The sequence below is a fragment of the Oceaniovalibus sp. ACAM 378 genome (assembly GCF_008085915.1).
Classification (GTDB): Bacteria; Pseudomonadota; Alphaproteobacteria; order Rhodobacterales; family Rhodobacteraceae; genus Oceaniglobus.
Genome location: NZ_VSJK01000003.1, coordinates 282624 through 338716, shown reverse-complemented (window position 1 = coordinate 338716; position 56093 = coordinate 282624). Strand labels below are relative to the sequence as shown.

The window sequence follows — 56093 nt, the reverse complement described above, 5'->3', positions numbered from 1 at the left end:
GCATCAATCACGGCAAGGCGCAGCATCACCCCAAGCTGCGGCGCGGCCAGTCCGACACCGGGCATGGCGTCCATCGCCTCGATCATCTCATCCCACAGTGCGCGGATCTCATCGTTCACGGCCTCCACCGGTGCGGCCACGCTGCGCAGCCGCCGGTCCGGCCATTGGACAAACGGGCGAGGGCCAGAGCCGGGGTTGGTCATCGGTTCAAGTATCCTGTTTCCAAAGTGGCGCGCAAATCCGGGTCGATCCGGTCGAAAATCACGATCCCGTCCAGATGATCCAGCTCGTGCTGCGCACAGACGGCCCGTAGGCCCGTCATCTGCGCCTCGTGCCCCGCGCCGTTTATATCCTGCCAGCGCAAAAGGATTTGGGCAGGCCGTGTCACCGTGGCGGGAATGCCGGGGATCGACAGGCAGCCCTCTTCGAACGCCGTTGTCTCGTCCGAGGCCGAAACGATCACCGGGTTGACGCAGACCAAGGGCTCGGGTTCTGCGTCCTTCCATGTCACGTCCATCACGAACAACCGCAGCGATTCGCCGACCTGCGGCGCGGCCAGCCCCCGGCCCTGCGCGGCGTACATCGTTTCCAGCATGTCATCGGCCAGCCGTTGCAGATTCGCGTCAAACACCGTCACCTGCGGACACACAAGGCTCAGCACCGGGTCGGGCCACAGCCGCAGCGGGCGAATCACGCGCGCAACCGCTCGCGCTTCAGCTTGACCATCTTGCGGGTGATCATCTGCCGGCGCAGCGGGCGCAGATAGTCGATGAACAGCTTACCGTCCAGATGATCGATCTCGTGCTGCACACAGGTCGCCCAAAGTCCCGAGAACCGTTCGCTTTGCCCGATCATATCCAGACCTTGCCAACTCACTTCCACCTCGGCCGGACGCTCGACCTCGCCGTATTGTTCGGGGATCGACAGACACCCCTCTTCATAGACCGAGCGTTCATCCGATTCCCACGTCACATGCGGGTTCAGCATCACGATCGGTCGCGGCGGAGCGCCTTCTTCCTTGACGCAATCCACCACGATCAAACGCTGCATGAAACCCACCTGCGGCGCCGCCAGCCCAATTCCGGGGGCGTCGTACATCGTGGTCAGCATGTCATCGGCCAGCCTGCGCAAGTCCGGCGTGACCGACTCCACGGGCGCGGCGGGCTTTTTCAGACGGGGATCGGGATGGATCAGGATATCGAGTACGGCCATGCCAGTGATTTAGGGGGGCGCGCAATATTGCGCAAGGCCCGTTGCCGGACAGGACAACCGGTTGTTCCCGCCTGCGCGATGGCCGGTGTTGCCCGGATCAAAGATGTTGGATTTCCGGACAACCGGCTAAATGGTCGGGGCGATAGGATTCGAACCTACGACCCTCTGTTCCCAAAACAGATGCGCTACCAGGCTGCGCTACGCCCCGACACGGGTTCCTTACAGGCGCCGCGCGGGGAAGGAAAGCGTCAAGACGCGTCACATGGCCATGCGGCGTCATTCTGTTCAATTGCCGGATGGCGAAGCTGGCTGCCGGGCACTATTCCCATGCGCCGGGCAAGGCCGCCGTTGATCTCGAGCACGAATAATACATTGTCGCCGCCCGGAATCATCGTTTCGTCCAGCGGAACGGCGTTTTCATGTACCCGGGTGACAGTTCCGGTGGGATCGGCAAAGATCATGTCGAGCGGGATCAAGGTGTTGCGCATCCAGAATGAGGCCCGTTGCGGGCTTTCATAGACAAACAGCATGCCGCGACTTCTCGCCATGCTTTCGCGGTGCATCAACCCCTGCGACCGTTCATCCGGATCATCGGCGATCTCGACTCCGAATCGCGCTGATCCCCAGTCACCGCGCAATTCAACCGAATCGGCCAGGCACCCGGCCCAGACCGGACCCGAAACGACCAAAGCGACCAGCACGGCCAAGCCCGGAATACGTATCATTCGACTGCATTCAGGATAGAATCCCATGCCGTTACCTCGGTTGCCAGTTTGCCTCTTTTGCCGTCTACCACACGTATCGCCACCGCTTCTCCGGGTTGTAGATCGGCCAGCCCGGACCGGCGCAAGACTTCGATATGTACGAAAACATCATCGGGCTTGCCGAATACATTGGCAAATCCGAATCCCTTGGCCTTGTCGAACCATTTCACCCGCGCCGGTTCTATCGGCCCCCCCACGAGCAGCGGATCGAAAATTTCACCGCGCCGCGACTCCGAATCGGTTACCGACGGTTGCGGAGCATGGATTGACAGGATTTCGACCGCCTGCGCCCCACGCTCGGTGCGCTGCACCAACAGGCGCAATTGCGATCCATCCGCGACCGAACTCTGGCCAAAATTGCGCAGCACGTTGGCATGGAGCAGAATGTCCGAGTCGATCCCGCCAGAGACAACAAAGCCGAACCCCTTTGACGGGTCGAACCACTTTACCAGACCCTCAAACTCTTCAAGTATCACGTCGTTCTGCACGTAACCCTCGCAATCGCCGCATCCGGACGTCGAACAAATAAATGAGCTCCGGCGAAACTGCCGGGCAAAAAGGGAGTTCAGGACACATTCGTATCCCGTAAAATCTCATCACACGACGGAACAGCCTATAAAATCAAGGATAAAGTCGCGTCTTGGTCCAATCCGGCTCATTCTCGCCACGTTCCCAGCTTTCGCGGTCATGCAAACGGAACGCGCCGTCGGCCCAGAATTCGAATCGAACCGGCTTGATGCGGAAGCCGCCCCAGAACGGCGGGCGGGGCGGATTGTCACCAAACCGGGCGCGTGCCGTTTCAACAGCGTCGGAAAGGGTCTGCCGACTGTCCAGCGGGCGGGACTGCTGCGATGCCCAGGCACCCAGCCGACTGTCCAGCGGCCGCGAGTTATAATAGGCGTCGGCCTTGGCTCCGTCTTCCCGGCTGACCTCACCCTGCACGCGTACCTGCCGTTTCAGGGTTTTCCAATGCAGCACAAACGCCGCTTTGCCGTTCTGGGTCAGTTCCTGCGACTTTGCGCTGTCATAATTGGTATAGAAGACAAAGGCGTCGTCCTCGATTCCTTTCAGCAACACAATGCGCACGTTCGGCATCCCATCGGCGGCAACGGTCGACAGCGCCATGGCGTTCGGATCGGCGATTTCGCTGGCCGCGGCTTCGTCCAGCCATGCGCGGGTCAGCGCAAAGGGATCGTCCACGCCAAAAATGCTGGAGCCTGTGATGCTTGAATCGTCTGTCATGGCGTGCTGTCCCCTGCTCACCGGCCCGTTCTGGCGCGGCTTGATGATGGCGCGACAATGCCCTAGACCGACTTGAGATGTAAGGGTTCGGGAAAGGGCTTGGCTACATGGGCAACGAATTGATGACCGGGAAACGCGGTCTGATCATGGGGCTGGCCAACGACAAATCCATTGCCTGGGGCATTGCACGCGCCTGCGGCGATGCGGGCGCCGAGATGTGTTTTTCCTATCAGGGTGACGCGCTTTTGAAGCGGGTGAAACCGCTTGCCGCCGAAGTCGGATCTGATTTCGTGCTGCCCTGCGACGTGGGTGATGCCGCATCGCTTGACGCGCTGTTCGCCGAGATCAAACAGCGTTGGGGCGGGCTGGATTTCGTGGTTCATGCCATCGGTTTTTCCGACAAGAACGAGCTGCGCGGCCGCTATGTCGATACCTCCCGCGAGAATTTCCGCATGTCGATGGATATTTCCGTTTACTCTTTCACTGCCGTGATGCAGCGGGCGGAAAAACTGATGGGCCCCGGCTCGTCAGCGCTGACGCTCACCTATTACGGTGCCGAAAAGGTCATGCCGCATTACAACGTCATGGGCGTGGCCAAGGCCGCGCTTGAGGCTTCGGTGAAATATCTGGCCGAGGATCTGGGCAAGGACGGCATCCGCGTCAACGCCATCTCTGCCGGTCCGATCAAGACACTGGCCGCCAGCGGCATCGGCGATTTCCGCTACATCATGAAGTGGAACGAATACAATTCCCCCCTGCGCCGCAACGTGACGCAAGAAGAGGTCGGCAAGGCCGCTCTGTACCTACTGTCCGATCTCGGCTCGGGAACCACCGGCGAAAACCTGCACGTCGACGCCGGCTATCATGTTGTCGGCATGAAGGCCGTGGATGCACCGGATATGAGCAAGGACTGAGGGGCCACACCCCAGGGCCAGCAGTATCTTGCTCGAATTTGGCGAATATTTCACAAAACACACAGCGATTTGATAATATCGCGGCCAATTGACATATTCAAATTGGCAATCACCCTGAAGATCACTTTTGAAACAACTTGTCACCCGCACTTGATGCGGAGTGAACAAAGGTGAATTGATTACTCCAGCATTCTTGTTAACCTGAATTCACCGCAACGAGAAATTCGAACAGTCTTTCCGGTCTAACTTCAGCAAGTCTGCAAGAGTTAAACCCGCAACCGATCCGGAATGCGATTTCGATGACATCGATATTCGATGCGGCGAATAACCGGGAGGTGTATTTCCCTTCGGTATAACTCAGGATAGGAATTACTATGAAGATTTCCAAATTGGCACTCGCACTGGTGGTTATGATGCCGGCAACCGCTGCTCTGGCCCAGGACTATGACGCGGCGGGCATGCAGGCGGGTCTTACGATGATTGAGACCAATGTCGGCAATGCCTTCCAGACATACAATATCGACGCCGATCCAACGACGTTGACACTCGCGCAGCTGGTCGAGATCGTCGGCATCCTGAACGATCCCGGCAAAAGCAGCGGCGGCGAAAGCGCCAAGGCCTCGATCGAAGCGGCGCTCCGTCGGGAGTGACACCCGAAGCAGGCCAGATATCCGGCCAGCCCGCTTTAAGGAACGGGCTGGCCAATCATTCCGCGAGGAAAGTATCTTGGAGCAATTCAAAAGGTAATTAAACTTACCTGATTTTAGAATTGCGACCCTCGCCCTGACTGATGCCAGTCAAATCTGATGACCTCCATTTCCGTTACGGGAATTGATCCTGCGAATTTCGCATGTTCAGATTACCGATATAAATGCCAAGGGAGAACCGCAAATGAAACAGGCCCTCAATCGTCGGCGATTTCTGAAAGGAACGGCAATCGCAACTGCGGGAATGACGATGTCGCACACCGCCAGTGCCGATCTCGTTGCCGGGCAGGACGGGTATCCCTACGAGATCACCAAAACGGATGCCGAGTGGCGGGCCCAGCTGGGCGATTTTGCCTTTGGCATCCTGCGCGAGGGCAAGACCGAACCGGAAGGGTCGAGCCCGATGTTGGAGGACAAGCGCGCGGGGCATTTCGAATGCAAAGGGTGCGATCTGCCGCTCTATCAATCGATCTTTCGGGTTTACCCCGGCAAAGGCTGGGTGTTCTTCCGGGTCGCCGAACCGAATTCGCTGCTGGCCGGGATCGACGGTCCGAATGGTGCCACAATGGATCCGAATTTCAACGCCCTGCTGGAGGGAACCCCAGAGTTGGGCGAACTGTTTTCAATCGAGGTGCACTGTCGGCGTTGTGGCAGTCATATGGGTCATATCCTGCCCATCAAGGGACAGGCGCTGCATTGCATCGATGGGACAAGCCTGAACCTTGTGCCGGCATGAAGAAATCGGTGCCGGGCTTTGGCAAAAGTCAAAGCCCAAGCTTTCCATAACCGTCGCCCGGCGCTACAAACCCTCAACCGCCAAATGAGGGCTGCCACCATGACCGATCGCCTGCCGCACGAAAAAGGGTTCCACATTTCATGGGATCAGATCCACCGCGACAGCCGCGCTCTGGCTTGGCGGCTTGACGGGCATGGTCCCGTGGACGGCGGCTGGCGGGCTGTTGTCGCCATCACCCGCGGCGGTATGGCCCCCGCGATGATCGTTGCGCGCGAGTTGGATATCCGCACCGTGGATACCGTGAGCGTCAAATCCTATGACAACCAGACCCAGTCCGAAGCGCGGGTGCTGAAATCGCCCGATCACGAGTTGATGGGCGATGGCACCGGCATCCTGATCGTCGACGATCTGGTCGATTCGGGCCGCACGCTGGAGCTGGTGCGCGCGCTGTACCCCAAGGCGCATTTCGCCACGGTCTATGCCAAGCCCAAGGGGCGGCCGATGGTCGACACCTTCATCACCGAAGTGTCGCAAGACACTTGGATTTTCTTTCCCTGGGACATGGCGCTGCAATACGTCGAACCCTATCGGGGGGTCTGACGGCGCTTCCTCTGGGATTGTTTCGGCGGGAAACTTCCCGATAAGATCGACGCAGCGATGGAACATCGCTTACGAGCCTGCGCCGCAAAAACGACTGTTTCGAGACGTTTATTCAATCGAGGACGATGATTCCGGACTGCTTTGATTTGTGTTCCGGTTCGACATGGATCGTGATCCGAGCTCCCTGGACTGCATTCTCCAGGGCGTTTTCAATCCGGTCACAGATTTCATGCGCCTCAAACACCGTCGTTTCGCTGGGCATGACAAGATGGAAGTCGATAAAGATCGCCGGTCCGGCATGGCGTGTCCGAAGATCATGCGCCTCCATTGCCCCGTCTGCCTCTGATGCGATGATCGCGCGGATAGAGTTCAGGGTTGTGTCTGGCACGGCCTCATCCATCAGACCGCTTAGGGAGTCCTTGATTATTTTCGAACCCGACCAAAGGATGTGAACCGCCACAAGGGCAGCCAGAGCCGGGTCGAGGATCCACCACCCGGTGACGATTGCAAGAAGAATGCCGGCAGCGACACCAACCGAGCTCACAACATCCGTAAACAGATGTTTCCCATCCGCCACCAGCGCCGGAGATTTTTGCCGCCGCCCACGACTGACCAGAATCCACGCCCAGAACCCGTTGATCAAGGTGGCGCCGAGGTTCACAAGAAGCCCCTCAGTCGGCGCATTAACCACGACAGGATCCAGAAAGCCCGAATAGGCTTCGCGCAGGATCAAAAGCGCGGCCACTATGATCATTACACCTTCAAGGACCGCGCTGAAAAACTCGGCCTTGTGGTGGCCATAGGGATGGTTGGCGTCCGCGGGTTTCGCCGCGATACGAATCGCAATGAGAGCGGCGAACGCCGTCGCGACATTGACGGTGCTTTCAAGCGCATCGGACAACAGCGCAACCGAACCCGTCATCCAATACGCGAGGGATTTCAGGCCCAGGACAATGAAGCCGATAAAAATACTGCCAATGGCAAGCTTGATAGTGGTCATCACGACAGTCCTTTTTGCCGCCGGTCACGTCAGCCGATCGCTGTTCCGGTGTCGGCTTTGCAACCTGCAATTGGCATCTCAAACCGCTGAGGTAAACCGCAATACAATCTGCCATGCGTGCCCGAACGGATCAGCCCGTTCAGGTGGGTTGGAATACGTGCCCGGGCGGATCAGCCCGTTCAGGCGGGCGCAGCGTCTTGTACCGGTCGGCTGACCGTACCGCCGCCGATCGCCGCCGCAACCCCCGTGGTCGTCGGGCAGGATGTCGACAGCCCCCGCGCCACCCGCACCGCCAGATGGGCGAATGCCTGTGCCTCGAGCATATCGCCGTCCAGCCCGGCATCCTCGACCGGGGCGACCGGACAATCCACCGCCCCCGCGATCATCGCCATCATCACCGGGTTGTGCCGTCCGCCCCCGGTGACCAGCAGGCGCTCGGGCAAAGCGGGCATATGCTCCATCGCCGCCGCCACACAGCCTGCAACACAGGCGGTCAGCGTCGCCGCCGCATCGGCGTCGGACAGGTCGCAAACCGCATCGCCCAGCCATGCGAAATCGTCGCGATCCAATGACTTGGGCGGCATCCGGCGAAAGAACCCCTGCCCCAGAAGCCGCGCCAATACGGTTTCATCCGCCGTGCCCTGCGCGGCCAGCGCGCCGCCCTCGTCCAGATCGACCCCAAGCCGTGCGCGCATCAGATCGTTCAGCGGCGCATTGGCCGGGCCGGTGTCGAAGGCCAGACAGGCGCCGGGCCGTTCGGGCGCGTCAAAAGACGGATCGACGAAGGTGATATTGCCAACTCCGCCAAGGTTCAGAAAGGCGAGCGGCGCGGTTGCCCCGATCCATTTCGCACAGGCAAAGTGAAAGAACGGCGCAAGCGGTGCGCCCTCGCCGCCCATCTGCACATCCGCGCTGCGGAAATCCCACACCACCGGCAGCCCCAGAGTTTCGGCCAAAAGCCGTCCGTCACCGACCTGCCGCGTGCGCCCCCCTTGTGGATCATGGGCCAGCGTCTGACCGTGAAACCCCACCAGATCGACCCGGGGAAACCGCGCCAGAACCTCGGCATGGGCGGACTCGACGATCTCGGTCGCCGCCCCGGCCCCTTCCCATGTTCCCAACGCTTCTTTCAGCACCGCACGTTCATCGTCGGAATAGGCGCGGTATCGCGATTCGCCAAAGCCAAAGATCGCGTGCCCATCGCTCAGCACCATGGCGGCATCCACCCCATCCAGTGATGTGCCCGACATCGCACCAAGAGCCCAGATCGGCCCGTCTGCGGATCTGTTCGCAGCCCGGTTCGAAGCCTTGCCCACAAGCGCTTTCGTCTTCATGGCTTTCCCTCGCCCAAAGCGCCCGATATAGGTGGGCCGCACCGCCAAGGATGGACGAACCGACGATGACCTACCACCCAAAATCCGACTTTCTGCATGTGATGATGTCCCGTGGCTTTCTGGCCGACTGTACGGATTATCAGGCGCTGGACGAGGCAATGCGCACGCCCGGCACACCTGCCTATATCGGATATGACGCGACCGCAAAGTCGCTGCATGTGGGGCATCTGCTGAACATCATGATGCTGCGCTGGCTGCAAAAGACCGGGCACAAGCCGATCACCCTGATGGGCGGCGGCACGACCAAGGTGGGCGACCCCAGTTTTCGCGCCGACGAACGCCCGTTGCTGGGGCCAGAGCAGATCGCGGCCAACATTGCGGGCATGCAACAGGTGTTCGCCAAATACCTGACCTATGGCGATGGCCCCTCTGATGCGCTGATGCTGAACAATGCCGAATGGCTGGACAATCTGAACTACCTCGATTTTCTGCGCGACATCGGGCGGCATTTTTCGGTCAACCGGATGCTGGCGTTTGAATCGGTGAAATCGCGGCTCGACCGGGAGCAATCCCTGTCGTTCCTCGAATTCAACTATATGATCCTTCAGGCCTATGATTTCCTTGAGCTGAACCGCCGCTATGGCTGTGTCCTGCAAATGGGCGGGTCGGATCAATGGGGCAATATCATCAACGGCATCGACCTGACGCGCCGGGTGCTGGATCATGATATCTTCGGCCTTACCTCGCCGCTGTTGACGACCAGCGACGGGCGCAAGATGGGCAAATCACAGGGCGGCGCGATCTGGCTGAATGCCGATATGCTGTCGCCCTATGAGTTCTGGCAATTCTGGCGCAACACCACCGACGCCGATGTGGGACGATTTACCAAACTGTTCACCGAACTGCCGCTGGATGAATGTGAACGTCTTGGCGCGCTGGAAGGGGCCGAGATCAACGCCGCCAAGATCATCCTTGCGAACGAAGTCACGACCCTGTGCCATGGTGCCAATGCCGCAGCGACAGCCGAGGCGACATCGCGCGAGGTGTTCGAAAAGGGCGGCGTGGGCGATGACCTGCCCACCCTTGCGTTGACCGCCGACGAAGTTGCCGGTGGCATCTCAATCGTTCAGTTGATCGTTCGCGCCGGCCTTGCCAAGACCGGAAAAGAGGCAAAACGCCTGATTGCCGAAAACGGCGCGCGGATCGACGATGCACCGCTGACCGATGCGGGGCTGATGCTGGATGTCGCCGCGCTCGCCTCTCCCGTCAAGCTTAGCGCGGGCAAGAAACGCCACGCGCTGATTACACTTTCCGACTGACTCCGCCGTCGGTCCCGATATACCCCGAGGAAAGGCGCAAGGCCTCACCCCGTCTGAAGCAGGAGCCGCGACATGACCGTTCTCGACCGGATCAAGAGCTATAAACTGGAAGAGATTGCCGCGCGAAAGGCCGCCCGCTCCCTCGCCGACGTTGAACAGGCCGCCCGGTCCGCCCCCGCCCCCCGCGGTTTTGCTTCTGCGTTGGAACGGGCCGCCGAAACCGGATATGCCCTGATCGCCGAGATCAAAAAGGCCAGCCCGTCCAAGGGTTTGATCCGCGCCGATTTCGATCCGCCCGCATTGGCCAAAGCCTATGAAACCGGCGGTGCGACCTGTCTTTCGGTGCTGACCGACACGCCGTCGTTTCAGGGGCAGGACAGCTTCCTCACCGCCGCCCGGGATGCGACCGCCCTGCCCGCCCTGCGCAAGGATTTCATGTATGATACCTGGCAGGTGGCCGAGGCGCGCGCGCTGCACGCCGACTGTATCCTGATCATCATGGCCAGCGTGACTGACGCGCAGGCCGAGGAATTGGAGTCTGCCGCGACGCATTGGGGCATGGATACCTTGATCGAGGTGCACAACGTCGCCGAGTTGCAGCGTGCCCACCGGTTGAAATCGCCGCTGATCGGCATCAACAACCGCAACCTCAAGACGTTCGAGACGACGCTCGACACCACCCGCACACTGGCCCCACAGGTCGAGCCGGGGCGGATGATCGTGGCGGAATCGGGTCTGTCGACCCCGGCCGATCTGGCCGAACTGGCAGGCTACAACGCTCGCGCGTTCCTGATCGGCGAATCCCTGATGCGGCAGGCCGATGTCGCCGCCGCAACCCGGACATTGCTGGCCAATCCGGTGCGGGGGGCTGCCTGATGGCCCTGACCCACTTTGACGGCGCAGGTAACGCCCATATGGTCGACGTGTCCGACAAGGACACGACCGCCCGCATCGCCACCGCCATTGGCCACGTCAAGATGACGCCGCAAACCCTTGCCATCATCACCGAAGGCCGCGCAAAAAAGGGCGATGCGCTGGGTGTCGCGCGTTTGGCCGGGATCATGGGGGCCAAGAAAACCGCCGATCTGATCCCGCTGTGCCATCCGCTGCCGATCACCAAGGTCACCGTCGATCTTGAACCCGACGCAGCCCTGCCCGGTATCCGCGTCACCGCCACCGTCAAGACGACAGGCCAGACCGGCGTGGAAATGGAGGCGCTGACGGCAGTCTCAACCGCCTGCCTGACGCTGTTCGATATGGTCAAGGCGGTGGAAAAAACCATGGAGATCGGCGGCATCCGCGTCACTCTCAAGGACGGCGGCAAATCCGGCCGCTTCACCGCATGATCACGGTTGATCAGGCACTGGCGCATCTTTTCGATCTGGTGACACCCCTGCCCGGCGAACCCGTGGCGCTGCGCCACGCGACAGGCCGGGTTCTGTCCGAGCCGGTCACCGCCGGGCGCGATCAGCCGCCCTTTGCCGCCTCGGCGATGGATGGTTACGCCGTGATCGCGGACGAAGCCCGCCCCGGTGCCCGGTTCCGCGTGACCGCTGAATCAGCGGCTGGGCGCGCAGCCGACCGCGCCATCGCACCGGGCGAAGCGATCCGGATTTTCACCGGTGCACCGATGCCCAAAGGCGCGACCCGCATCATAATTCAGGAAGACGTGATCCGCGACGGCGATACGATCACCCTGCGCGACGTGCTTGATGAAAGTCTTTATATCCGTCCCGCCGCTGCAGATTTCGCCAAGGGATCAACCTGTTTTCCACGCCGCGCCCTTGGCCCCTCCGACCTTGTTTTACTGGCTGCGATGAACTGTGCAGCGCCCACAGTCGTCCGTCGCCCGGTCGTCGCGCTGATTGCGACGGGTGACGAATTGGTCATGCCCGGCGAAATCCCCGGACCGGATCAGATCGTCGCCTCCAACATCTTTGGCCTTGCCGCGATGATCGAGGCTGCGGGCGGCACGGCGCGCCTGTTGCCCATCGCCCGCGATAGCGAAGGTGCCCTGAGGGCCGTATTTTCCATGACCGAAGGTGTCGATCTGATCGTGACCATCGGCGGTGCTTCTGTCGGCGATCACGATCTGGTCGGTGCCGTGGCCGGGTCGTTGGGGATGGAGCAGGCGTTCTATAAAATCGCGATGCGGCCGGGCAAACCGCTGATGGCCGGGCGGCTGAACGACGTGCCGATGGTCGGCCTGCCGGGCAATCCCGTGTCCGCCATGGTCTGCGGTCACGTCTTTCTTCTGCCGATGCTGCGCGCAATGCTGGGGCTGACCGCCGAACCGGCCCCCCGTCTAAGCGCGCCTCTGGCCGCGCCGCTTGGCCCGAACGGCCCGCGCGAACACTATATGCGTGCCAGCTTTGCCGACGGTAAACTGACAGCCTTCAACCGGCAGGACAGCGCGCTGACCTCGGTGCTGGCCGCGGCAAACGCGCTGATCCTGCGTCCAGTCGGAGATGGGCCGCGCGCGGCAGGCGATCAGGTGATCTATCTACCTCTATAGCCGTTGACACAAATCGGGAACGGTTATAGAACGTGAGGTGAACGCTTTTAAGGCGCGACACTCAACAGCTTACCGGGGTCCTTTGCAATGCTGACACGTAAACAACTGGAACTGCTGGATTTCATCAACAAGCGGATTCAACGTGACGGCGTGCCGCCATCCTTTGATGAGATGAAAGAGGCGCTGGATCTGCGGTCAAAATCCGGCATTCACCGGCTGATCACGGCGCTTGAGGAACGGGGGTTCATCCGTCGGCTGGCGCATCGGGCCCGGGCTCTGGAAATCATCAAACTGCCCGACGCGATGGAGCACCCGGGGTTTAACCCACGGGTGATCAAAGGCGATCGCGCCGATCCCCCCGCCGATGCAATGCCGGTTCATGCCCATGCTGTCGAATTGTCGGTCATGGGGCGTATCGCCGCCGGCGTTCCGATCTCGGCGCTGCAACACGAAAGCCATAAGGTGGCGGTGCCGGCGACTATGCTCTCGGGCCGAGGCAACCACTATGCGCTTGAAGTAAAAGGCGATTCGATGATCGACGCCGGAATCAATGATGGTGATGTCGTTGTGATCCGCGAAGGCAGCACCGCCGAGAATGGTGATATTGTGGTCGCCCTGATCGACGACCAAGAGGCGACGTTAAAGCGTTTCCGTCGTCACGGTCGATCCATCGCGTTGGAAGCGGCGAACCCGGCCTATGAAACCCGCGTCTTTCCCGATGATCAGGTCAAGGTTCAAGGGCGGTTGGTCGGGCTGATCCGTAGCTATTGATCGATTGCCAAACGGGCAGTCACCGGTCGTATTTCCGGGCGGCTGCCACCTCAGGCCCATGGTGAGTGACGCCTTGGCCCGGGCTCTCGCCTTTTGGCCGGGGCGATGACGTCGCAGGACGCTGTTCTGAGGCAGAATTGGCCATCCATCCCCTGATATCTTGTATCAACCAAGCCTCACCGCGCCGCGTAAAATTTTCATCGCCACAGATCTGCCGGTCAGGGATCGTTCCACAATCGCTTGCCAGCCGCCGCGCGGGCCGAGATTAATCGGACCCCGCCCCCCTCGCGCACCAAAGCGCCGCCGCCCGCACGGGTCAGGGTCATTTGGTCAAACAGGAGGCATCCCTTGGGCGGCGGGACTTCGGCAAGTGCAGCAAGAATTACCACCGGCGCGCTGGCGCAAGCCTCGTCGATCCGACCTGCCGCGCCGCGCCCGCTGAGATGCGCGACCATCCCGCCTTCATGGGTGAAAGTGACCAGCGAACCTTCCCCCGCCAATCCGCGCGCCGCCGCTGTCGGCTGATCGGCCGCATCACCATCATTCTCAAGCCAGCTGAGCGCAACGAACCCTTCACCCCGAGGCTTGTTCAGGGCACGGCCCTCAGCTGTCATCACACCGATCAACCCCCCGGAGTCCGACACCAATAGCCCGGGCCGCTCAGCCCCGGCCCAAAGAACAAACCCAAGCGCGATCGGTGCCACGCCGATCAACCGTGCCGGCCCGCGCCAAAGCGCGATCCACAATCCGCCACCGGCAAGAATAGGCAGAACGAACGCGCCCGGGGCGGCCACCCGACCGACCGCGCCATCCTGCGATGCGATCCAATGCGCCACGGAAAGTATCCAGCGCAGCGCCGGTTCCATGATTGCCAACCCGACCTCTTCAAGCCCGAACGGCGCCAGACAAGCGGCCAACACCGCCCCCGGCATCACAATTGTTCCCATCAAAGGCACCGACACGAGGTTGGCCAGCAGTCCATAATGCGCAATGGTATTGAAATGCACGGCTGCAACCGGCGCCGTCGCCGCCCCGGCCACCGCCGAGCTTATCACCGTGGCCAGCGCCGGGCGCAGGGCACGGGGAACACGGTCATTTTGCAGATCACGCAGCACGCGAAAGACCGCAACCAGCGCGACTGTTGCCGCAAAGGACATCTGGAACCCCGGTTCGGGCAGACTTTCGGGGCGCAGAAGCAGCACGATCAGCGCGGCCAGCGCGACAGCGCGCAGGGTCAGGGCACGACGATCCAGCAGCACCGCCACCAACATCACCGCGACCATGACAAACGCGCGCTGGGTCGCAACATTGCCCCCTGACAGGGCCAAATATGCACTGGCTGCGATCAGTGCGCCACAAGCCGCAATTTTCTTGACCGGCAGAGTCAGCGCGACACCGGGCAAAGATACAAGGAAAAGCCGCAGCGCGCCAAACACGAAGGCCGTCAAAAGCCCCATATGCAGCCCGGAAATCGCCAGCAAATGCGCCAGATTTGAAGCACGCAGATCGGCCAGTGTCGCCTTGCCCATGGCCGAACGGTCACCGGTGGTCAGCGCGGCGGCAAAGGCGCCCGGCTCTCCGGGAAGATGCGCGCGGACCTGCGCCGATATCGCGCCCCGCACCCGTGCGAGCCATGCCCCCTCGGGGGCTGGGGCAAGCGCGACAAGAGGCGCGCGCGCATATCCGATAGCGCCAAGCCCGTCGAACCAGGCAATGCGCTGAAAATCGAAACCGCCGGGTTCCACGGGTCCCGCGGGCGGTGACAAATGCCCGGTCACAGCCACGCGCAGACCTGGCTGTGGCGTAGCCCCCGGAGGATCGGAATGCAGCGACACCCGCACCCTTGTCGGCACGCGGCCGGGTCGCATATCCTCCAGCACAACGCGATCCAGCGTCAGGCGCACACGGTCGCCGACCGATCTGTCGATGGCGACAATCCGGCCCTCGATCGGGCCATAGTAACGGAAGGTCAGCACCGGTTCGGCAACCACATGCGCGCGCACACCGGCCAGCAGAATCCCGATCACCACAAGGATCGCGGCCACCAACGGCGGAAACCGCAGCATTCCGATACCCCCTGCCACCGCAGTGAGCACAACCGCCAACGCAGACAGACCCGTCCACTGGCCGAGGGTCGGTTCCACCGGCAAGGCGAAATAGAGACCGATCCCCACCGCGAGAAATACCGGGGTCCACGGAAAAAGCGCGCCGCGCTGATCATCGAACACCCGGTCGATCCAGGCCATGCCCGCGGTGGACCACGCCACAGGTGCCACCCTTGTCACCCCCCCGACGATTGATTAAACCTGCGCCGAGCCTAGCCGGCTCCCGGTTTCCAAAAGGTTAATGCCCATGTCCGACACCGCGCCGGTTGTCACACGTATCGCTCCCTCGCCCACTGGCTTCATGCATATCGGTACTGCGCGCACTGCGTTGTTTAACTGGCTTTACGCGCGGGGTCGGGGTGGCAAGTTCCTTCTCAGAATCGAAGACACCGACGCTGCCCGCTCTTCACCCGAGGCGACACAGGCGATTCTGGACGGTATGCGCTGGATGGGGCTCGACTGGGACGGCGACGCAGTCAGCCAATCGGCCAACGCGCCCCGGCACGCCGAGGTCGCGCACCAAATGCTGGCCAACGGCAGCGCTTATAAGTGCTTCAGCACACAGGCCGAAATCGAGGTTTTCCGCGAGACCGCCCGGGCGGCGGGGCATTCGACCCTGTTTCAGTCACCCTGGCGCGACGTCGATCCGGCAACTCACCCCGCGGCGCCCTTTGCGATCCGCGTCAAGGCGCCGACAGAAGGCACGACGGTGATCCGCGATACTGTTCAGGGTGATGTGACGATCCGAAACGATCATCTGGACGACATGATTTGTTTACGCTCCGATGGTACGCCCACTTATATGCTGGCTGTTGTCGTCGATGATCATGACATGGGCGTCACCCATGTGATCCGGGGGGACGATCATCTGAACAATGCCGCGCGCCAGATGCTGGTGTACCGCGCGATGGAATGGGCCGTGCCGGTCTGGGCCCATATCCCGCTGATTCATGGTGAGGACGGCAAGAAGTTGTCAAAGCGACACGGCGCCCTTGGGGTACATGAATATCAGGCCATGGGATATCCTGCCTCTGCGATGCGCAATTATCTCGCGCGTCTGGGCTGGAGCCATGGAGACGATGAATTCTTCACCACCGCGCAGGCGTTGGAATGGTTCGATCTGGGCGGCATCGGCAAATCTCCCGCCCGGCTGGATTTCAAGAAATTGGCCAGCCTGACCGGGCAACATATCGCGGCCACCGAGGACGCGGCACTTGTGACAGAACTACAGGGATATCTGGCCGCGGCCGATCTGGCCCCGCTTTCCGACACACAGGTGATTGTGCTTGAACGTGCCATGTACTGCCTCAAAGAACGAGCCAAGAACCTCTCGGAACTAATTGATAAAGCGCACTTTTGCCTCACTTCGCGCCCGATTGAGCAGGATGTGAAATCGGCAAAATCGCTGGATTCTGCAGCGTCCAGCCTTCTCTCTGAATTGACGCCGCATCTGCAGAATGCTAGCTGGGATCGAGACAATCTTGAGGTTGTGGTGGCCGGATTTTCTGAGTCAAAAGGCATCGGCTTGGGTAAGCTGGCGCAGCCTCTGCGGGCCGCATTGGCGGGCCGCACCGCGACTCCCAGTGTGTTTGACATGATGCATGTGCTTGGGCGCGATGAAACGCTGGCCCGGCTGGCGGATGTGATCGACTGATCGGGCCCTGACAGGTCTGCGACTGACAAATGACAATGACCGCGAGCGATTGCGGCACCCGAAACAGGAAGGAACCGCAATGGCTGACGCAAAAAAGACTGCAACCCTCACCATCGGCGATCAAAAATTCGAACTGCCGATTCTTTCACCGACAGCCGGGCCCGACGTGATCGACATTCGCAAGCTCTATGCTCAGGCGAATGTATTCACCTATGACCCCGGCTTCACCTCGACCGCAGCCTGCGACAGCGAAATCACCTATATTGATGGCGATGAGGGCATTCTGCTGCACCGCGGCTATCCGATTGATCAGCTGGCCGAAAAATCTCATTTTCTCGAAGTTTGCTATCTGCTGCTCTACGGCGAACTGCCCACAGCTGAGCAACTTGAGGATTTCGAGAACCGTGTGACCAGCCACACGATGATCCATGAACAGATGCACAACTTCTTTCGCGGTTTCCGTCGTGACGCCCATCCGATGGCGACCATGGTTGGCGTCGTGGGTGCGATGTCGGCGTTTTACCACGACAGCACCGATATTGCCGATCCCTGGCAGCGCGAGGTCGCATCAATCCGGCTGATCGCCAAGATGCCGACCATCGCGGCGATGGCCTATAAGTATTCCATCGGCCAGCCGTTCGTTTATCCGCGCAACGATCTGGACTACGCGTCGAACTTTCTGCGCATGTGTTTCTCGGTCCCGGCCGAAGAATATGTGGTGAACCCGATCCTGAGCCGCGCAATGGATCGCATCTTTACCCTGCATGCCGATCACGAGCAGAACGCATCCACATCCACGGTCCGTCTGGCATCGTCTTCGGGCGCCAATCCGTTTGCCTGTATCGCCGCCGGAATCGCCTGTCTTTGGGGCCCTGCCCATGGCGGCGCAAATCAGGCCTGCCTTGAAATGCTGCGCGAAATCGGGACGCCCGACCGGATCCCCGAGTTTATCGAGCGGGCGAAGGACAAGAATGATCCGTTCCGCCTGATGGGTTTCGGGCACCGGGTTTATAAGAACTTCGATCCTCGCGCCAAGGTGATGAAGCAATCCGCCGATGAGGTCCTGGATCTGCTGGGGATCGAAAACAATCCAACGCTTCAGGTCGCCAAAGAGCTTGAGCGGCTGGCGCTGGAAGATCCCTATTTCAAGGACAAGAAGCTGTATCCAAACGTAGATTTCTATTCCGGCATCATTCTTGATGCCATGGGCTTCCCGACATCGATGTTCACGCCAGTCTTTGCGCTGGCGCGCACCGTGGGTTGGATCTCCCAGTGGAAGGAACAGATTTCCGATCCGCAGCTCAAGATCGGCCGCCCACGGCAGTTGTATCAGGGAATGACGATGCGCAACTATACCGACGTGGAATCCCGCTGATATCTCAAAGACTTCAGCCGCGCCGGGCATCCGGTGCGGCTGATACGCCGCCCGGACTGAAGCCAGCAAATGCGCGGTTGTCTTGCGGTCAGGCCACCTGTTCCGCTTTGCTCAGAAACGGATAATCGGTATAGCCCTCCGCGCCCCCGCCATAGAATGTAGTGCCGTCAGGTTCGTTCAGAGCCGCACCGGTGCGCAACCGTTCGGGCAGATCGGGGTTGGCGATGAACGGGCGACCGAAGGCCACGGCATCGGCTTGGCCTGACCCGATCACTTCGGCCGCTGAATCCCCTTCATATCCGCCGTTTGCGATGTAAAATCCCGAATACACGCCGCGCAGACGTTTGATCATCGCCGCTGAATTCGCGTCGTCATCGCCGCCGGGAAACCCCTCGACCACATGAAGATAGGCGAGGTTCCGTTCGCTGATGTCCTGATACACGCGGGTAAACAACGCCTCTGGAGCACTGTCAGAGATATCACCCGCCTGCCCCAGTGGGGAAAGCCGCAGTCCGATCCGACCCTTTGGCCAAACCTCGGCCACGCTGTCGATAACCTGCCCCAGCAGACGCATCCGGTTTTCCACCGATCCGCCGTATTCGTCATCGCGCTTGTTGGTCCCATCCTGGAGGAACTGATCCAGCAGATAACCGTTCGCGCCGTGCACTTCGATCCCGTCAAAACCGGCATCGCTCGCCATCTGGGCCGCATGCCGATAATCCTCGATCACATCCTTGATCCGCTCAGACGACATCGCGTGAGGTTCAGAGCAATCCTGAAAACCCTCGGCAGTAAAGGTCTTTGCATTGGCGCGGATTGCGGACGGCGCCTCGGGTTGCCGGCCTTCAGGCAACAGTGAAACGTGGCTGATCCGCCCGACATGCCACAACTGGCAAAAAATTCGCCCACCAGCCGCATGCACTGCGCCGGTGATCTTACGCCAGCCATCCGCCTGCGCCGTTGAGTGAATACCCGGCGTGTCAAGATATCCCTTGGCGGTGGGCGAGATCTGCGTCGCCTCGCTGACGATCAATCCGGCGCTCGCACGCTGGGCGTAATAGGTTTCGGCCAGATCGCCCGGCGTTCCATCGGCATTCGCCCGGTTTCGGGTCAGAGGGGCCATCAAGACGCGGTTCGGCAGATCCAGATCACCCATGCGGGCGGGATCGAAGAGGGAGTTTTGGGTCATCAGTTTGTCCTTTGGGTGTTGTGCTAAAAACGCGGCAGCACCCGGTTCGTTCCGGCCTGTGACCAAACGCCGCCGCCCTATCGACCCTCGAACCTCGCTGGACGCTTTTCCAGGAAAGCCAGCACACCCTCCTTGAAATCAAAGCTTTGGCCACAAGCGCCCTGCAATTTCGCCTCGATCGCAAGCTGTTCGTCGATGGTGTTTTCAAACGAACCGCGCAGCGCCTGCTTGACGTGAGCATAGGCCAGCGTCGGCCCAGCGGCCAGTTTCGCCGCCCGTGCCTGCCAGTGCCCGGCAAAGTCATCATCTGCCACAGCCTCCCAGATCATGCCCCAGTCGGCGGCCTGTTGCGCACTGATGGGTTCGGCGAACAACGCGGCGCCCATCGCCTTGGCCGCACCCATCTGACGCGGCAGCCAATAGGTGCCGCCGGCGTCTGGAATCAGTCCGATCCGGGTGAAGGCCTGAAGGAACACCGCGCTTTGGGTCGCGATCACCACGTCACAGGCCAGCGCAAGGTTCGCCCCTGCCCCTGCCGCCGGTCCGTTCACCGCCGCAATGGTGGGGATCGTACAGTCGAAAATCGCCTTGAGCATCGGCACGTATTCGTCGCGCAGGACGCGTTCGAGATCCATATCGGCGGCATTGGCGCCGTCGCCCAGATCCTGCCCCGAACAGAACGCCCTGCCCTCGCCTGTCATCACCAGAACGCGCGCGTCCCGTTCGGCGGCCTTGACCGCATGGAGGATCTCGGCGCGCATCTGACTGTTCAGCGCGTTCATGACATTTGGGCGGCACAGGGTCAGTACGGCGATATTATCGCGCAAAGACAGGCTGATGGTCTGGTATTGCATCGGTTCGGTCCTTTGTTCCACCTTTGGACCAACCATGACCGAACCCTGCCAATGGCGAAAGCGGAACCCTCGGTCACTCTGCGGGATCAACTTCTGAGGATACGGTCCAGATCGGCCTGTTCCGCAGGACTTAACGGGTCAGGTGGCGGCGGCGGACGGCGACGCAGATAAACCGCTGCCACACCGCCGGCCAGCAGCAACATGGCAGGCCCCGCCAACCACAGGATCAGATTGGCCCCTTTGGCAGTGGGGTTCAGCAGAACATATTCGCCGTAACGGGCGACGATATAATCAACGACTTCGGTGTCGGTATCGCCCGCGACCAGCCGTTCGCGCACCAACAGGCGCAGATCGCGGGCAAGATCGGCGTCGGATGCATCAATGTGTTCATTGCGGCAAACAAGGCAGCGCAGGCCCGTGGAAATTCCCCGCGCCCGCGCTTCAAGTACGGGATCGCTCAGCACTTCGTCAGGCTGAACGGCAAAGACCGGCGTGGCAAAAGCCAGCATTGCCGCCAGAAAAACCGCCCTCATTCTGCGGGCACCGTCGTTGTGAGCGGCTTGGCCGCGCCAGCCGCCACCCGGTGCCGTCTGTCGGATAGGGACAGGCAGCCACCCAGAGCCATGATGATGCAGCCGGCCCAGATCCAGTTGGCGAAAGGTTTGACATAGGTGCGCACAGCCCAGCCGCCGCCATCCTGCGGATCACCGATCACGACATAAAGATCGCGCCAGACGCCGTTGGAAATCGCCGCCTCGGTCGTCGGCATGCGGGCCACGGGATAATAGCGTTTTTCCGGCGTCAGGGTGACGCTCTTCCCACCCCGCTCCAGCGTAATCTCGGCCATCGTCGACGCATAGTTCGGGCCACGTACTTCGCGCACGTCGCCCAGCGTCACGGCGTAATCGCCCACGTCGAAAGTCTCGCCTTCTTGCGCAATGCGGATATCCTCGATCTGCCAGGCGGTCATCGCGCAGACGCCAAGAATGGTCACGGCAAACCCCGCATGGGCCATGGATTTACCCCAGTCGGCGCGCGGCAACCGGGCCAAACGGCCAAGGCGCGACACAAATGAACCCCGCCCGCCCCGCTGCCACAGATCAGCGATGACCCCCAGCAGCAGCCACAACGACAGCATCACTCCAACGGGCGCCAGAATTCCGCGCCCGGTCTGGAACGTCCAGGCCAATGCACCCAACGCCACGGACAGCACCAGTGCGCCCCACAGAGGCTGCATCACCCGGCCGGGGCGGCCGCGCTTCCAGGGCATCATCGCGCCAAACGGCAGGATCACCGCAAGCGCCACCATGAAGGGGGTGAAGGCGGCGTCGAAGAACGGTGCGCCAACGCTCAGCTTGCGGTCAAAGAACAACTCGGCGATCAACGGCCATATCGTGCCAAAGAACACGACGAAACAGGCGACGGTCAGCAAGATATTGTTGGCCACCAAGGCCGATTCACGCGACAGGGTCGAAAACACGCCCTTCGCCTCCATCGCGCCAGCGCGCAAGGCATAGAGCGTCAGCGCGCCGCCCATGAACACCGCCAGAATCAGCAGTATGAACACGCCGCGCTCGGGGTCGTTGGCAAAGGCATGCACCGAAGTCAGAACGCCCGAGCGCACGATGAACGTCCCGATCAGCGAAAATCCGAAAGCCAGGATCGCCAGCAGCACCGTCCAGCTTTTCAATGCCTCGCGTTTTTCCACCACGATGGCCGAATGCAACAGTGCCGCCGAGATCAGCCATGGCATGAAGGACGCGTTCTCAACCGGATCCCAGAACCAGAAACCGCCCCATCCTAATTCGTAATACGCCCACCACGACCCCAGAGCGATGCCCACGGTCAGGAACACCCAAGCGGCCAGCGTCCAGGGCCGCACCCAGCGCCCCCAAGCGGCATCCACCCGACCTTCGATCAGGGCGGCAACGGCAAAGCTGAACGTCATGCTCAGCCCGACATAGCCCAGATAAAGGAACGGTGGGTGAAACGCCAAACCGGGGTCTTGCAACAGCGGATTAAGATCCTGCCCGTCAAAGGGCGGAACCTCCATGCGCAGGAACGGATTGGACGTGAAGATGAGAAAGGCGAGGAAGGCAACGCCGATGGACCCCTGCACCGCCAGAACGCGCGCCCGCAAAGGGGCGGGAAGGCCACCGCCAAACCACGCCGCGCAGGCGCCGAACACGGCCAGAATCAGACACCACAGCAAAAGCGAGCCTTCGTGGTTTCCCCAAACTCCAGCCACTTTATACAGCATGGGTTTCAAGGTGTGCGAGTTCAGCACGACCAGCCGCAGTGAGAAATCCGACGTCACAAAGGCATACATCAGCGCGCCGAATGAAAACGCCAGCAGCAATGCCTGCGTCTTGGCCGCCGGTTCGCCCAGCGCCATCCAGCCCGGCCAATTCTTGTGTGCGCCGATCATTGGGACGACCGTCTGGACGACGGCCACCATAAGGGCAAGGATCAGGGTGAAATGGCCAAGTTCTGTGATCATGGTCGCGACCATAACGCGCCCCGGCCGCGCCGCCAATGGGGCCACACGTTGTTGTGTGGCCCGGGCGACAATCAGGGCACCATGTCGCACCCTTTTCGGTGGATCAGGTCAGGTTGATCCCGCTTTTGAATGCAACACCAAGGATCGCCAGCACCAGCGCACCCAGAATCAGCCGCACGAGCCACTTCAGAATGTCCTCGATCGACCCCAGCCGCATTTCCACATTCTGGCGGTGCACCTCGTCCACCGCGTTGCGGGTTTCGGCAGCGATCAGCCGTGTCTCGACCGTTTGGCGCCACAGTTCATCCATGGATGGTACGCCAGTCATCAAGCGCAGCGTTTCCCGTCGGGCCGGGCGCAGCGGTGGCGTTTGTGGTCCGGGGGCCGTGATCAAAGCCGGGCGGTGGCGGCGGCGCAGACGGAGCATTGCGGGTCTCCTGTTGGGGATTCAGCGCATCCAGCGCCCGGGCAACATCAGGGGCATTGGCCAACGATCCGGCAATGGAACGGCTGAATTCCTGCCCCTTGGCCTGATGACGCGCGCCAAAATAGAACGAAACGATTGCACCCAGCAGCCACCAGAGCGGTTCGGGAACCAGCGCAAGACCGGCCATGCGGCTGTCAAACCATACCGGATCGACCATTGCCGCCACGAACAGACCCAGCGTGCCCATGGCCAGCGCAGGTCGTGGCAGTCGGTTCAGCCCGTCCATGAACCGGTCGAACCTGCCGCATTTCTGCAGCCTAAACTCGGCGGCGAATTGCGCCAGCGCTGCCTTGCTCATCTCTGCCTGTCGTCCGGCCGCGCCCTCGGCATTTTCACGAAACACCTCGACCGTGTCCCGGATCACGTTGCCGCCTCCGCCAAACAGCATGCGCAATGCACGGTCAATCATCCCCATGATGCCACCCGCCGCGCATGTTCTGCTGCCGTAAGACGATACCGCGGAGAAATGAACTCTTCTGCCCGGGTGATCCAGCCGCCCTTGCCTCCATCCCGTCGCCGCGCATATTTTCGGGACGCAGGGCGACTGTCGGCCAGCGCATAGTAATAGTTGCGCCGGGCAATCCCATAGGCATCCGCCAGATGCGCAGGCGCCGCCGCATTGGCCAAAGCCGCCGCCGCAGTGGTCTGCGGCCCGATTGCACCATCCACCACAACCCTGTGCCCCATATCATTCAGAAGCCGCTGCAGGATCTTGACCGCGTTAGAGCCCGCGTTGACGTACATATCAAACAGGCTGGCCTGAATGCTTTCGGGAAGGTCAGCGATGCGGGGACGCTCGAAATAATGGCGCACGAAGATGTCCCGCGCCTGATCTATCGTCAGCCGCTTTACATCCGCCGCGTCGATCCGACCGTCGCCGGTCAGGTCCAGCCCCAGACGCTGCATTGTGGCGAGGGTTACGCCATGTTTCGTCGCGCCGCCCGGATCGTCAGGGTCGTTCACATACCCGCCTTCGCGGGTCACTATGTCTTTGGCAATGGATTGTACCGACTGCATTTCCGCCCCTCCAGACTGTGTGTCCTGAGAGTGGAAACTGCGGCAGAGGTGTTAACGGCTGGGAACCTAAGCGTCCGGTTCCTGGTAAATGCCCTGCGCCTTCAGTGCGTCGATCACCTCTTTCGGCATATAGGATTCGTCATGTTTTGCAAGAATTTCAGAGGCTTGAAAGACGCCTTCAATGTAGCGACCGGTGCCGACCATGCCTTCGCCCTCACCGAACAGGTCGGGCAACACACCGGTATAGGCAACCGGCACCGTCGCGGCGCCATCGGTCACGGCGAAGGTGATCGTGCTGCCCTGTCCACGGATAAGGCTGCCTTCAGCGACCAGTCCGCCGATACGGAACACTTCGTTCGGGGCCGGAGGCGATTCGACAACTTGCGCGGGCGAACGGAAGAAATTGATGCCGTCGCGCATGGCAAAGCCGATCAGCGCGGTCGAAACGACCAGCGCCAACGCCGCAAGGACGATGATCTGGATGCGCCGCTTTTTCTTGAGCCCCTTCATATCCCCTCCGATTGTTCATCTCAGAACCTAGTGCCGCCCCGACCGATCACAATGGGGCGTTTGCGCACATGTCCATTCTTGCACAAATCAAATGTTTTTAGACGTCTAAACCCAGATTCGCCCCTCAAACTGGCACCATCTCGACAATCGAGAATCAGGCCGCCACGAATTCGATCCGGCGCCGCAAAAATTGTGTTGCCTTGTCCGATACCCGGCCGGGGTTCCCCGTGGTCAGATATCCGCTTTCACGCCCCGGCCCGATGAGTCCGGGATGCCGGTTCAGGTAATCAGCAAGGCTTTCGGCCACCAGATCGGCTTGTGAATAAACCTGCACCCCCGGCCCCAGCGCCGTCTGAAACACGTCCTGCAACAGCGGATAATGGGTGCAGCCAAGGATCGCCGCCTTTGGTTCAGGCATCTTGCGCAATAACGCGTCAACATGGCCGCGCACCAAAGCCTCGGCGAGAATCAGATCACCGTCTTCGATCGCATCGACGACACCGCCACAGGCCTGCGCCTCGACATCCACGCCGATTGCGCGAAACGCGAGTTCGCGCTGGAATGCGCGACTGCGAACCGTGGCGGGAGTGGCAAACAGCGCAACGTGTTTCACAGCCACCTCGCGCGGGGGCGAATTGTCGCCCCAGCGGCGCTCGGTCAGCGCCTCGATCAACGGAACGAACACGCCCAGCACCCGCTTTCCGGGCGGCACCCAACCCTCCTGCATCCGGCGCAGGGCCGCCGCACTGGCGGTATTGCAGGCCAGCACCACCAGATCGCAACCCGCATCGAACAACCGCTGTGTCGCCGCGGTCGTCAGGTCATAGACATCCTGCGCATCGCGAACGCCATAAGGCGCATTGGCGTTGTCGCCCAGATAGACAAAGGGAACATCGGGCAGACGCCGCTGCACGGCATCAAGGACGGTCAAACCGCCCAGCCCGGAATCGAATATGCCGACCGCCATGTCAGACCCCGTTCATGTGCATTTTTCCTGTGCCAGTCCACAAGGGCATGCCCCTGACCGCAGTTCAGGGATATGTCCGTCGGCGCGTAAAGTCCATTGTCGCTTTTGGCCCTTAATGCCGTCGCGGGCCATCAGATTACTCTGCTGCACGAAGCATTTGCGGCCCGCCTGCGCGGATGGTCGAAAGCAGCTCTTCGCGCCGTTTGGCTGCCGTCTTTTCGTTGGCCTGTTTGATCGGACCGAACCCCCTGATCTGCAACGGCAACTCGGCGAGGGCAATTACCGCATCCCGCGTCGCCGGCGACAGGGATTTCAGAACCTCTGTCATGTCGGATTCATACTGCCGGATCAAACTGCGCTCCATCTTTCGCTCGGCGGTATATCCGAACGGGTCGAACGGCGTGCCACGCAGGAACCGAAGCCGCGCCAGCAACGGAAACGCCCGCTCGATCCAGCCGCCAAAGGGGCGTTTGACCGGGCGGCCATCCGAGCCGATTTGGGTCAGCAGCGGCGGCGCAAGGTGGAAGGTCAGCTTCAGATCGCCGCCAAACTCTTTTGCGGCCTTGTCGCGGGTGGCGGAAAGCAGTCGCGCGACTTCGTATTCGTCCTTATAACTCAGCAGCTTGTAATATCCTTTTGACACGGCTTCGCGCAGCGCTTCATCCTCGATCCCATCCAGCATCCGCAGATACCGCGCGCTCAGCCGTTGCCCCTGATACCCGGTCAGGTGGTCGGCGCGAAACGCGATCCGCTCGTCCGAAGACTTGGGCAGTGTCAAGAGCTTGGACGTGAGGATCTCCTGTACCTTTTGCGGATTTTCCGCCGCCCACCGGCCCAGTTCAAACGCTCTGAGATTCCGATCGACGGACGCGCCGTTCAACGTGATCGCCGCCTTAATCGAGTCAACCGTCAGAGGCACCAGACCGCGCTGCCAGGCCGCCCCGAACACCATCATATTCGAAAAGATCGTATCGCCCATAAGAGTCCCGGAAAGTTCAGTCGCATCAAACATTTGCAGCCGGTTCTTCAACCGAGACTCCAAAGCAAGCGAGAGCCGGTCGGACGGAATGCGGAACTCGATATCACGGGTGAAATCGCCGGTGATGATCTCGTGGCTGTTGACCACACCGCCCGAGGCTCCGGGTTTCATCAATCCGATGGTTCTTGCTCCGGCGGACACCACAAGATCGCCGCCGATCAGCGTGTCACACTCTCCTGTCGCCACGCGGATCGCACTGATATCCTTTGGGGAATTCGCGATGCGGCAATGGATGTGGACCGCGCCGCCTTTTTGCGCAAGGCCGGCCATTTCCATCATGCCGGCCCCCTTGCCATCCAGATGCGCCGCCATGGCCATGATCGCACCGATGGTCACCACACCGGTGCCGCCAACACCGGTTACGACGACGTTATGGGTGCCGCGGATCTCTGGCAAAACGGGATCAGGCAAGATGCCGATATCCACTTCAGCCGTCGCCTCACGCCGGATTTCCGCCCCTTCTATGGTTACAAAAGAGGGGCAGAACCCCTTGATACAACTGTAATCCTTATTGCAGGACGATTGGTCGATCGCCCGCTTGCGCCCCAGTTCGGTTTCCACCGGAACCAGTGAGACACAGTTGGATTGAACGCCGCAATCGCCGCAGCCTTCGCAGACGTCGGTGTTGATGAACACGCGTTTGTCCGGGTCGGGAAACTGACCACGCTTGCGGCGACGGCGTTTCTCAGCGGCACAGGTCTGAATATAGACGATAACGCTGACACCCGTTTTCTGCGCGTACTCCTTTTGAATTGACAAAAGGTCGGCCCGCTCGGCGATCTGCACGCCTTTGGGGAAACCGGACAGGTCCACTTCCTCTTTTTCATCGTGAACCACAGCAACGGATTTCACGCCCATCGCCCGAACCTCGGCCACGATCTGTTCCGCGGTCAGCCCGCCGTCGTTCGGCTGACCACCGGTCATCGCAACTGCATCGTTATAAAGGATTTTATAAGTGATCGTGGTGCCCGCCATCAGCGCAAAGCGGATCGCCTGCACGCCCGAATGGTTATAGGTTCCGTCGCCGAGGTTCTGGAACACATGGCCGCGAGTGGAAAACGGCGCCTCGCCCACCCAGTTCGCTCCCTCGCCGCCCATATGGGTGAAACCGGCGGTTTCGCGGTCCATCCATTGCGCCATAAAGTGACAGCCGATCCCGGCATAGGCGCGCGACCCCTCAGGCACCTTGGTTGACGTATTGTGCGGACACCCCGAACAGAAATACGGCAGGCGAGACGCGATATCGTCGGCATTATCGGCGCGGCGCGATTCGCCCAGACGGGACAGCGCACCTTCCAGAGCATCGGTGCGCCGGCCTTCATCGATCAGAATCTTGCCCAGCTTTTCGGCGATCATCACCGGGTCCAGCGCGAACCGCGTCGGGAACAGTTCCGGCCCGTGGGTGGTGCCCATACGCCAACCCCAGACGCGGCGCCCCTGCCGGTCGTCAAAGATCGCCTCTTTGATCTGCACCTCGATCAGCTTGCGCTTTTCCTCGACCACCACGATCAGATCCAGCCCTTCGGCCCAATCGTGGAACGACTCCATATCCAGCGGAAACGCCTGCCCGATCTTATAGGTGGTGATGCCAAGCCGCTGACATTCGGCCTCGTCGAGCCCCAACAGCGTCAGGGCATGCGTCAGGTCGAGCCAGTTCTTTCCCGCCGCGACAAAGCCGATTTTCGCCCCCGATTTACCGTGCATGCGCCGGTCAATCCTGTTGGCCTTGGCAAATGCCTCGGCGGCGAATCGTTTGTGGTCGATGACCCGCGCTTCCTGCGGGATCCAGTGATCGCCGAGACGGATGTTCAACCCGCCTGCAGGCATCTCGAACTCGGGTGTCACAAAGGACATGCGGTCAGGGCTGCCATCGATGACGCTGGTGACTTCGACCGTGTCCTTCATCAGCTTCAGGCCCGCCCAAAGCCCCGAAAACCGCGATAAAGCAAAGCCATATAGCCCATAGTCGAGGATTTCCTGCACCCCGGCGGGCGACAGGACCGGCATATAGGCGTCAACCATGGCCCAGTCGGACTGATGACAGACGGTGGATGATTCGCCGGTGTGATCGTCGCCCATCGCCATCAGGACACCGCCATGTGGCGAAGTGCCGGCCATATTGGCGTGGCGCATCACGTCGCCCGAACGATCAACCCCCGGTCCCTTACCGTACCACAATCCGAACACGCCATCGAACCGGCCTTCGCCGCGCAATTCGGCCTGCTGCGTGCCCCAAAGAGCGGTGGCGGCGAGATCCTCGTTCAAACCGGGCTGAAACACGATATCGGCGGCGGTCAGAACCGATGCCGCCTGCCCCATCACAATGTCGACTGCGCCCAAAGGCGATCCGCGATAGCCGGTGACATAACCGCCGGTGTTCAGCCCTGCCGCCCGGTCGCGGGCCTTTTGCATCAGCATCAGCCGCACCAGAGCCTGAGTGCCGTTCAGCAGAACCCCGGATTTCCCGAGGTCATAGCGATCATGAAGTGTTACATCCTGCCGCATCTCCTGTCCCTCCCGGTCAGTTGCCCATACCTATAACCTAGGTCAAAATTGCTGACCTACAAAATCCTATTCGCGTTTTCCGTTTCTTTGCAATGCATGCTACTGAGCCGCTAACAGGTGGCAAAGCGTTCGCGCTAACTCCGATCGGAATGGTGCTCTATGGACTGGGATAAGCTCAGAATATTTCACGCTGTCGCAGATGCGGGCAGCCTGACTCACGCTGGCGAGGTGTTGCACCTGTCGCAATCGGCGGTGTCGCGCCAGATTCGCGCGCTGGAAGAAGTGTTAAACACAACCTTGTTTCACCGGCATGCCCGGGGGCTGATTCTGACGGAACAGGGCGAATTGCTGCACGATGCGACCAAATCTATGGCGCGGCGGGTGGATACGGCGACGGCGCGGATCAAAGACAGCGAAGAAGAGGTGTTCGGAGAACTGCGCGTGACCACAACAACCGGTTTCGGCTCGCTGTGGCTGGCGCCGCGATTGCCGGCACTGTTCGAAAAATACCCCGATCTGAAAATCGATCTGATTCTCGATGAAAGGGTGTTGAACCTGCCGATGCGCGAAGCCGACCTTGCGATCCGGATGAAAGAACCCAGTCAGGCCGATCTGATCCGCAAGCGGTTGTTCGCGGTGCGCATGCGCCTGTTCGCCTCGCCGGACTATCTGGCAAAGAATGGCACGCCCAAGCGGCTTTCCGATATTGGTCAGCACCGCCTGATCTGTCAGAATACCACCTCGGCACAGGTCAGCGCGGGCGCGTATATGGTGCAGGAACTGATGGCCTATGACAGTCCTTCATTGCTGACCATCAACAACTATTTCGGCGTGCTTCAGGCCGTTCTGAACAATCTGGGGATCGGCGTCCTGCCCGATTATATAATCGAGGATTTTCCGACGATGGTGCGGGTTCTGCCGGAATTCGAGTCTGCCGAAGTGCCCGTTTTCCTCGCCTATCCCGAAGAACTGCGTCAATCCAAGCGGATCCACGCCTTCCGCGATTTTCTGATCGAAGAGCTGTCAACCTATCGCCAGCGTCAGCGCGAAGAAGATGCCGCACTCGCGCAAGCTTAGATAGACATGCGCAGAGTGCATATCAGCAATGCGCACGAACTTTCGGATACGCCTTGAAACCTATCCGGGTCAGGACTAACTCCCCAATCAGAAGGCAGCGGGGCATTTTTCCCAGCCTTCTACCTCCCTGTTGGACTTGGCCGAGCTTCGTGCTCGGCCTTTTTTTTGCGCTGCGGCGAACGACGGTCGCATCCCACGCACCCTGACAAATCGACATTTCGACCGATTCGCGGATGTAATGGAATCGTGCAGCATGGTGCACCGTTCCGCGCTGGCCCGTCTTTTCGACTGAAACGCCACCGCCGGCGATGCAGACGCTTTTCGCAATCGCCGACTCTCGGCCTGATCGCCCGTTTTCGATAAATTTCTTGACCGAAAACGCTTATTCGCGCGTAATTCTCGCCAAGGGATCGACGCCACGCCGTCCCGCCTGGCGCCAGTTCCCCTGAAAAAAGAACAACAGCGAGGGTCAATAATGCCAACGACACTGCTTATCGGGCTCGACGGCACGGCAACGGGTGAACGCGCCGTCAAACATGCCAAACAGCTTGCGACACTTATCGGCGACTGCGAATTGCTCGTCGTGTATGTCATTGAATGGTCACCGTTCAGCTTCCAGACCGCCGAGGAAAATGAACAGCGTCACAAACGCCGCAAAGAAGAAATCGCGGCCGCCCTCAGCCGCATTGTCGATCCGGCCGTCAAGGAACTGACCGACGCCGGATTTTCGGCACGCGGTCTGGTGCGCCACGGCGATGTTGCCGAAAGCCTGATTCGCACCGCCACCGACGAAGGCGCCGCGCAAATCATCGTCGCGCGCATGTCTGAGGGTGGATTCGTGCAGCGTTTCATGGGCAGCGCCACTGCAAGTCTGGTGATGAGCGCACCCGTTCCCGTGACAGTCGTGGCTTGAGGAAACATCATGAATCGCAAAACACTCGCCCTTGTGGCGCCCGCCCTCTGGGCCGCGTCTGTCACTGTATCGATGGCGCAAACCGCCGCGCCCCCCGAGGCGATGAGCATTGATCAACAGGTAAACAACGTCTTTGCCACGGTAACCGGACCCTTCGTCAACCTGATCTTCGCCCCGCTGCCCGGCACGTCCTTTCCGTGGATCGTCCTTTGGCTGGTCGTCGCGGCCTCAATCTTTACTGTGTATTTTGGGTTGATCCAGCTGCGCGGCTTCTGGCATTCCATCGAACTTGTGCGGGGCGATTACTCTGATCCGAACGACGCGGGCGAGGTCAGCCATTTTCAGGCGCTGACCACCGCACTGTCCGGGACTGTCGGGCTGGGCAATATCGCCGGCGTGGCGGTGGCCGTGGGCATCGGCGGGCCGGGGGCGACCTTTTGGATGATCCTTGCCGGTCTTCTTGGCATGGCGACAAAGTTCACCGAATGTACGTTGGGCGTGAAATACCGCAACGAATACCCGGACGGCACCGTGTCGGGTGGCCCGATGTACTATATGAAAAAGGGGTTTGCGGAACGGGGCAAACCGGGTGGCAGATTTCTTGCTGTGGTGTTTTCGATCTTCTGCATTCTTGGCTCTCTGGGGGGCGGAAACATGTTTCAGGCCAATCAGGCCCATGCGCAGATCGAGGGTATCGTGGGTGATTTCCCGGGCTGGATCACCGGAATCATCTTTGCCGGTGTGGTGTTTGCCGTGATCGTCGGCGGGATCAAATCCATCGCACGGGTCACCGAAAAGGTCGTGCCGTTCATGGGCATCCTGTATGTCGGCGCGGCGCTCATTATCCTGCTGGTGAATTACGATCAGATCGGCGCGGCCTTTGGCGCGATCTTTGCTGGGGCCTTCACCGGGCTTGGCGTTGCGGGCGGGTTCGTCGGTGCGCTTATTCAGGGGTTCAAGCGGGCCGCATTTTCGAATGAGGCCGGTGTCGGCTCGGCGGCCATCGCGCACAGTGCGGTCCGCACAAAAGAGCCGGTGACCGAAGGCTATGTGTCGCTGCTCGAACCGTTCATCGACACCGTGGTGATCTGCACGATGACTGCGCTGGTGATCACGATTTCCGGCACGCTGATCACGGACCCGGAGACCGGACTTTTCGTCCTGAACGAAGCTGGAACCTCTATCGCGACGGTGGGCGACGTCAGCGGCGTTGCCCTGACCTCGGCGGCCTTTGCCACCGGGTTTTCGTGGTTCCCCTATGTTCTGGCCGTTGCGGTGATTCTCTTCGCCTTCTCGACGATGATTTCGTGGTCATACTATGGGCTTAAGGCCTGGACCTATCTGTTTGGCGAAGGCAAGACGACAGAACTGCTGTTCAAGGTGATCTTCTGCATCTTTGTGGTGATCGGCGCGGCGGCCAGTCTTGGTCCGGTGATCGATTTCTCGGATGCGGCGATCTTTGCCATGGCCGTGGTCAATATCAGTGCGCTCTATGTTCTGATGCCGATCGTAAGGCGCGAACTGGCGTCGTATAATGAGCGGCTGAAGTCCGGCGCGATCAAACGGTTCCACTGACCGCACCGGCCTGACGAAATATCCATATTCACGGATGGGGCGCCCTGTATGGGCGCCCTTTTCTCGACTGCATACCCTGCAGGATCAATCTCGGTCACAGCACAACAATCTGCGCCCTTCTGGTTGAACAGGGCCAACCCGGCCTTCCCCCTGCCCGCCGCAGCGACTAGAAGATCAGCAAGCTGCGAGGGACGACCATGCAAGAACCAGCCATTTCCGACGATCTGATCGCTGCGCACGGGCTCAAGCCTGACGAATATGCGCGCGTTCTCGACATTATCGGGCGCACTCCGACGTTCACCGAACTGGGCATTTTTTCCGCCATGTGGAATGAGCACTGTTCCTATAAATCGTCAAAGAAGTGGTTGCGCACCCTGCCCACCACCGGGCCACAGGTGATCTGCGGGCCGGGCGAAAATGCCGGAGTCGTCGATATCGGCGACGGGCCGGACGGGCGCAAGCTGGCGCTGGTGTTCAAGATGGAAAGCCACAACCACCCCAGTTACATCGAGCCCTACCAGGGCGCGGCGACGGGTGTGGGCGGCATTCTGCGCGATGTCTTTACCATGGGCGCGCGTCCCGTGGCAGCAATGAACGCACTGTCGTTCGGACGCCCCGAGCACCCCAAGACCGCACAGCTTGTCACCGGTGTGGTTGCCGGTGTGGGCGGATACGGCAATTGTTTCGGTGTGCCGACGGTTGGTGGCGAAGTGCGGTTTCACGCCGCCTATGACGGCAACTGTCTGGTAAACGCCTTTGCCGCCGGAATCGCCGAGGCGGATGCGATCTTTTATTCTGCCGCATCCGGCGTCGGAATGCCGGTCGTCTACCTTGGGGCCAAGACCGGGCGCGACGGGGTCGGCGGTGCAACCATGGCATCGGCGGAATTCGACGACACCATCGAGGAAAAGCGCCCGACCGTGCAAGTGGGTGATCCATTCACCGAAAAGCGGCTGATGGAGGCGACGCTGGAGCTGATGGCGACCGGCGCCGTGATCTCGATTCAGGATATGGGCGCGGCGGGTCTGACCTGTTCGGCGGTTGAAATGGGCGACAAGGGCAACCTTGGCGTGCGGCTTGACCTTGAAAAAGTGCCGGTGCGCGAAACCGGCATGACCGCCTATGAAATGATGCTGAGCGAGTCGCAGGAACGCATGTTGATGGTCCTGCGTCCCGAGAAAGAGGCCGAGGCGAAGGCGGTATTCGACAAATGGGATCTCGATTTTGCCATTGTCGGCGAAACCATCGCGGAAGACCGGTTTCTGGTGATGCTGAACGGCGAGGTCAAAGCCGATCTGCCGCTGAAGGCCCTGTCGGGCAATGCACCCGAATATGACCGCCCATGGGTGCCGACCCCCGCCGCCGAACCGTTTACCGAAACGCTCGACATCGACCCGATGGAGGGGCTGCGCGCGTTGATCATTTCGCCCAACTATGCGGCGAAACAATGGGTATACGAGCAGTACGACACGCAGGTGATGGGCGACACATTACGCACGCCGGGGCTGGGTGCCGGGGTGATCCGGGTGCACGGCACCGACCGGATGATCGCTTTCACCTCGGATGTCACACCGCGCTATGTGATGGCCAACCCGGTCGAGGGCGGCAAACAGGCCGTGGCCGAGGCATACCGCAACCTGATCGCCGTGGGTGCAACCCCGCTGGCGGCCACCGACAACCTGAACTTCGGCAACCCCGAAAAGCCCGAGATCATGGGTCAGCTGGTCGGCGCGATCGAAGGCATCGGCGCGGCCTGCACGGCCCTTGGCATGCCGATCGTTTCGGGCAACGTGTCGCTGTATAATGAAACCGACGGGACCGGCATCCTCCCCACCCCCACCATCGGCGCGGTCGGTCTGATCGGATCGCCGGAAGATCTGATCGCCGGGCACCCGCTTGAGGGCGATTATGCCGTTGTGATCGGCGACACCACCGGCCACCTTGGCCAATCCGCCCTGCTGGCCGAAATGTTCGCCCGGGCCGAAGGCGACGCACCGCCCGTGGATTTCGACGCCGAACGGCGCAACGCCGCTTTCCTGCATGACAACCGCCAATGGCTGAACGCCGCAACCGATCTTGGTGATGGCGGGCTGGCTCTGGCGGCTTTCGAATTGGCCGAAGCGGCGGGCATCGGTCTCACGCTTGACAGCACCGACACGGGTTCGCTGTTCGGCGAGGATCAGGCGCGCTATCTGGTGGCCTGCGGCTTTGACGCCGCCGAGGCGCTGATGGCACATGCCTCCGCAGCGGGGGTTACCGTCGTGACCGTGGGCCGTTTCGGCGGCGACGAAGTCCGCCTTGGCGCGGTCGCAGCCCCCCTTGCCACGCTTTCGGCCCTGTATCGTTCAGGGTTCGCTGCCGCCGTCTTTCCGGATCAGACGCTTTACTGAAAACGCGCTCCCTATCCAAGGAAGGGAGCGCGGCTGGCCGGGTTGCCGCAGGCCTGTGCTGTGCCCTGCTGTTTCTTCAAAAATAACCGAAAGAACTTGTTAAATTATATCCCTGTCACCGGTTGCGAACATCGCGATGATGGCGCCAGACCCATGTATCGGAGAGCACCATGACCGCGCCCAAGTATTTCGCCCCCACCGGCGGCCATCCTCCGCAAACCGATCTTCTGACCGGACGTGCGGTGTTCACCGATGCCTATGCCGTGATTCCACATGGCACGATGCGCGATATCACCACCAGCGCCCTGCCCCACTGGGACGCCACGCGCCTGTGGATCATTGCCCGCCCGATGACCGGTTTCGCCGAGACGTTCTCGCAATACATCATGGAGGTCCAACCCGGCGGCGGCAGCGATCGCCCGGAAGCCGATGATGGCGCGCAGGGCGTGTTGTTCGTCGTCGAGGGCGGGTTCACCCTGACCATCGGCGGCACAGCCCACGCGCTGACTGAGGGCGGATATGCCTATATCCCTGCAGGCGCCGACTGGTCATTGCGCAACAACACCGATGCGGTGACCCGGTTCCACTGGGTTCGCAAGGCCTATGAAGCCGCACCGGGGATTGAAAAGCCCGAGCCGCTGATCCTGAATGAACAGGACATCGCGCCATATGTCATGCCCGACACCAACGGCGCATGGGCAACGACGCGCTTTGTCGATCCGGGCGATCTGCGCCACGACATGCATGTTACCATCGTCACCCTGCAACCGGGCGGCGTGATCCCGTTTCTGGAAACCCATGTGATGGAACACGGGCTGTACGTGCTGCAAGGCAAGGCGGTCTATGCCCTGAACAAGGACTGGGTCGAGGTTGAGGCCGGCGATTTCATGTGGCTGCGCGCCTTCTGCCCGCAGGCCTGTTATGCTGGCGGCCCGGGGCCGTTCCGCTATCTGCTGTACAAGGATGTGAACCGCCACGCCGCCCTGTCACTGACCCGTCGCTGAGGGGTGGCCGCCAAGGCCGCGGGTCACACTTTCGGCTGCGGCGACCACAAGTGACGCAAGTTCGGGGATGCGGGCGGTGGTGACCCGCCCCGTCGGCCCCGACAACGACAGACCCGCCACCACCTCGTCATGGGCATTGCGCACCGGGGCAGCGATACATCGCATACCCTCGTTACGCTCTTCGTCGTCCAGCGAATATCCGCGCGCCCGGATCACTTCCATATCCCGGATCAGGGCATCGCCTTCGGTCAGGGTATTTTCAGTGTAGCGTGGCAGCCCGGCAGCAATCAGAAGCGCAAGGCTGGCGTCATCCATATCCGCCATAAGCACCTTGCCGATGCCTGATGCATGCAGCGCAGACCGTGTGCCGGGCGGAAAGAACGCACGGATCGGCGCGCGGGTTTCCACCTGACTGACAAACAGCACCTGACCTTCGTTCAGAATTCCCAAATTGGCCGTCTCACCGCTGTCGCGCATCAAATGCCGCAAGGCGGGGCGGGATCGGTCAATCAGGCTGGTGCGTCGCAAGAACGCCGACCCGATCAGAAACGCGCCCGGACCGATGTGCCAAGTCTGATCGCTGTCATCAGTCTCGACAATGCTGTGGGCCTGCAAGGTGGTCAGCACCCGGTACAGGGTCGATGGCGACTCGCCCAGATCATCGGCCAGACCGGTCAGGGTCGCCCCCTCAAGGTCCGACAGGCGGGCCAGCAGGGTCATCGCACGGTCCAGCGACTTGATCGTGTTCTGTTCGGTGCTGTCATTGAACCCGCGCGGACGCCCTCGCGCCTTGCGCGGTGTCGCTGCTGGGGAACCGGGCCCGTCATTCTTTGCGAAATCCATAAGGTCCTGCCAATTTATCTGATGATCCGGGTAGACCGAGTTGAAAAATTCAGTACCTTGATAACATGGCATGAATTGGGAAAATTCGGAAACGGAAAACTTTTTCAGAAAACTAGGAGAACATGGCGGTTGGACTTATCGTAGGGGCAACCCAACCTGACGGAGGACGACATGAGCTTTCAGAACCCAGTTTTCATTCCCGGCCCGACCAACATGCCCGAGGCGATCCGCCAAGCCTGCTATATGCCGACGATTGACCACCGGTCGCCCGTGTTTGGCAAGATCCTGCATCCCTGCCTCGATGGCGTGCGCCGTATCCTGAAATCCGAAAGCGCAAAGATTTTCATCTTCCCCTCCACGGGCACCGGCGGCTGGGAAACCGCGCTGACCAACACGCTGTCCCCCGGGGACAAGGTTCTGGCCGCGCGCAACGGCATGTTCAGCCACCGCTGGATCGACATGTGCCAGCGTCATCAACTGGACGTGCAGATTGTCGAAACCCCTTGGGGTGAGGGTCTGCCTGCCGACAAATACGAAGAGGCCCTGAAGGCCGACAAATCCCATTCGATCAAGGTCGTGCTGGCCACCCACAACGAAACCGCGACCGGTGTGAAATCAGACATCGCTGCGGTGCGCCGCGCTCTGGATGCCGCCAAACACCCCGCGATGCTGTTTGTCGATGGCGTCAGCTCGATCGGGTCGATGGATTTCCGGATGGACGATTGGGGCGTCGATATTGCCGTCACCGGATCGCAAAAAGGCTTTATGCTGCCCGCCGGTCTGGCAATCGTCGGATTTTCCGACAAGGCGATGAAGGCGATTGATACCGCGACCCTGCCGCGCACCTTTTTCGACATCCGCGACATGGCCAAAGGCTATGCCAACAATGCCTATCCCTATACGCCGCCGGTTGGCCTGTTGAACGGTCTGAAACTGTCGATTGAATTGATCGAGGCCGAAGGTCTGGACAACGTTCTGGCCCGTCACACCCGTATCGCCACCGGGGTGCGACGCGCTGTCGACGCCTGGGGCCTGAAGCTCTGCGCGGCATCCCCCGAGCTGTATTCCGACAGCGTTTCAGCGATCTGCACGCCCAAAGGGTTCGACGCCACCGATATCGTCACCGTCGCGGCGCGCGATTACGGTATGGCATTTGGCGTCGGTCTGGGCGAAGTCGCAGGCAAGGTTTTCCGGATCGGCCATCTCGGTTCGCTGACCGACGCAATGATGCTTTCGGGTCTGGGTGTTGCTGAAATGGTGATGGTCGACCTGGGGCTTGATATCAAACTGGGTTCGGGCGTTGCCGCGGCGCAAAATTTCTATCGCCGCGACAATGCCCAGAAAAAGGCTGCTGCAGAATGAAAGACGTTAACGGAATGATCATCCCCACATGGGACGACGTGATCGAGGCGCACGATCGCGTTTGCCCGCATATTCATCGCACACCGGTTCTGACTTCGTCCTATCTGAACGCCCTGACCGGTGCGCAACTGTTCTTCAAGTGCGAGAATTTCCAGAAGGCCGGCGCGTTCAAGGTGCGCGGCGCATCCAATGCGGTGTTCGGTCTTTCGGATGAAATGGCGAAAAACGGTGTTGCGACCCATTCCAGCGGTAATCACGCGCTGTCACTCGCCTATGCGGCCGGTCGGCGCGGCATTCCGTGCCACGTTGTGATGCCGCGCACGGCGCCTCAGGCCAAAAAAGATGCGGTCAAAGGATACGGCGGCATCGTGACGGAATGCGAACCCTCGACCACCAGCCGCGAGGAATATTTCGCCCGTGTCCAGGAAGAAACCGGGGCTGATTTTGTGCATCCCTATAACGACCCTCGGGTGATTGCGGGTCAGGCAACCTGTTCGCGCGAACTGCTGGAACAGATGGAGCAGGATCACGGCGGCGGTCTTGACGCTGTGATCGCGCCGATCGGTGGCGGCGGGATGATCTCGGGGACTTGCCTGACCCTGTCCACCATTGCGCCCGACGTCCGGATCTATGCCGCCGAACCGGATCAGGCTGACGATGCGGCCCGGTCTTTCAGGGCCGGTCACATCATCGCCGACGATGCCCCGGAAACCGTCGCAGACGGGCTCAAGGTGCCGCTGAAAGAACTGACCTGGCATTTCGTCAAGACCCACGTCACCGACATCCTGACGGCAAGCGATCAAGAGATTATCGATGCGATGCGCCTGACTTGGCAACGTATGAAAATTGTGATGGAATCCAGCAGCGCCGTCCCGCTGGCCGTAATCCTCAGAAACCCCGAAGTCTTTGCCGGCAAGCGCGTCGGCGTCGTCATCACTGGCGGAAACGTCGATCTGGGCAAATTGCCCTGGATGCAGCATTAGGAGCTAAGACCTTGAAAGATATCAACTATGATGACCTCGAAGTAGGCTATGACGTTCCCGCCGTTCCCGGCATGGACGAAGCCGACATTCAGACGCCCTGCCTGATTTTGGATCTGGATGCACTGGAGCGCAACATCAAGAAGATGGGCCACTATGCCAAGGCCCATGGCATGCGCCACCGGTCGCATGGCAAGATGCACAAATCGGTCGACGTGCAAAAGCTGCAGGAAGAACTGGGCGGTGCAGTCGGCGTTTGCTGTCAGAAGGTGAGCGAAGCCGAAGTTTTTGTGCGTGGCGGGATCAAGGACGTTCTGGTGTCCAATCAGGTCCGCGATCCGGCCAAGATCGACCGTCTGGCCCGCCTGCCCAAGCGCGGCTCGAAGATTACCGTCTGTATCGATGACGTGACGAATGTGGCCGATCTTTCGGCGGCGGCGGTCAAGCATGGCACGACGATCCATTGCTTTATCGAGATCGATTGCGGCGCTGGACGTTGCGGCGTGACGACAACCGCCGCAGTCTTGGAAATCGCCAAGGCAATCGATGCCGCCGAGGGACTGAAGTTCACCGGTATTCAGGCCTATCAGGGCGCAATGCAGCATATCGACAGTTTTGATGAGCGTAAGATCAAGCTGGATGCCGCCATCGCACAGGTCAAGGATGCCGTGGACGCACTGACCGAAATCGGGCTGAAGCCTGAATTCGTGTCGGGCGGCGGCACCGGATCGTACTATTTCGAAAGCAATTCAGGCGTTTATAACGAATTGCAGTGCGGTTCCTATGCCTTCATGGATGCCGACTATGGCCGCATCCATGATAAGGACGGCAACCGGATCGACGCAGGCGAATGGGAAAATGCGCTGTTCATCCTGACCAGTGTGATGAGCCACGCCAAACCGCATCTGGCCGTCGTCGATGCCGGCCTCAAGGCGCAATCGGTGGACAGTGGTCTGCCGTTCATCTTTGGCCGCGACGATGTGAAATACATCAAGTGTTCTGATGAGCATGGCGTCGTCGCCGACCCCGATGGCGTGCTGAAGATCAACGAAAAGCTGCGGCTGGTGCCGGGTCACTGCGATCCGACCTGCAACGTGCATGACTGGTATGTCGGCGTACGCGGCGGCAAGGTGGAAACCCTGTGGCCGGTCTCGGCCCGCGGCAAGGCATATTGAGCCGAAGCTTCACCACAAAAACAGGCACCCCCGGAGCTCGGGAGGAGGCCCCGGCAACGGGGCCCGGGGGTGCCGACGCCAACCATGAAGGATTCCCCATGTACATCGTTCCCGAAGCCGCCATTGCCGATCTTATCACCCCCGAAGCCAGCTTTGACGCGGTTGAAAAGGTCTTCGCCTCGATGGCTGCGAAATCCGCATACAACTTTCCGGTGATCCGCGAAGCGATCGGCCATGCCGATGCGCTGTACGGATTCAAGTCAGGGTTCGACCGGGCGGCGCTGGATCTCGGGTTGAAATCCGGCGGCTATTGGCCGGGCAATGCGGCAAAGGGGCTGACCAACCACCAGTCCACCGTGTTCCTGTTTGATGCCGACACTGGCAAATGCCGCGCCGTCGTCGGGGGCAACCTGTTGACCGCTCTGCGCACTGCCGCCGCCGCAGCGGTTTCGGTCGCGCATCTGGCGCGCAGGGACGCAAAGGTGCTTGGCATCATCGGCGCGGGCCATCAGGCGGCGTTCCAGTTGCGCGCCGTCGCTGCACAACGGAATTTCGAAAAGGTCGTGGCCTGGAACCGCTCGCCCGAGAAACTCGATGGGCTGCGCAAAGTCGCCGAAGGTCTGGGCCTCGCGTTCGAATCCGTCACGGTCGAACAACTGGGGGCGCAGGCCGATGTGATCGTCACCATCACCTCCAGCATCGATCCGATCCTGACCCACGATCAGGTGAAACCGGGCACCCATATCGCCTGTATGGGCACGGATACCAAAGGCAAGATGGAGGTCGATACCGCCCTGATCGGCCACGCGACCCTGTTCACCGACGAAATCGCCCAGTCGATCACCATCGGCGAATGCCAGCACGCCATGCTGGACCTGTCGATCCGTCGCGAAGACATCACCGAACTGGGCGCCGTGATCAACGGCAGCCACGCGGGCCGCACGTCAGATGACGAAATCACCCTGTTCGATGGCACGGGTGTCGGGCTTCAGGATCTGGCAGTTGCGTCAGCGGTTGTCGATCTGGCCGTGGAAAAAGGCATTGCAATCGAAGTCGATTTTTAATGCAGAACCGGCAAAGCCATCGCACCGTCGCGCTTGGGCGCATCGGTCGGGCCTTGCCGGACGTCACGACCTCATCGACCGATCGCGCGCGCAGGCTCTTTGACAAAATCAACGGAACGGGGGCGACTTCCCGTGGCACGCCCTCGCCTTCTCGGGCCCCACAGTGCTGCGCAGTCCCGAACCCAAGCAGCAGCCGGTGGTTTTGCTGAAGACGCCGGTTTTGATGAACTGCCAGACGCTTTGGCATAACGTAAGAATATAAAAAAAGCCGCAACAGGAGAATTGAGATGTCACCAGAAGACACCAAAAAGGCCACTGAACGCCAGGCCGCACTGGATTATCACGAATTCCCCCGGCCCGGAAAGCTCGAGATCCGGGCGACCAAGCCAATGGCGACCGGGCGCGACCTGAGCCGCGCCTATTCCCCCGGCGTGGCCGAAGCCTGTCTGGAAATCGAGAAGAACGCACAGGAAGCCTTCCGCTATACCGCGAAGGGCAATCTGGTCGCGGTGATCACCAATGGCACCGCGGTTCTGGGTCTGGGCGACATCGGCGCGCAGGCGTCCAAACCGGTGATGGAGGGCAAGGCGGTCCTGTTCAAGAAATTCGCCGGGATCGATTGTTTCGATATCGAAGTGAACGAGACCGACCCCGAAAAGCTGGCCGATCTGGTCTGCCGTCTGGAGCCGACATTCGGCGCGATAAATCTCGAAGACATCAAGGCCCCCGACTGTTTCATCGTCGAACGGATCTGCCGTGAACGGATGGGCATCCCGGTCTTTCACGACGACCAGCACGGCACTGCCATCGTTGCCGCCGCCGCCGCCACCAACGCGCTGCTGGTGGCGAACAAGCGGTTCGAGGATATCAAGGTCGTCGCATTGGGCGCCGGGGCCGCCGGTATTGCCTGCCTGAAGATGATGATGGTGATGGGGGTCCAGAAGGAAAACATCACCATGCTGGATTCCAAGGGAGTGGTGCACACCTCGCGCAACAACCTGACCGCAGAGAAGGCAGAATTCGCGCGCAATACCGAGATGCGCAGCGTGATGGATGCGATGGAGGGCGCCGACCTGTTTCTTGGCGTCTCTGGCCCCGGCCTGCTGACGCAGGAGATGGTCAAAAAGATGGCCGCCCATCCGATCATCTTTGCGCTGGCCAATCCAACACCCGAAATCATGCCCGAGCTGGTACGCGAGGTTTCCCCCGAGGCGCTGATTGCCACAGGGCGCAGCGATTATCCGAACCAGGTGAACAACGTGTTGTGCTTCCCGTTCATCTTTCGCGGCGCGCTGGATTCCGGCGCGACCGAGATCAACGACGCGATGAAAGTCGCCTGTGTCGAAGCGATTGCCGGGCTTGCCCGCGCGCCGGCCAGCGCCGAACTGGGTGCGGCATATCAGGGCGAACGGCTCGCGTTTGGCCCGGAATACCTGATCCCGAAACCCTTTGACCCCCGGCTTTTGCCGACCATCGCTGTGGCTGTGGCCAAAGCGGCCATCGAAAGCGGCGTGGCGACACGCGAGATTGATCTGGAGGCCTACGGCAAAAGCCTGCAAACTCAGGTCTATCGCTCGGCCCTGATCATGCGGCCGGTTTTCATGGCCGCGCGCAAGGAACAGCGCCGCATCGTGTTTGCCGAGGGCGAAGAACCCCGTGTGCTGCGTACCGTTCAGTCAATGACCGAAGAGCTGAGCGAAACCGCCATCCTTGTCGGCCGCCCCGAGGTGATCGAACAACGGATCGAGCGTGAGGGGCTTTCGGTGCGGGCCGGTGAGCATTTCGAACTGGTGAACCCTGAAAGCGACGCAAGATACCGGGATTACTGGGGCAGCTATCACGCCATCATGCAGCGCAAGGGTGTCACCCCCGATCTGGCCAAGGCGATCCTGCGCACCAACTCCACCGCCATCGCCGCGACGATGGTCCACCGGGGCGAGGCGGACAGCATGATCTGCGGCACTGTGGGTCAGTACCTGTGGCACCTGAATTACATCCAGCAGATCCTGGCGAACGACGATTTGCACCCGGCCGGGGCACTGTCGCTGATGATCCTGGACAAGGGGCCGCTGTTCATCGCCGACACCCATGTCAACACCGAACCCGATGCGCGGCAACTGGCTGAAACGATGATCGCCGCCGCGCGCCATGTGAAACGCTTTGGGATCAAACCCAAGGTGGCCCTGTGTTCGGGCAGCCAGTTCGGCAACCTCGACAGCCGTTCAGGCCGGGTGGCACGCGATGCGCTGGCCTTGCTCGATGCCACCGATACCGGGTTTGAATATGAGGGCGAGATGCACACCGACGCCGCACTTGACCCGGATCTGCGCGAACGTCTTTTCCCGGGCAGCCGCCTGACCGGAAAGGCCAACGTGCTGGTCTATACCAACACCGACGCGGCAGGCGCGACGCGCAACATCCTGAAATCGGTGGCAGACGGGCTTGAGGTTGGGCCGATCCTGATGGGTATGGGCAACCGCGCGCATATCGTCACCCCCGGCGTGACAGTGCGCGGCCTTCTGAACATGGCCGCGCTCGCCGGAATGCCGGTGTCCAGCTATGGCTGAGGCACCGGGCCAGACAGACTTTAACAGCAAGATAGTTTTTCACACTGGGGAGGAGACCCAATCATGTCAGTGACATCTGACGAGAATATGCCGCACCACGATCCGGTCAACGAAAGAATCCCCGGGCCAAAACTGTTTACGCTTGGCCTGCAACACGTTCTTGTCATGTATGCTGGCGCCATCGCGGTGCCGCTTATTGTCGGGCGTGTGCTGGGCCTGTCGCCGCCCGATGTCGCCTTCCTGATTTCCGCCGACCTCTTCGTCTGCGGCGTCGTGACGATCATCCAATCGCTGGGGGCCTCTAAATATTTCGGTGTCAAACTTCCGGTCATGATGGGCGTGACCTTTGCGTCGGTCGGCCCGATGGTTGCCATCGGCGCCGCCAACCCCGGCACGGAAGGGGCGCGGATGATTTTCGGTGCAATTATCGGTGCCGGTATCATCGCCATGCTGATCGCCCCGCTGGTCAGCCGGATGTTGCGGTTTTTTCCACCGGTTGTGACCGGCACGATCATTCTGGTCATCGGCGTGACCCTGATGCGCATCGGTATCAACTGGATCTTCGGCTTGCCTGTCGGCCCGACCGCACCAAAGATCGTCAATCCGGAACATCTGGCCTGGCTCAAAGAGGTACGCGGGATGCTTGACGCGGGCGCTATCCCCGCGATTCCGGAGGGATTGAATATCGCGCCATCAGTGGAAAACCCCAACTATGCCACAGTGCAAAGCATGGGGATCGCGTTTCTTGTGCTGTTCACGATCATCGGCGTGATGAAGTTCGCCCGCGGTTTCTGGTCCAACATCGCGGTGCTGCTGGGCATCATTGTCGGCGCAGTTGCCGCCGGGGCCATGGGCCTGATGCAATTCGAACATGTCGGCACCGCCAAGTGGTTCGCCATCATCACCCCGTTCCACTTTGGTCTGCCGATCTTTGATCCGGTCATGATCATTACCATGACGCTGGTGATGATTGTCGTGATGATCGAATCCACGGGCATGTTCCTGGCCTTGTCTGACATGTGCGGCAAGAAACTGGAGCGCACCAGCCTGTCCGCCGGTCTGCGCACCGATGGTCTGGGCACGCTGATCGGTGGGTTGTTCAACACCTTCCCCTATACCTCGTTCAGCCAGAACGTCGGTCTTGTGGGGGTAACGGGCATCCGGTCACGCTATGTCTGCGTCATGGGTGGCGCGATCATGATCGTGCTCGGCCTGATCCCCAAGATGGGTGCCATTGTCGAGGCCTTGCCGGTCGCGGTTCTGGGCGGTGCGGGTCTGGTGATGTTCGGAATGGTCGCGGCCACGGGTGTTCGCATCCTCGGCGCTGTCGATTTCAAGGTGAACAAGTTCAATGGGTTGATCGTCGCCATTTCGCTGGGCGCCGGGATGATCCCGCTGATCGCACCTGACTTCAAGATGCACCTGCCCCATGCCTGGCACCCGCTGATCGAAAGCGGCATCCTGCTTGCCTCGATCTGGGCCGTCGCGCTGAACGCCATTTTCAACGGCACCAGCGCCAATGCCGAGGAAGAGGCCCGCGCCTCCGCTCTGGCCTCTGATGGCGCCCACTGATAGCGGCACCTGACCAACAGGCGGCCCGGTGCGATCTGCGCCGGGCCGTGTGCGTTTTAGACCACCCTTGCAAATTCCCCTGATCGGAGTGTTCGATGTTGACGGGTCTCGTGCTGCTTTATGTCGGTGCCGTCTTATGCCTGAATTCATTGTGGATGGCCGACCAGATCGATTCCCGTGAAATCGTACCGATCAATCTGGCCAGCGGAACCATTGCGGCGGTGGTCGCGGGATATATGGCCCTTGGCCCCGGTGCCGATGACACTTCCATCGCAGCCGCGGCGATGACGCTGCTGTTCGCGATCACCTATCTTTGGGTGGCGTGGAACCGGCTGACCGGAGGCGACGGGCGCGGGCTGGGTTGGTTCAGCCTGTTCGTGGCGATCACCGTCCTGCCCGTGGCCTGGCGCGAGGTGGCGGATGCAGACAGCGCCTTCGCCCTGTGGCTTGGCCTGAGCTGGCTGACGTGGTCGGGGCTTTGGGTGTTGTATTTCGTGGCGCTGGCGCTGCGCGCTCCGATCAGCCGTGCCGTCGCTCTGGCGACCGGTCTGGCGGGCGTGTTCACCGGCTGGTTGCCGGGGGTGCTGATCCTGAACGGCTTTGGTTGACCGCTCAGGCGATCAGCCGCCACAGGAACACCGCGCCCGTACCAAACCCGGCCAGCGCAATCCCTGCGCGCACCGCGGCGCGCGGCAACAGGCGCGACAACGGTGCCCCGGCATAGCCCCCGACCGTCGCCGCGACCATCATCGCCAGCGCCTGTGGCCAGGCCACCAGCCCGGCCAGGGCAAAGACCGCCACCGAAACTGCCGACACCGCAAAGGACATCGCGTTCTTCAGGCCGTTCATCTGGTGAATGTCGGCCATCCCCCACATGGTAAACAGCGCCAGCAGGACGATCCCCAGCCCGCCGTTGAAATACCCGCCATAGAGCGAAACAAGAAACAGCCCCACCGCGCCGAACGGCGTAACGCTCCGCGCCGAACGCCCCAGCCACGCGCGCAGCCAGTCGCCCCAGACAAAGACCGCCGTTGCTCCGATCAACAGGAAGGGCACGATCGCCGCAAATGCCGCATCCGATGACACAAGCAACAGCAGCCCCCCCGCCATTCCACCCAGCAGCGCGGTAGCAGTCATGAGCATCAGGCGGCGGCGATCCAGTTGCGCGATTTCGGCGCGGAATCCGACGACGCCGCCCAGATATCCGGGAAACACCGCCACCGCACTGGTCGCATTGGCAAGGATCGGTGGCATTCCGGTCAGAACCAGCGCCGGAAACGTCAGAAACGTGCCACCACCGGCGATGGTATTGACGATTCCAGCCGCAAAGGCGGCCCCCATGAGAAGGATGAGATCATACATTCCCGGCAATCCTGAAAAAGGAAACGGCCCCCGCCCGTAAGCGGCAGAGGCCACAGCGTCAATCAAAAGTCGCGATCAGGCGCGTGCGGTTACCAGCACCGCATCCTCGGGCGGATGACGATAGGTGCCGTAACCGGACAGGCCGCGCGCGACGTCCTCATCCGCCAGCTCTTCGGGAAGGACAAGATTCAGGGGCAGAAGACCCGCCACCATCAGCACCCGCACCCCGTCGGGAAGATACTGCACCGCGTTGGGTTCAAGCGGCAGACCCAGACCGACCGAAAAAGATCACCATGGTGCGACAATTCCATGCCCCATTCGACCGCATCGAGAGACCTGCGGCCACGACCATGGCGAACATGACGATCACGCCGCCGCCGAGAACCTCGATCGGGATGATCTCTGCCGACCTGTTGTCAGGGGCGCCAGTTCCTATTTGGCGGCGGCTTCAGGTTGGTTCAGTCACGATCCACGGTGGCTCGATCCTGCGTTCTTCCAGGTTGGCACCATCGCCGATCCGATCGATCACGGCGAAAAGTCCGGGGGCGTGCAGCGGTGTCAGAACTCCGTGCCATGTTCCCCGGTGCAGATTGACCCCCTGCCCCGGTGCCACCAGAAAGGCGAGCGGCGTGGCGTCGGGATCGGTCGCGACGATGACAAGCCAGGGGTTCTGGTGCATCGGCAAAAAGGCCTGAGAGCCGTCTGGGTGGCGCTCAAGCAGGTCAAGTCTATGGGGCAGCGACCGGGGCGTGGCATCAAAGATGCTGATCCCGGCGCGGCCTTGGGCAAAGTCAAGCCGGGCGCGATCGTGAAACCGGCCACACAGCCCGGCGTTGATCAGTTTGTCAGGATCACCCGACACTTCCAGAACCTCGCCAAAAGGGGCGAATGCCGCAGCACTCAGCGGTTGCGCGGTGATGGTGCGGGTCATTTCGGCGTTCTTCATGGCAGAACCGCCTTCAGCCGGTGCAGTGCGATCCGTTCAACCTGACGACGAGCCTCGGCGAATTCGGTGTCACGGTCCTGATCCAGCCGCCGCTTGAAGGCCGCAAGGATGCTGGCCTTGTCATGGTCGCGCACGGCGATGATGAAGGGAAAACCGTTTCGGGCAACGTAGGCTTCATTCAGTTCGGTAAAGCTTGCACGCTCCGCGTCGGTCAGCATGTCCAGCCCGGCACCGGCCTGTTCGGCGGTCGATTCCGAAGTCAGCTGCTTGGCCGCAGCCAACTTGCCTGCCAGATCGGGGTGCGCGGTCAGCACGCCAAGCCGCTGTTTGTCATCGGCCCGGCGAAACACCCGCGACAGGGCATTGTGCAGCCCGACAGCGGTGTCATGCGCCGCGCCAAGTTCGCCGTCATGGGCACCTTCGGCAATCCAGGGCGAATGCTCAAAGATCGACCCATAGAGTTCGACAAAGCGGGCCTTGTCCATTTCGCTCGGCCGTTCGTGACGCTGGTGCGGATGCACTTTTGCCCAATGATCGGCGATCTGTTCGCGCGTGGCGAACCAGACGCCGTCGTGAGATTTCACATGTTCGATGAACCGGCGCAGCGCCTCGGCGCGGCCCGGACGACCGACCAGACGGCAGTGCAGACCGACAGACAGCATCTTTGGCGCGCCTTCGCAGCCTTCGCGGTACAGCGTGTCGAAGGAATCGCGCAGATAGCTGAAAAACTGATCGCCCGAGTTGAACCCCTGTGGCGTCGCGAACCGCATGTCGTTGCAATCCAGCGTATAGGGCACGATCAACTGATCCCTTTCGCCGAACTCGCTCCAATACGGCAGATCGTCGGCATAAGCATCAGCGACATAGGCAAACTGCCCGGTTTCTGCGGCAAGGCGGATGGTGTTTTCCGATGACCGCCCGCAATACCATCCACGCGGCGGCGCGCCGACGACTTCGGTGTGCAGGGCGATTGCCTCAGCGATTGCGGTGCGCTCCTGATCCTCGGGCATGTCCTTATGCTCGACCCATTTCAGCCCGTGCGACGCCATTTCCCAATCCGCCGCGATCATCGCCGCCACCTGTTCGGGCGAACGGGCAAGCGCGGTGGCCACGCCATAGACGGTGATCGGCAGATCCTTGAGCATCCGGTGCAAACGCCAGAACCCGGCCCGCGAGCCGTATTCATAGATCGATTCCATGTTCGCGTGGCGTTGTCCCGGCCATTGCGCGGCCCCGACGATTTCAGACAGGAACGCCTCAGAGGCGGCATCCCCGTGAAGAATGCAGTTTTCACCGCCCTCTTCATAGTTCAGCACAAGCTGTACGGCGATCTTGGCACCATTCGGCCATTTCGGGTCAGGTGTTTCGGCCCCATGGCCTTGCATGTCGCGGGGATAACGGTTCATTTGGTTCTCCTGTGTCTGCCGATGATAGACCAATTAGTCGGGCGGGATTGTCAATAAAATCCGAAAAGACCCATGCGCGAAGATCGGTTCCGCCCCGCGCGCGCCCGGTGCACACAGGCAATATTCTTGAAAGGACAGCCCATGCCCGGATATCTGACAACCCACGTTCTGGACACCGCACGCGGTTGCCCGGCACAAGATATGAAGATTGAGCTTTTTTCGATAAAGGGCGAGGTTCGCACGCTCTTGCGCACACTGACCACCAATGACGACGGGCGCACCGACAGCCAGATCCTGCCAGAGGGCGAATTTGCCACCGGCACCTATGAACTGGTGTTTCATGCGGGCGCCTATCTGGATGCTTGTGGCGTCACACCGGAAAACCCGCGGTTTCTGGATGTGATCCCGCTGCGGTTCGGTATGTCGGAACAAAGCCACTACCATGTGCCGCTGCTGCTTTCGCCCTTCGGCTACTCGACCTATCGCGGCAGCTGATCCCCGTTCAGGCCACCTTCAGACCACGTTCAGAGCCGGGGTCATCCGCGCGATCATGAATTCCATGAACAGCCGCGACTTGGGGTCCTGATGCCGCCTGTGTGCGTAAAGACACGCCACCTGCACCGGCAGGGGTGGCGTGTCTTCGACCACGCGGACCAAGGCGCCGCTGGCCAGATGTTCAGCAATCTCGAACACCGGTTTCATGACGATTCCCGCGCCGTCCAACGCCCAGTTGGTCAGGACATCGCCATCGTCGCTTTCGAACCGGCCGTGCACCTCGAACCGGCGGGGGCCGTCAGGTGTCTCCAGATTCCACTGGAACTCGGTCGCTCCGGGAAAACGCAGGTTCAGACAGTTGTGCTGCCCGCGGTCGATGGCTTCGCCCGAGACCGGGTGCCCGTGGCGCGCGATATATTCCGGACTGGCGCACAGAACCCGGGGGCAATCGGCTATCTTGCGAATGCGCAGGTTCGAATCCTCGGGACGGCCGAGAAAGAACGCCACATCCAGACCCTCTGCCGTCAGATCGACCTTTCGGTCGCTTGACCTCAGCCGGACCGTAACCTGCGGATAGCTTTCGGCGAAGTCCGGCATATTGGGCGCGATCAGCCGCCGCCCGATGCCCAAAGGCGCGGCAATATGCAATGTGCCGCGGGGGTTGTCGGTGATATTGGCCACGCCCGCCTCGGCATCTTCCACCGAATCCAGAACCGCACAGGCCCCTTCGTAAAAAATCTGCCCTTGCTCTGTCGGCGACAGGCTGCGGGTGGTCCGCTGGAACAACCGCACCCCAAGATGCTGCTCAAGCTGGGTCATCCGCGCCGACACCACAGCGGGCGAGAGTCGCTGATCCCGGGCAGCGGCGGACATGCTGCCCAGTTCATAGACCCGGACAAAGGTGCGGATGTTATCGAGATAAGACATTGTTCGGTTTTCTTTGACGCTGCTTGCTGAATGAAAACATAGTCTGATAATCGATACTTGGATAGTGTCGCCGGATAAATGCACGGAGGTTCTCGATCATGTACGATCTCGCCATCATGTGGGACTGGTTCGCCTTTGCGGTGCGCTGGCTGCATGTCATCACCGCTGTCGCCTGGATCGGTTCGTCGTTTTATTTCGTCGCGCTCGATCTTGGCCTGAACCGCAATATCAAGGGCCCGGCCGATGGAGAAGAATGGCAGGTACACGGCGGTGGATTCTATCACATCCAGAAATATCTGGTCGCCCCCGCAGCGATGCCCGAGCATCTGATCTGGTTCAAATGGGAAAGCTATTGGACCTGGATTTCCGGCGCGGCGCTGCTGATGATCGTCTATTGGGTCGGTGCCGAACTGTTCCTGATTGACCCCGCAAAGGCCGATCTGGCTGTCTGGCAAGCGATCCTGATCTCCGCCGGCTCGCTGACCATTGGCTGGATCTGCTATGACTTCCTGTGCAAATCCCCGCTGGGCGAAACGCCCACGGCGCTGATGCTGCTGCTGTTCGTCATCCTGGTGGTCATGTCCTGGGGGTATCACCAGATCTTCACCGGGCGCGCCGCACTTTTGCATCTGGGGGCCTTCACCGCCACGATCATGACGGCCAATGTGTTCTTTATCATCATGCCAAATCAACGGGTTGTGGTGGCTGATCTCAAGGCCGGGCGCACGCCCGATCCGAAGTATGGCAAGATCGCGAAACTGCGCAGCACGCATAACAACTATCTGACGTTGCCGGTGTTGTTCCTGATGCTGTCGAACCACTATCCGCTGGCGTTTGCCACGGAATACAGCTGGATCATCGCGGCGCTGGTGTTCCTGATCGGGGTGACGATCCGGCATTATTTCAACACGATGCACATGCGCAAGCCGGTTCCGAACTGGACAATCCTTGCGACGATCGTGCTGTTCATCCTGCTGGCCTGGCTGTCGACCGCAAACACCTGGGACGGCGATTATGATGCGCTTGAGGCGCAGGAGCTGACGGCGCGCGAACAGATGTATGCCAGCACCGCCGGGTTCGACGAGGTGCAGGACATCGTGATGGGCCGCTGCTCCATGTGCCACGCCCGCGAACCGGTGTGGGAAGGAATCCATCAGGCGCCCAAGGGCGTGCACCTTGAAACCATCAAGGACATCACCCGCGAGGCGCGCCAGATCTATCTTCAGGCGGGGGTCTCCCACGCCATGCCCCCGGCAAATATCACCGAATTGCCAGCAGAGGACCGCGCCAAGATCCGCGTCTGGTTCAACAGCGCCGGACGGGACGTTGCCGACGCCTCCTGATCGCCACGACACCCCGTCCGCCACTGGCGGGCGGGACTTTGTGTTTCATCTCGCAAACGGATATGGCCCCCGGTATTCCCGGCAGGGCCCGAATTCTGACCGGCAACCGGGACGCAGGAACGAAGAGACGCTGATATGAACCGGCGTTGCAGAACCGCTTTCATCGTCGCTCTGGCGTCCGCCCTTGTGCCGGGGGCCGACGTACTGGCGCAAAAGAGGCTGTCGCCGCTGATCGGTGACCCCTGGCATATCGAAGATATCACCGGCCATGGTGTCATCGACAAAAGCCCGGAAAATCTGCTGTTCACGCCCGATGGAAAACTGACCGGCCACGGAACATGCAACCGGATATTTGCCGCATGGACAGAATCTGAGGGCGCGTTGGTGATCGAAGACATCGGCGCCACCAAAAAGCTTTGCGCCCCGGCGCTGATGACTCAGGAACAACGCCTGCTCACAGCGCTGTCCAGGGTCACCGGATACGCGTTCAATGACACCGGCGCCTTGATCCTGCACACCGCCGACGGCAAAACGATCACCGCCCGCCAGTAATTATCAGCCCAGCCAACACGCACACAGACGCGCCTTTGACCTGATCCGGCAAGCCATGTTTCGACTGCATGGCCGACATGCCCGGGGTTTCATTGACCGACGTGATACCCGGCGATATGGGGGCCTCAAGGCAAATCGCACGATGGCGTCGTGCCCTGTGGCCTTGCCCTCCTTTTTTATCCTGTACGCCCGGATTTTGACCGAGTTCACCCTCGGTCCGAATGTGATGAGGTATCGCAATGAGCCAGACGCAGATCGTTTTCCCCACAGTTCCACTGCCATCCATCAAACCGAATGCCGGAATGATTTGCATGATCGTGGCCATGTTGATGCTGCCGCTTGGCGACACGTTCATCAAACTGCTGACGGGTTCGATGCACCCGGTCAGCGTGGGCATGTGGCGGGTTCTGGCGCAGGCACTGTTTCTGGTGCCTCTGGCCTTCATCATGCGCCGCCGTTTGCGCGGAGCGATGTTTTCGCCGGTTGTCGCGCTGTCGGGCGGCTTGATGGTGATTTCGATGACCAGCCTGATTTTCGCCTTCCAGTCGATGCCGATTGCGACCGCCATCGCGATTTTCTTTGTCGAACCGCTGATCCTGACGCTGCTGGCCGGGCCGTTGCTGGGTGAAAGGGCCGGTCCGCGCCGGCTGATCGCCGTGGGCGTCGGGCTGGTCGGTGCGCTGATCGTGATCCGGCCCGGGTTCTCATCCTATGGCTGGGTCACGGTCCTGCCGCTGATTTCAGCATTTGTCTATGCGCTGAACATGATCGTTCTCAAACGCGCCTCGCGCACCCGATCCAGCCTGACGGTACAGTGCGGCGCGACGATTTATGCAATGCTGGCGCTGCTGGTGCTGGTTGGCGGAATGCATGTGGCGGGTATCGAGAACCTGACACCGCCAGCCGGTGATCTTCGGGTCTGGGGCCTTGTCCTGAGTGCCGGATTGGTCGCCGCCATCACTTTTGTCCTAATCGCCGAGGCCTATCGCTCGGCAGATGCCACTGCCCTTGCGCCGTTCCAGTATCTTGAGATCGTCACCGCGACGGCGATGGGGTTTCTTGTGTTTGGCGATCTGCCGGATACACTCACATGGATCGGCATTTCGATTATCCTTGGGTCAGGTATCTATATCTTCCACCGCGAAGGCCATGCTGACACCTCGACCGCCGCGCCCCGGCGCAGGCGTGGGGGTCGTTAATGATCGCATCCCTGCCTTTGCAGGCGGCATTGTGGGGTCTTGTTGCACACGGGTGCCGCAATTTGCGCGACCACTGCCCACCGGCACCGGCTGGCTTGGTCACGCGGTTTCTGCTGGCCGTCGACATGGCGCTGGCCAATACTGCACCCGATGGCTATGGCCACGCCTATTACGGGCCTGACTATGTTCGGCTCTGGGTTGCCGTCACCACCCGCCAAACTGGACCGGGGCCGACAGCACCCGTCTTGCCGCCCATTGTGATGATGGCTTTCGCTCAGGATGCCGATATTGACCACCGCATTCACCACCGCGCACCATACGCCGAGTGACCGCTGGAAAGGTGGATCATGGCGACGATAGGTCTTGCTCTGGGCGCGGGCGGTGCCCGTGGTCTGGCGCATATTCACGCGCTTGAGGCATTCGACGAACTGGGCCTCAAACCGGCGCTGATCGCAGGCACCTCCATGGGTGCGCTTATCGGCGCCGCCTATTGTGCCGGGATGTCGGGCAGGGAAATCCGCGAGTGGGTGATCGGCACGGTGAACGACAGGTTCCGCCTGATCGGTGATGTGTTCAAGGTGCGCCCGAACAGCGTCAAAAGCTTTCTTGCCGATGGTGGCCCGCGGATCGGTGAGTTCAACCTTGAAGCCATCCTGACCGTCTTTCTGCCCCGCACCATTCCCGAAACGTTCGAGGCGTTGACGATCCCGTTGCGCGTCGTGACCACCGACTATTATGCCTGCGCCAGCGCCGTGTTCGACACTGGCCTCCTGCGCCCGCCTCTTGCCGCATCTGCTGCGATGCCGGCGGTGTTCCTGCCGGTGAAGATCGGCAACCGTTACCACATCGACGGAAGTTCAACCGACCCCTGCCCGCTGGGCCAGATTCAGGGGCGGGCGGATCATGCAATCGCCGTGGATGTGTCAGGCGGGCCGGGCGGCGAACCGGGCATCAAGCCGGGCAAGATCGACGCGATGTATGCCGCCAGCCAGATGATGCAGGCAACAATCGCCCGGGCACAGGCGGCTGCCTTTCCCAAGACTGTCCTGATGCGCCCGCCCGTTGCCGATTATCGCCCACTGGATTTTCTGAAAGCGGCCGAAATTCTGGAAAAGACCGCATCTCTGGGCGAGCAGGTAAAGCGCGCCATCGCAGGGTTGTGCGAACAGGACTCCGACTGATCCATCATCGAACTTGAAGCGCCTCGGCACAGGCCATAGATAGGATTCAAAAGCCGGAGGATACCCGATATGGCAATGCAGGCGCAAGAAATCGAAGATTTGATCCGCGAGACCTTTCCAGATGCACAGATCACCATCACCGATCTGCGAGGCGACGGAAATCACTATGCGGCCGAGGTCGTCGATGCGTCCTTTGCTGGCATGAACCGGGTGCAGCAGCAGCGCGCCGTCTATGCCGCGCTGAAAGGCCGGATGGATGGCTCGACCGGTGAGTTGCACGCGCTGGCGCTTACCACACGCGCGCTCTGAGGGGTGCCGCCCCGTCCAAGACGTTATCCGCCCGGTTCTGGTGCGGGGACACGGCGGGGTTCACAAGACAAGGATTTGAATACTGGCGCCAGATGCGTCGGATCAACCACTGAAAAACAACGAAGGACCGACAGAAATGACATCTGAGGAAACCATCAAAGAGACCGTGACCAGCAATGACGTCGTGCTGTTCATGAAAGGCACCAAGTCCATGCCGCAGTGCGGTTTTTCATCCCGCGTGGCGGGGGTGCTGAATTTCATGGGCGTTGAATTTGCCGACGTCAACGTGCTGGCAGACGAAGGCATCCGTCAGGGCATCAAGAATTTCTCGGACTGGCCGACGATCCCGCAGCTTTACGTCAAAGGCGAATTCGTCGGAGGCTGCGACATCATCACCGAAATGACCATGTCGGGCGAGCTGGACACGCTGTTCACCGAAAAGGGTGTGACCTTCGACAAGGTTGCCGCCGACAAGATCCGCGAAGCCAACGTCTGAATCGATGTGCGCCGCCCCCGGGGCGGCGCCACACCCTAA

Annotated in this window: 57 protein-coding genes, 1 tRNA gene and 1 pseudogene (2 of these 59 cut by a window edge); 31 read left to right on the top strand and 28 right to left on the bottom strand. The window is 60.8% G+C overall.

Annotation, left to right across the window (positions count from 1 at the left end; translation table 11 throughout):
* From def (FQ320_RS05640) to pdxH, 7 genes are all read right to left on the bottom strand, one after another.
* On the bottom strand, nt 1–203 hold the 5' end (the start) of the coding sequence (gene def, locus FQ320_RS05640) for a peptide deformylase (protein ID WP_148470613.1). Its footprint begins 307 nt before the window's first position; only the first 203 of its 510 coding nucleotides appear in the window; the start codon lies at nt 201–203; the stop codon falls past the left edge of the window.
* Nucleotides 200–694: a peptide deformylase gene (gene def, locus FQ320_RS05635; protein WP_255509379.1), complete on the bottom strand. Its 495-nt coding sequence runs from the start codon at nt 692–694 to the stop codon at nt 200–202. Before def (FQ320_RS05635) ends, def (FQ320_RS05640) begins: the two co-directional genes overlap by 4 nt.
* Nucleotides 691–1212, bottom strand: a complete 522-nt coding sequence (def, locus tag FQ320_RS05630; protein WP_148470612.1) for a peptide deformylase — start codon at nt 1210–1212, stop codon at nt 691–693. The genes def (FQ320_RS05635) and def (FQ320_RS05630) overlap by 4 nt, the downstream gene beginning before the upstream one ends.
* 131 nt (nt 1213–1343) lie before the next feature.
* Nucleotides 1344–1420: transfer RNA gene (locus tag FQ320_RS05625), tRNA-Pro, on the bottom strand.
* A 40-nt stretch (nt 1421–1460) separates the two neighbouring features.
* Nucleotides 1461–1937, bottom strand: coding sequence for a DUF192 domain-containing protein (locus FQ320_RS05620; RefSeq protein ID WP_148470611.1), 477 nt, complete (start codon nt 1935–1937; stop codon nt 1461–1463).
* On the bottom strand, nt 1934–2464 hold the full coding sequence (locus FQ320_RS05615) for a cold-shock protein (RefSeq protein WP_148470610.1): 531 nt from the start codon (nt 2462–2464) through the stop codon (nt 1934–1936). Before FQ320_RS05615 ends, FQ320_RS05620 begins: the two co-directional genes overlap by 4 nt.
* Before the next feature lie 133 nt (nt 2465–2597).
* On the bottom strand, nt 2598–3218 hold the full coding sequence (gene pdxH / locus FQ320_RS05610) for a pyridoxamine 5'-phosphate oxidase (RefSeq protein ID WP_148470609.1): 621 nt from the start codon (nt 3216–3218) through the stop codon (nt 2598–2600).
* A 107-nt stretch (nt 3219–3325) separates the two neighbouring features.
* Between pdxH and fabI the strand changes: the two genes are divergently transcribed.
* The 4 genes from fabI (at nt 3326) to gpt (ending at nt 6175) form a co-directional block, all read left to right on the top strand.
* A complete protein-coding gene (gene fabI / locus FQ320_RS05605) occupies nt 3326–4132 on the top strand; it encodes an enoyl-ACP reductase FabI (RefSeq protein WP_148470608.1) in 807 nt (268 codons plus the stop codon).
* A gap of 374 nt (nt 4133–4506) precedes the next feature.
* Nucleotides 4507–4782, top strand: a complete 276-nt coding sequence (locus tag FQ320_RS05600) for a hypothetical protein (RefSeq protein WP_148470607.1) — start codon at nt 4507–4509, stop codon at nt 4780–4782.
* Between the two features lie 241 nt (nt 4783–5023).
* Nucleotides 5024–5575: a peptide-methionine (R)-S-oxide reductase gene (locus FQ320_RS05595; RefSeq protein ID WP_148470606.1), complete on the top strand. Its 552-nt coding sequence runs from the start codon at nt 5024–5026 to the stop codon at nt 5573–5575.
* A 99-nt stretch (nt 5576–5674) separates the two neighbouring features.
* Complete coding sequence (gene gpt / locus FQ320_RS05590; RefSeq protein ID WP_148470605.1) at nt 5675–6175, top strand: xanthine phosphoribosyltransferase; 501 nt, start codon at nt 5675–5677, stop codon at nt 6173–6175.
* Nucleotides 6176–6287: 112 nt separating this feature from the next.
* Here the strand turns inward: gpt and FQ320_RS05585 are convergent, their stop codons facing one another.
* Together FQ320_RS05585 and FQ320_RS05580 are read right to left on the bottom strand one after the other, a co-directional pair.
* Complete coding sequence (locus FQ320_RS05585; protein ID WP_305080818.1) at nt 6288–7178, bottom strand: cation diffusion facilitator family transporter; 891 nt, start codon at nt 7176–7178, stop codon at nt 6288–6290.
* A gap of 176 nt (nt 7179–7354) precedes the next feature.
* Complete coding sequence (locus FQ320_RS05580; protein ID WP_370513024.1) at nt 7355–8425, bottom strand: anhydro-N-acetylmuramic acid kinase; 1071 nt, start codon at nt 8423–8425, stop codon at nt 7355–7357.
* Nucleotides 8426–8574: 149 nt separating this feature from the next.
* Between FQ320_RS05580 and tyrS the strand changes: the two genes are divergently transcribed.
* The 5 genes from tyrS to lexA all read left to right on the top strand — a co-directional run bounded on the left by tyrS (nt 8575) and on the right by lexA (nt 13114).
* Complete coding sequence (tyrS, locus tag FQ320_RS05575) at nt 8575–9828, top strand: tyrosine--tRNA ligase (RefSeq protein ID WP_148470602.1); 1254 nt, start codon at nt 8575–8577, stop codon at nt 9826–9828.
* A gap of 72 nt (nt 9829–9900) precedes the next feature.
* Nucleotides 9901–10704 (top strand): indole-3-glycerol phosphate synthase TrpC, encoded by an 804-nt coding sequence (trpC, locus tag FQ320_RS05570; RefSeq protein ID WP_148470601.1) that lies wholly within the window; start codon nt 9901–9903, stop codon nt 10702–10704.
* Nucleotides 10704–11174: a cyclic pyranopterin monophosphate synthase MoaC gene (gene moaC / locus FQ320_RS05565; RefSeq protein WP_148470600.1), complete on the top strand. Its 471-nt coding sequence runs from the start codon at nt 10704–10706 to the stop codon at nt 11172–11174. The genes trpC and moaC overlap by 1 nt, the downstream gene beginning before the upstream one ends.
* The gene (locus tag FQ320_RS05560; protein WP_148470599.1) at nt 11171–12343 is read left to right on the top strand and encodes a molybdopterin molybdotransferase MoeA; all 1173 of its coding nucleotides are present in this window, start codon (nt 11171–11173) and stop codon (nt 12341–12343) included. The genes moaC and FQ320_RS05560 overlap by 4 nt, the downstream gene beginning before the upstream one ends.
* 87 nt (nt 12344–12430) lie before the next feature.
* Entirely contained in the window at nt 12431–13114 is a 684-nt protein-coding gene (gene lexA / locus FQ320_RS05555; protein ID WP_148470598.1) for a transcriptional repressor LexA, read from the top strand.
* Nucleotides 13115–13332: 218 nt separating this feature from the next.
* Here the strand turns inward: lexA and FQ320_RS05550 are convergent, their stop codons facing one another.
* Nucleotides 13333–15381 (bottom strand): ComEC/Rec2 family competence protein, encoded by a 2049-nt coding sequence (locus tag FQ320_RS05550; RefSeq protein ID WP_255509378.1) that lies wholly within the window; start codon nt 15379–15381, stop codon nt 13333–13335.
* An 85-nt stretch (nt 15382–15466) separates the two neighbouring features.
* Between FQ320_RS05550 and gltX the strand changes: the two genes are divergently transcribed.
* Both gltX and FQ320_RS05540 read left to right on the top strand, forming a co-directional pair.
* On the top strand, nt 15467–16873 hold the full coding sequence (gltX, locus tag FQ320_RS05545) for a glutamate--tRNA ligase (RefSeq protein WP_148470597.1): 1407 nt from the start codon (nt 15467–15469) through the stop codon (nt 16871–16873).
* Nucleotides 16874–16952: 79 nt separating this feature from the next.
* A complete protein-coding gene (locus FQ320_RS05540) occupies nt 16953–18248 on the top strand; it encodes a citrate synthase (RefSeq protein WP_148470596.1) in 1296 nt (431 codons plus the stop codon).
* 88 nt (nt 18249–18336) lie between these two features.
* Here the strand turns inward: FQ320_RS05540 and FQ320_RS05535 are convergent, their stop codons facing one another.
* The 10 genes from FQ320_RS05535 to FQ320_RS05490 form a co-directional block, all read right to left on the bottom strand.
* Entirely contained in the window at nt 18337–19437 is a 1101-nt protein-coding gene (locus FQ320_RS05535) for an alkene reductase (protein WP_148470595.1), read from the bottom strand.
* Nucleotides 19438–19514: 77 nt separating this feature from the next.
* Nucleotides 19515–20291: an enoyl-CoA hydratase-related protein gene (locus FQ320_RS05530; protein ID WP_148470594.1), complete on the bottom strand. Its 777-nt coding sequence runs from the start codon at nt 20289–20291 to the stop codon at nt 19515–19517.
* 86 nt (nt 20292–20377) lie between these two features.
* On the bottom strand, nt 20378–20824 hold the full coding sequence (locus FQ320_RS05525) for a cytochrome c-type biogenesis protein (RefSeq protein ID WP_148470593.1): 447 nt from the start codon (nt 20822–20824) through the stop codon (nt 20378–20380).
* Entirely contained in the window at nt 20821–22791 is a 1971-nt protein-coding gene (locus FQ320_RS05520) for a heme lyase CcmF/NrfE family subunit (RefSeq protein WP_148470592.1), read from the bottom strand. Before FQ320_RS05520 ends, FQ320_RS05525 begins: the two co-directional genes overlap by 4 nt.
* Nucleotides 22792–22894: 103 nt before the next feature.
* Entirely contained in the window at nt 22895–23101 is a 207-nt protein-coding gene (locus FQ320_RS05515) for a pseudouridine synthase (RefSeq protein ID WP_148470591.1), read from the bottom strand.
* Nucleotides 23094–23693, bottom strand: a complete 600-nt coding sequence (locus FQ320_RS05510; protein ID WP_187393779.1) for a holin family protein — start codon at nt 23691–23693, stop codon at nt 23094–23096. The genes FQ320_RS05515 and FQ320_RS05510 overlap by 8 nt, the downstream gene beginning before the upstream one ends.
* The gene (locus tag FQ320_RS05505) at nt 23684–24295 is read right to left on the bottom strand and encodes a holin-associated N-acetylmuramidase (RefSeq protein ID WP_148470590.1); all 612 of its coding nucleotides are present in this window, start codon (nt 24293–24295) and stop codon (nt 23684–23686) included. Before FQ320_RS05505 ends, FQ320_RS05510 begins: the two co-directional genes overlap by 10 nt.
* Before the next feature lie 66 nt (nt 24296–24361).
* Nucleotides 24362–24805 carry a cytochrome c maturation protein CcmE gene (gene ccmE / locus FQ320_RS05500; RefSeq protein ID WP_148470589.1) on the bottom strand — a complete coding sequence of 148 codons (444 nt, stop codon included), beginning with the start codon at nt 24803–24805 and terminating at the stop codon, nt 24362–24364.
* A gap of 154 nt (nt 24806–24959) precedes the next feature.
* Nucleotides 24960–25772 carry a glutamate racemase gene (locus tag FQ320_RS05495; protein ID WP_148470588.1) on the bottom strand — a complete coding sequence of 271 codons (813 nt, stop codon included), beginning with the start codon at nt 25770–25772 and terminating at the stop codon, nt 24960–24962.
* A 136-nt stretch (nt 25773–25908) separates the two neighbouring features.
* Complete coding sequence (locus FQ320_RS05490; protein ID WP_148470587.1) at nt 25909–29316, bottom strand: indolepyruvate ferredoxin oxidoreductase family protein; 3408 nt, start codon at nt 29314–29316, stop codon at nt 25909–25911.
* A gap of 159 nt (nt 29317–29475) precedes the next feature.
* Between FQ320_RS05490 and FQ320_RS05485 the strand changes: the two genes are divergently transcribed.
* The 5 genes from FQ320_RS05485 (at nt 29476) to FQ320_RS05465 (ending at nt 36275) form a co-directional block, all read left to right on the top strand.
* Nucleotides 29476–30393 carry a LysR family transcriptional regulator gene (locus tag FQ320_RS05485; RefSeq protein WP_148470586.1) on the top strand — a complete coding sequence of 306 codons (918 nt, stop codon included), beginning with the start codon at nt 29476–29478 and terminating at the stop codon, nt 30391–30393.
* Between the two features lie 475 nt (nt 30394–30868).
* A complete protein-coding gene (locus FQ320_RS05480; RefSeq protein ID WP_148470585.1) occupies nt 30869–31306 on the top strand; it encodes a universal stress protein in 438 nt (145 codons plus the stop codon).
* A gap of 72 nt (nt 31307–31378) precedes the next feature.
* Nucleotides 31379–32881, top strand: coding sequence for a sodium:alanine symporter family protein (locus FQ320_RS05475; RefSeq protein ID WP_222861574.1), 1503 nt, complete (start codon nt 31379–31381; stop codon nt 32879–32881).
* A gap of 197 nt (nt 32882–33078) precedes the next feature.
* Nucleotides 33079–35271 carry a phosphoribosylformylglycinamidine synthase subunit PurL gene (gene purL / locus FQ320_RS05470; protein WP_148470583.1) on the top strand — a complete coding sequence of 731 codons (2193 nt, stop codon included), beginning with the start codon at nt 33079–33081 and terminating at the stop codon, nt 35269–35271.
* Nucleotides 35272–35441: 170 nt separating this feature from the next.
* Nucleotides 35442–36275 carry a bifunctional allantoicase/(S)-ureidoglycine aminohydrolase gene (locus tag FQ320_RS05465; RefSeq protein WP_148470582.1) on the top strand — a complete coding sequence of 278 codons (834 nt, stop codon included), beginning with the start codon at nt 35442–35444 and terminating at the stop codon, nt 36273–36275.
* On the opposite strand, the gene bhcR is transcribed toward FQ320_RS05465, so the two are convergent.
* A complete protein-coding gene (gene bhcR / locus FQ320_RS05460; RefSeq protein WP_148470581.1) occupies nt 36258–37118 on the bottom strand; it encodes an HTH-type transcriptional regulator BhcR in 861 nt (286 codons plus the stop codon). The genes FQ320_RS05465 and bhcR overlap by 18 nt on opposite strands.
* A 171-nt stretch (nt 37119–37289) precedes the next feature.
* Between bhcR and bhcA the strand changes: the two genes are divergently transcribed.
* From bhcA to FQ320_RS05425, 7 genes are all read left to right on the top strand, one after another.
* A complete protein-coding gene (bhcA, locus tag FQ320_RS05455; RefSeq protein ID WP_148470580.1) occupies nt 37290–38480 on the top strand; it encodes an L-aspartate--glyoxylate aminotransferase BhcA in 1191 nt (396 codons plus the stop codon).
* On the top strand, nt 38477–39463 hold the full coding sequence (bhcB, locus tag FQ320_RS05450; protein WP_148470579.1) for a beta-hydroxyaspartate dehydratase BhcB: 987 nt from the start codon (nt 38477–38479) through the stop codon (nt 39461–39463). The genes bhcA and bhcB overlap by 4 nt, the downstream gene beginning before the upstream one ends.
* A gap of 11 nt (nt 39464–39474) precedes the next feature.
* Nucleotides 39475–40635, top strand: coding sequence for a 3-hydroxy-D-aspartate aldolase BhcC (gene bhcC, locus FQ320_RS05445; protein ID WP_148470578.1), 1161 nt, complete (start codon nt 39475–39477; stop codon nt 40633–40635).
* A 98-nt stretch (nt 40636–40733) separates the two neighbouring features.
* Nucleotides 40734–41699, top strand: coding sequence for an iminosuccinate reductase BhcD (bhcD, locus tag FQ320_RS05440; RefSeq protein WP_148470577.1), 966 nt, complete (start codon nt 40734–40736; stop codon nt 41697–41699).
* Between the two features lie 287 nt (nt 41700–41986).
* Nucleotides 41987–44266: an NADP-dependent malic enzyme gene (locus FQ320_RS05435; RefSeq protein WP_148470576.1), complete on the top strand. Its 2280-nt coding sequence runs from the start codon at nt 41987–41989 to the stop codon at nt 44264–44266.
* A 63-nt stretch (nt 44267–44329) separates the two neighbouring features.
* The gene (locus FQ320_RS05430) at nt 44330–45838 is read left to right on the top strand and encodes a nucleobase:cation symporter-2 family protein (RefSeq protein WP_148470575.1); all 1509 of its coding nucleotides are present in this window, start codon (nt 44330–44332) and stop codon (nt 45836–45838) included.
* Between the two features lie 95 nt (nt 45839–45933).
* Nucleotides 45934–46446: an AmiS/UreI family transporter gene (locus tag FQ320_RS05425; RefSeq protein ID WP_148470574.1), complete on the top strand. Its 513-nt coding sequence runs from the start codon at nt 45934–45936 to the stop codon at nt 46444–46446.
* Nucleotides 46447–46450: 4 nt separating this feature from the next.
* On the opposite strand, the gene FQ320_RS05420 is transcribed toward FQ320_RS05425, so the two are convergent.
* The 4 genes and pseudogenes from FQ320_RS05420 to puuE form a co-directional block, all read right to left on the bottom strand.
* The gene (locus tag FQ320_RS05420; RefSeq protein ID WP_148470573.1) at nt 46451–47200 is read right to left on the bottom strand and encodes a sulfite exporter TauE/SafE family protein; all 750 of its coding nucleotides are present in this window, start codon (nt 47198–47200) and stop codon (nt 46451–46453) included.
* A gap of 75 nt (nt 47201–47275) precedes the next feature.
* Nucleotides 47276–47597: pseudogene (locus FQ320_RS05415) on the bottom strand (purine permease); the annotation flags it as partial.
* Between the two features lie 51 nt (nt 47598–47648).
* The gene (locus FQ320_RS05410; protein ID WP_148470705.1) at nt 47649–48131 is read right to left on the bottom strand and encodes an ureidoglycolate lyase; all 483 of its coding nucleotides are present in this window, start codon (nt 48129–48131) and stop codon (nt 47649–47651) included.
* A gap of 11 nt (nt 48132–48142) precedes the next feature.
* Nucleotides 48143–49552 carry an allantoinase PuuE gene (gene puuE, locus FQ320_RS05405; RefSeq protein WP_148470572.1) on the bottom strand — a complete coding sequence of 470 codons (1410 nt, stop codon included), beginning with the start codon at nt 49550–49552 and terminating at the stop codon, nt 48143–48145.
* Between the two features lie 141 nt (nt 49553–49693).
* On the opposite strand from puuE, the gene uraH reads away from it, so the two are divergent.
* Entirely contained in the window at nt 49694–50047 is a 354-nt protein-coding gene (uraH, locus tag FQ320_RS05400) for a hydroxyisourate hydrolase (protein WP_148470571.1), read from the top strand.
* 18 nt (nt 50048–50065) lie between these two features.
* Here uraH and FQ320_RS05395 read toward each other — a convergent pair whose 3' ends face one another.
* Complete coding sequence (locus FQ320_RS05395) at nt 50066–50974, bottom strand: LysR family transcriptional regulator (protein ID WP_148470570.1); 909 nt, start codon at nt 50972–50974, stop codon at nt 50066–50068.
* A gap of 98 nt (nt 50975–51072) precedes the next feature.
* Here FQ320_RS05395 and FQ320_RS05390 point away from each other — a divergent pair, with 98 nt between their 5' ends.
* Nucleotides 51073–52317 (top strand): urate hydroxylase PuuD, encoded by a 1245-nt coding sequence (locus FQ320_RS05390; RefSeq protein WP_148470569.1) that lies wholly within the window; start codon nt 51073–51075, stop codon nt 52315–52317.
* A gap of 135 nt (nt 52318–52452) precedes the next feature.
* The gene (locus tag FQ320_RS05385) at nt 52453–52869 is read left to right on the top strand and encodes an META domain-containing protein (RefSeq protein ID WP_148470568.1); all 417 of its coding nucleotides are present in this window, start codon (nt 52453–52455) and stop codon (nt 52867–52869) included.
* Here the strand turns inward: FQ320_RS05385 and FQ320_RS25530 are convergent.
* On the bottom strand, nt 52853–53194 hold the full coding sequence (locus tag FQ320_RS25530) for a hypothetical protein (RefSeq protein WP_187393786.1): 342 nt from the start codon (nt 53192–53194) through the stop codon (nt 52853–52855). The two genes, FQ320_RS05385 and FQ320_RS25530, sit on opposite strands and share 17 nt — an antisense overlap.
* Here FQ320_RS25530 and FQ320_RS05380 point away from each other — a divergent pair.
* From FQ320_RS05380 to grxD, 5 genes are all read left to right on the top strand, one after another.
* The gene (locus FQ320_RS05380; RefSeq protein ID WP_148470703.1) at nt 53172–54068 is read left to right on the top strand and encodes a DMT family transporter; all 897 of its coding nucleotides are present in this window, start codon (nt 53172–53174) and stop codon (nt 54066–54068) included. The genes FQ320_RS25530 and FQ320_RS05380 overlap by 23 nt on opposite strands.
* Nucleotides 54068–54397 (top strand): alpha/beta-hydrolase family protein, encoded by a 330-nt coding sequence (locus FQ320_RS05375; protein ID WP_148470567.1) that lies wholly within the window; start codon nt 54068–54070, stop codon nt 54395–54397. The genes FQ320_RS05380 and FQ320_RS05375 overlap by 1 nt, the downstream gene beginning before the upstream one ends.
* Nucleotides 54398–54415: 18 nt before the next feature.
* Nucleotides 54416–55249, top strand: coding sequence for a patatin-like phospholipase family protein (locus FQ320_RS05370; RefSeq protein ID WP_148470566.1), 834 nt, complete (start codon nt 54416–54418; stop codon nt 55247–55249).
* A 69-nt stretch (nt 55250–55318) separates the two neighbouring features.
* On the top strand, nt 55319–55558 hold the full coding sequence (locus FQ320_RS05365; RefSeq protein ID WP_148470565.1) for a BolA family protein: 240 nt from the start codon (nt 55319–55321) through the stop codon (nt 55556–55558).
* A 136-nt stretch (nt 55559–55694) separates the two neighbouring features.
* A complete protein-coding gene (grxD, locus tag FQ320_RS05360; protein WP_148470564.1) occupies nt 55695–56054 on the top strand; it encodes a Grx4 family monothiol glutaredoxin in 360 nt (119 codons plus the stop codon).
* 35 nt (nt 56055–56089) lie between these two features.
* On the opposite strand, the gene FQ320_RS05355 is transcribed toward grxD, so the two are convergent.
* On the bottom strand, nt 56090–56093 hold the 3' portion of the coding sequence (locus FQ320_RS05355; RefSeq protein ID WP_148470563.1) for an MliC family protein. Its footprint extends 341 nt past the window's final position; only the last 4 of its 345 coding nucleotides appear in the window; the start codon falls outside the window, past its right edge; its stop codon occupies nt 56090–56092.

What these genes read in the sequence shown, in the direction of transcription:
- def (WP_148470612.1), bottom strand. Translation starts at nt 1,212, where the DNA reads ATGGCCGTACTCGATATCCTGATCCATCCCGATCCCCGTCTGAAAAAG.
- FQ320_RS05620 (WP_148470611.1), bottom strand. Translation starts at nt 1,937, where the DNA reads ATGATACGTATTCCGGGCTTGGCCGTGCTGGTCGCTTTGGTCGTTTCG.
- pdxH (WP_148470609.1), bottom strand. Translation starts at nt 3,218, where the DNA reads ATGACAGACGATTCAAGCATCACAGGCTCCAGCATTTTTGGCGTGGAC.
- fabI (WP_148470608.1), top strand. Translation starts at nt 3,326, where the DNA reads ATGGGCAACGAATTGATGACCGGGAAACGCGGTCTGATCATGGGGCTG.
- FQ320_RS05600 (WP_148470607.1), top strand. Translation starts at nt 4,507, where the DNA reads ATGAAGATTTCCAAATTGGCACTCGCACTGGTGGTTATGATGCCGGCA.
- FQ320_RS05595 (WP_148470606.1), top strand. Translation starts at nt 5,024, where the DNA reads ATGAAACAGGCCCTCAATCGTCGGCGATTTCTGAAAGGAACGGCAATC.
- gpt (WP_148470605.1), top strand. Translation starts at nt 5,675, where the DNA reads ATGACCGATCGCCTGCCGCACGAAAAAGGGTTCCACATTTCATGGGAT.
- FQ320_RS05580 (WP_370513024.1), bottom strand. Translation starts at nt 8,425, where the DNA reads ATGTCGGGCACATCACTGGATGGGGTGGATGCCGCCATGGTGCTGAGC.
- tyrS (WP_148470602.1), top strand. Translation starts at nt 8,575, where the DNA reads ATGACCTACCACCCAAAATCCGACTTTCTGCATGTGATGATGTCCCGT.
- trpC (WP_148470601.1), top strand. Translation starts at nt 9,901, where the DNA reads ATGACCGTTCTCGACCGGATCAAGAGCTATAAACTGGAAGAGATTGCC.
- moaC (WP_148470600.1), top strand. Translation starts at nt 10,704, where the DNA reads ATGGCCCTGACCCACTTTGACGGCGCAGGTAACGCCCATATGGTCGAC.
- FQ320_RS05560 (WP_148470599.1), top strand. Translation starts at nt 11,171, where the DNA reads ATGATCACGGTTGATCAGGCACTGGCGCATCTTTTCGATCTGGTGACA.
- lexA (WP_148470598.1), top strand. Translation starts at nt 12,431, where the DNA reads ATGCTGACACGTAAACAACTGGAACTGCTGGATTTCATCAACAAGCGG.
- gltX (WP_148470597.1), top strand. Translation starts at nt 15,467, where the DNA reads ATGTCCGACACCGCGCCGGTTGTCACACGTATCGCTCCCTCGCCCACT.
- FQ320_RS05540 (WP_148470596.1), top strand. Translation starts at nt 16,953, where the DNA reads ATGGCTGACGCAAAAAAGACTGCAACCCTCACCATCGGCGATCAAAAA.
- FQ320_RS05535 (WP_148470595.1), bottom strand. Translation starts at nt 19,437, where the DNA reads ATGACCCAAAACTCCCTCTTCGATCCCGCCCGCATGGGTGATCTGGAT.
- FQ320_RS05530 (WP_148470594.1), bottom strand. Translation starts at nt 20,291, where the DNA reads ATGCAATACCAGACCATCAGCCTGTCTTTGCGCGATAATATCGCCGTA.
- FQ320_RS05525 (WP_148470593.1), bottom strand. Translation starts at nt 20,824, where the DNA reads ATGAGGGCGGTTTTTCTGGCGGCAATGCTGGCTTTTGCCACGCCGGTC.
- FQ320_RS05520 (WP_148470592.1), bottom strand. Translation starts at nt 22,791, where the DNA reads ATGATCACAGAACTTGGCCATTTCACCCTGATCCTTGCCCTTATGGTG.
- FQ320_RS05515 (WP_148470591.1), bottom strand. Translation starts at nt 23,101, where the DNA reads ATGGATGAACTGTGGCGCCAAACGGTCGAGACACGGCTGATCGCTGCC.
- FQ320_RS05510 (WP_187393779.1), bottom strand. Translation starts at nt 23,693, where the DNA reads ATGGGGATGATTGACCGTGCATTGCGCATGCTGTTTGGCGGAGGCGGC.
- FQ320_RS05505 (WP_148470590.1), bottom strand. Translation starts at nt 24,295, where the DNA reads ATGCAGTCGGTACAATCCATTGCCAAAGACATAGTGACCCGCGAAGGC.
- ccmE (WP_148470589.1), bottom strand. Translation starts at nt 24,805, where the DNA reads ATGAAGGGGCTCAAGAAAAAGCGGCGCATCCAGATCATCGTCCTTGCG.
- FQ320_RS05495 (WP_148470588.1), bottom strand. Translation starts at nt 25,772, where the DNA reads ATGGCGGTCGGCATATTCGATTCCGGGCTGGGCGGTTTGACCGTCCTT.
- FQ320_RS05490 (WP_148470587.1), bottom strand. Translation starts at nt 29,316, where the DNA reads ATGCGGCAGGATGTAACACTTCATGATCGCTATGACCTCGGGAAATCC.
- FQ320_RS05485 (WP_148470586.1), top strand. Translation starts at nt 29,476, where the DNA reads ATGGACTGGGATAAGCTCAGAATATTTCACGCTGTCGCAGATGCGGGC.
- FQ320_RS05480 (WP_148470585.1), top strand. Translation starts at nt 30,869, where the DNA reads ATGCCAACGACACTGCTTATCGGGCTCGACGGCACGGCAACGGGTGAA.
- FQ320_RS05475 (WP_222861574.1), top strand. Translation starts at nt 31,379, where the DNA reads ATGGCGCAAACCGCCGCGCCCCCCGAGGCGATGAGCATTGATCAACAG.
- purL (WP_148470583.1), top strand. Translation starts at nt 33,079, where the DNA reads ATGCAAGAACCAGCCATTTCCGACGATCTGATCGCTGCGCACGGGCTC.
- FQ320_RS05465 (WP_148470582.1), top strand. Translation starts at nt 35,442, where the DNA reads ATGACCGCGCCCAAGTATTTCGCCCCCACCGGCGGCCATCCTCCGCAA.
- bhcR (WP_148470581.1), bottom strand. Translation starts at nt 37,118, where the DNA reads ATGGATTTCGCAAAGAATGACGGGCCCGGTTCCCCAGCAGCGACACCG.
- bhcA (WP_148470580.1), top strand. Translation starts at nt 37,290, where the DNA reads ATGAGCTTTCAGAACCCAGTTTTCATTCCCGGCCCGACCAACATGCCC.
- bhcB (WP_148470579.1), top strand. Translation starts at nt 38,477, where the DNA reads ATGAAAGACGTTAACGGAATGATCATCCCCACATGGGACGACGTGATC.
- bhcD (WP_148470577.1), top strand. Translation starts at nt 40,734, where the DNA reads ATGTACATCGTTCCCGAAGCCGCCATTGCCGATCTTATCACCCCCGAA.
- FQ320_RS05435 (WP_148470576.1), top strand. Translation starts at nt 41,987, where the DNA reads ATGTCACCAGAAGACACCAAAAAGGCCACTGAACGCCAGGCCGCACTG.
- FQ320_RS05430 (WP_148470575.1), top strand. Translation starts at nt 44,330, where the DNA reads ATGTCAGTGACATCTGACGAGAATATGCCGCACCACGATCCGGTCAAC.
- FQ320_RS05425 (WP_148470574.1), top strand. Translation starts at nt 45,934, where the DNA reads ATGTTGACGGGTCTCGTGCTGCTTTATGTCGGTGCCGTCTTATGCCTG.
- FQ320_RS05420 (WP_148470573.1), bottom strand. Translation starts at nt 47,200, where the DNA reads ATGTATGATCTCATCCTTCTCATGGGGGCCGCCTTTGCGGCTGGAATC.
- FQ320_RS05410 (WP_148470705.1), bottom strand. Translation starts at nt 48,131, where the DNA reads ATGACCCGCACCATCACCGCGCAACCGCTGAGTGCTGCGGCATTCGCC.
- puuE (WP_148470572.1), bottom strand. Translation starts at nt 49,552, where the DNA reads ATGAACCGTTATCCCCGCGACATGCAAGGCCATGGGGCCGAAACACCT.
- uraH (WP_148470571.1), top strand. Translation starts at nt 49,694, where the DNA reads ATGCCCGGATATCTGACAACCCACGTTCTGGACACCGCACGCGGTTGC.
- FQ320_RS05395 (WP_148470570.1), bottom strand. Translation starts at nt 50,974, where the DNA reads ATGTCTTATCTCGATAACATCCGCACCTTTGTCCGGGTCTATGAACTG.
- FQ320_RS05390 (WP_148470569.1), top strand. Translation starts at nt 51,073, where the DNA reads ATGTACGATCTCGCCATCATGTGGGACTGGTTCGCCTTTGCGGTGCGC.
- FQ320_RS05385 (WP_148470568.1), top strand. Translation starts at nt 52,453, where the DNA reads ATGAACCGGCGTTGCAGAACCGCTTTCATCGTCGCTCTGGCGTCCGCC.
- FQ320_RS05380 (WP_148470703.1), top strand. Translation starts at nt 53,172, where the DNA reads ATGATTTGCATGATCGTGGCCATGTTGATGCTGCCGCTTGGCGACACG.
- FQ320_RS25530 (WP_187393786.1), bottom strand. Translation starts at nt 53,194, where the DNA reads ATGGCCACGATCATGCAAATCATTCCGGCATTCGGTTTGATGGATGGC.
- FQ320_RS05375 (WP_148470567.1), top strand. Translation starts at nt 54,068, where the DNA reads ATGATCGCATCCCTGCCTTTGCAGGCGGCATTGTGGGGTCTTGTTGCA.
- FQ320_RS05370 (WP_148470566.1), top strand. Translation starts at nt 54,416, where the DNA reads ATGGCGACGATAGGTCTTGCTCTGGGCGCGGGCGGTGCCCGTGGTCTG.
- FQ320_RS05365 (WP_148470565.1), top strand. Translation starts at nt 55,319, where the DNA reads ATGGCAATGCAGGCGCAAGAAATCGAAGATTTGATCCGCGAGACCTTT.
- grxD (WP_148470564.1), top strand. Translation starts at nt 55,695, where the DNA reads ATGACATCTGAGGAAACCATCAAAGAGACCGTGACCAGCAATGACGTC.